The 51,373-nt window shown below is 33.3% G+C and carries 50 protein-coding genes and 2 pseudogenes; 37 read left to right on the top strand and 15 right to left on the bottom strand.

Going from position 1 to position 51,373, the window contains the following annotated elements; translation table 11 throughout:
- Positions 1-1,349: 1,349 nt before the first annotated feature.
- Entirely contained in the window at positions 1,350-1,667 is a 318-nt protein-coding gene (locus LJE08_RS03520) for an FtsX-like permease family protein (protein WP_306666106.1), read from the top strand.
- Positions 1,660-2,389, top strand: a pseudogene (locus LJE08_RS03525) (sensor histidine kinase); the annotation flags it as partial. The gene LJE08_RS03520 and the pseudogene LJE08_RS03525, both read left to right, overlap by 8 nt.
- A 165-nt stretch (positions 2,390-2,554) precedes the next feature.
- On the opposite strand, the gene LJE08_RS03530 reads toward LJE08_RS03525, so the two are convergent.
- The gene (locus LJE08_RS03530; protein WP_227402427.1) at positions 2,555-3,442 is read right to left on the bottom strand and encodes a tetratricopeptide repeat protein; all 888 of its coding nucleotides are present in this window, start codon (positions 3,440-3,442) and stop codon (positions 2,555-2,557) included.
- 5 nt (positions 3,443-3,447) lie between these two features.
- On the bottom strand, positions 3,448-4,611 hold the full coding sequence (locus tag LJE08_RS03535; RefSeq protein ID WP_227402428.1) for a hypothetical protein: 1,164 nt from the start codon (positions 4,609-4,611) through the stop codon (positions 3,448-3,450).
- A gap of 183 nt (positions 4,612-4,794) precedes the next feature.
- Here LJE08_RS03535 and LJE08_RS03540 point away from each other — a divergent pair, with 183 nt between their 5' ends.
- The 3 genes from LJE08_RS03540 to LJE08_RS03550 are packed head-to-tail and all read left to right on the top strand — an operon-like array spanning position 4,795 to position 7,245.
- Complete coding sequence (locus tag LJE08_RS03540; RefSeq protein ID WP_117926845.1) at positions 4,795-6,312, top strand: hypothetical protein; 1,518 nt, start codon at positions 4,795-4,797, stop codon at positions 6,310-6,312.
- Positions 6,313-6,322: 10 nt separating this feature from the next.
- Entirely contained in the window at positions 6,323-6,502 is a 180-nt protein-coding gene (locus LJE08_RS03545) for a hypothetical protein (RefSeq protein ID WP_117926844.1), read from the top strand.
- Positions 6,487-7,245, top strand: a complete 759-nt coding sequence (locus LJE08_RS03550; protein ID WP_227402429.1) for a hypothetical protein — start codon at positions 6,487-6,489, stop codon at positions 7,243-7,245. Before LJE08_RS03545 ends, LJE08_RS03550 begins: the two co-directional genes overlap by 16 nt.
- Before the next feature lie 46 nt (positions 7,246-7,291).
- Here LJE08_RS03550 and LJE08_RS03555 read toward each other — a convergent pair whose 3' ends face one another.
- From LJE08_RS03555 to LJE08_RS03565, 3 genes are all read right to left on the bottom strand, one after another.
- Entirely contained in the window at positions 7,292-8,461 is a 1,170-nt protein-coding gene (locus LJE08_RS03555) for an amidohydrolase family protein (protein WP_227402430.1), read from the bottom strand.
- Positions 8,458-9,618, bottom strand: a complete 1,161-nt coding sequence (locus tag LJE08_RS03560; RefSeq protein WP_227402431.1) for an amidohydrolase family protein — start codon at positions 9,616-9,618, stop codon at positions 8,458-8,460. Before LJE08_RS03560 ends, LJE08_RS03555 begins: the two co-directional genes overlap by 4 nt.
- Before the next feature lie 97 nt (positions 9,619-9,715).
- The gene (locus LJE08_RS03565) at positions 9,716-11,803 is read right to left on the bottom strand and encodes a glutamine synthetase III (RefSeq protein WP_117924805.1); all 2,088 of its coding nucleotides are present in this window, start codon (positions 11,801-11,803) and stop codon (positions 9,716-9,718) included.
- 111 nt (positions 11,804-11,914) lie between these two features.
- Here LJE08_RS03565 and LJE08_RS03570 point away from each other — a divergent pair, with 111 nt between their 5' ends.
- Positions 11,915-12,127 carry an Rpn family recombination-promoting nuclease/putative transposase gene (locus LJE08_RS03570; protein WP_227402432.1) on the top strand — a complete coding sequence of 71 codons (213 nt, stop codon included), beginning with the start codon at positions 11,915-11,917 and terminating at the stop codon, positions 12,125-12,127.
- 375 nt (positions 12,128-12,502) lie between these two features.
- Here LJE08_RS03570 and LJE08_RS03575 read toward each other — a convergent pair whose 3' ends face one another.
- The gene (locus LJE08_RS03575; protein WP_117924807.1) at positions 12,503-14,116 is read right to left on the bottom strand and encodes a CTP synthase; all 1,614 of its coding nucleotides are present in this window, start codon (positions 14,114-14,116) and stop codon (positions 12,503-12,505) included.
- Between the two features lie 131 nt (positions 14,117-14,247).
- Here LJE08_RS03575 and LJE08_RS03580 point away from each other — a divergent pair, with 131 nt between their 5' ends.
- The 14 genes from LJE08_RS03580 to LJE08_RS03645 all read left to right on the top strand — a co-directional run bounded on the left by LJE08_RS03580 (position 14,248) and on the right by LJE08_RS03645 (position 26,575).
- A complete protein-coding gene (locus LJE08_RS03580; protein ID WP_186999260.1) occupies positions 14,248-15,405 on the top strand; it encodes an AI-2E family transporter in 1,158 nt (385 codons plus the stop codon).
- 60 nt (positions 15,406-15,465) lie between these two features.
- Positions 15,466-15,804, top strand: coding sequence for an ankyrin repeat domain-containing protein (locus LJE08_RS03585; protein WP_227402433.1), 339 nt, complete (start codon positions 15,466-15,468; stop codon positions 15,802-15,804).
- A 14-nt stretch (positions 15,805-15,818) separates the two neighbouring features.
- The gene (locus LJE08_RS03590; RefSeq protein WP_227402434.1) at positions 15,819-16,778 is read left to right on the top strand and encodes a YafY family protein; all 960 of its coding nucleotides are present in this window, start codon (positions 15,819-15,821) and stop codon (positions 16,776-16,778) included.
- A 33-nt stretch (positions 16,779-16,811) separates the two neighbouring features.
- On the top strand, positions 16,812-18,281 hold the full coding sequence (locus tag LJE08_RS03595; protein WP_227402435.1) for a DUF2779 domain-containing protein: 1,470 nt from the start codon (positions 16,812-16,814) through the stop codon (positions 18,279-18,281).
- Positions 18,274-19,248, top strand: a complete 975-nt coding sequence (locus LJE08_RS03600; RefSeq protein WP_117924817.1) for a zinc dependent phospholipase C family protein — start codon at positions 18,274-18,276, stop codon at positions 19,246-19,248. Before LJE08_RS03595 ends, LJE08_RS03600 begins: the two co-directional genes overlap by 8 nt.
- A 251-nt stretch (positions 19,249-19,499) precedes the next feature.
- The gene (gene efp, locus LJE08_RS03605; protein ID WP_117924819.1) at positions 19,500-20,060 is read left to right on the top strand and encodes an elongation factor P; all 561 of its coding nucleotides are present in this window, start codon (positions 19,500-19,502) and stop codon (positions 20,058-20,060) included.
- A 66-nt stretch (positions 20,061-20,126) separates the two neighbouring features.
- Positions 20,127-20,891, top strand: a complete 765-nt coding sequence (locus LJE08_RS03610; RefSeq protein WP_117924821.1) for a hypothetical protein — start codon at positions 20,127-20,129, stop codon at positions 20,889-20,891.
- Positions 20,892-20,902: 11 nt separating this feature from the next.
- Positions 20,903-21,553, top strand: coding sequence for a (d)CMP kinase (gene cmk / locus LJE08_RS03615; RefSeq protein WP_117924823.1), 651 nt, complete (start codon positions 20,903-20,905; stop codon positions 21,551-21,553).
- Positions 21,554-21,573: 20 nt separating this feature from the next.
- Positions 21,574-22,881, top strand: a complete 1,308-nt coding sequence (gene der, locus LJE08_RS03620; RefSeq protein WP_117924825.1) for a ribosome biogenesis GTPase Der — start codon at positions 21,574-21,576, stop codon at positions 22,879-22,881.
- Positions 22,882-22,894: 13 nt separating this feature from the next.
- Positions 22,895-23,890, top strand: coding sequence for an NAD(P)H-dependent glycerol-3-phosphate dehydrogenase (locus tag LJE08_RS03625; protein WP_186999266.1), 996 nt, complete (start codon positions 22,895-22,897; stop codon positions 23,888-23,890).
- A gap of 1 nt (position 23,891) precedes the next feature.
- Positions 23,892-24,179 (top strand): HU family DNA-binding protein, encoded by a 288-nt coding sequence (locus LJE08_RS03630; RefSeq protein ID WP_117924828.1) that lies wholly within the window; start codon positions 23,892-23,894, stop codon positions 24,177-24,179.
- A gap of 38 nt (positions 24,180-24,217) precedes the next feature.
- On the top strand, positions 24,218-25,588 hold the full coding sequence (locus LJE08_RS03635) for an LTA synthase family protein (protein ID WP_227402436.1): 1,371 nt from the start codon (positions 24,218-24,220) through the stop codon (positions 25,586-25,588).
- Positions 25,589-25,749: 161 nt separating this feature from the next.
- On the top strand, positions 25,750-26,178 hold the full coding sequence (locus LJE08_RS03640; RefSeq protein ID WP_227402437.1) for a hypothetical protein: 429 nt from the start codon (positions 25,750-25,752) through the stop codon (positions 26,176-26,178).
- 70 nt (positions 26,179-26,248) lie between these two features.
- Positions 26,249-26,575, top strand: coding sequence for a YolD-like family protein (locus LJE08_RS03645; RefSeq protein ID WP_227402438.1), 327 nt, complete (start codon positions 26,249-26,251; stop codon positions 26,573-26,575).
- Positions 26,576-26,583: 8 nt separating this feature from the next.
- Here the strand turns inward: LJE08_RS03645 and LJE08_RS03650 are convergent.
- Positions 26,584-27,844, bottom strand: a pseudogene (locus LJE08_RS03650) (DNA repair protein).
- Between the two features lie 152 nt (positions 27,845-27,996).
- Here LJE08_RS03650 and LJE08_RS03655 point away from each other — a divergent pair.
- The 7 genes from LJE08_RS03655 (at position 27,997) to LJE08_RS03685 (ending at position 32,511) form a co-directional block, all read left to right on the top strand.
- Complete coding sequence (locus LJE08_RS03655) at positions 27,997-28,587, top strand: helix-turn-helix domain-containing protein (protein WP_227402439.1); 591 nt, start codon at positions 27,997-27,999, stop codon at positions 28,585-28,587.
- A gap of 12 nt (positions 28,588-28,599) precedes the next feature.
- A complete protein-coding gene (locus LJE08_RS03660; RefSeq protein ID WP_227402440.1) occupies positions 28,600-29,175 on the top strand; it encodes a histidine phosphatase family protein in 576 nt (191 codons plus the stop codon).
- Between the two features lie 44 nt (positions 29,176-29,219).
- Positions 29,220-30,254 carry an alcohol dehydrogenase gene (locus tag LJE08_RS03665; RefSeq protein ID WP_227402441.1) on the top strand — a complete coding sequence of 345 codons (1,035 nt, stop codon included), beginning with the start codon at positions 29,220-29,222 and terminating at the stop codon, positions 30,252-30,254.
- Between the two features lie 199 nt (positions 30,255-30,453).
- Complete coding sequence (locus tag LJE08_RS03670) at positions 30,454-30,759, top strand: type II toxin-antitoxin system RelB/DinJ family antitoxin (RefSeq protein WP_117924856.1); 306 nt, start codon at positions 30,454-30,456, stop codon at positions 30,757-30,759.
- 106 nt (positions 30,760-30,865) lie between these two features.
- Positions 30,866-31,084: a type II toxin-antitoxin system RelE/ParE family toxin gene (locus tag LJE08_RS03675; protein WP_238635959.1), complete on the top strand. Its 219-nt coding sequence runs from the start codon at positions 30,866-30,868 to the stop codon at positions 31,082-31,084.
- 102 nt (positions 31,085-31,186) lie between these two features.
- Complete coding sequence (locus tag LJE08_RS03680) at positions 31,187-32,041, top strand: YitT family protein (protein WP_117924858.1); 855 nt, start codon at positions 31,187-31,189, stop codon at positions 32,039-32,041.
- 254 nt (positions 32,042-32,295) lie between these two features.
- On the top strand, positions 32,296-32,511 hold the full coding sequence (locus tag LJE08_RS03685; RefSeq protein ID WP_227402442.1) for a hypothetical protein: 216 nt from the start codon (positions 32,296-32,298) through the stop codon (positions 32,509-32,511).
- Positions 32,512-32,664: 153 nt separating this feature from the next.
- Here LJE08_RS03685 and LJE08_RS03690 read toward each other — a convergent pair whose 3' ends face one another.
- A complete protein-coding gene (locus tag LJE08_RS03690) occupies positions 32,665-33,534 on the bottom strand; it encodes a DMT family transporter (RefSeq protein WP_227402443.1) in 870 nt (289 codons plus the stop codon).
- Positions 33,535-33,590: 56 nt separating this feature from the next.
- Here LJE08_RS03690 and LJE08_RS03695 point away from each other — a divergent pair, with 56 nt between their 5' ends.
- The 7 genes from LJE08_RS03695 to LJE08_RS03725 all read left to right on the top strand — a co-directional run bounded on the left by LJE08_RS03695 (position 33,591) and on the right by LJE08_RS03725 (position 38,950).
- On the top strand, positions 33,591-33,791 hold the full coding sequence (locus LJE08_RS03695) for a hypothetical protein (protein WP_227402444.1): 201 nt from the start codon (positions 33,591-33,593) through the stop codon (positions 33,789-33,791).
- A 125-nt stretch (positions 33,792-33,916) separates the two neighbouring features.
- Entirely contained in the window at positions 33,917-34,126 is a 210-nt protein-coding gene (locus tag LJE08_RS03700; protein ID WP_227402445.1) for a hypothetical protein, read from the top strand.
- An 11-nt stretch (positions 34,127-34,137) separates the two neighbouring features.
- Entirely contained in the window at positions 34,138-35,877 is a 1,740-nt protein-coding gene (locus LJE08_RS03705; protein WP_227402446.1) for a molecular chaperone HscC, read from the top strand.
- Positions 35,874-36,503, top strand: a complete 630-nt coding sequence (locus LJE08_RS03710) for a J domain-containing protein (protein WP_227402447.1) — start codon at positions 35,874-35,876, stop codon at positions 36,501-36,503. The genes LJE08_RS03705 and LJE08_RS03710 overlap by 4 nt, the downstream gene beginning before the upstream one ends.
- A 103-nt stretch (positions 36,504-36,606) precedes the next feature.
- Positions 36,607-37,314 (top strand): hypothetical protein, encoded by a 708-nt coding sequence (locus LJE08_RS03715; protein ID WP_227402448.1) that lies wholly within the window; start codon positions 36,607-36,609, stop codon positions 37,312-37,314.
- Entirely contained in the window at positions 37,296-37,979 is a 684-nt protein-coding gene (locus LJE08_RS03720) for a hypothetical protein (RefSeq protein WP_227402449.1), read from the top strand. The genes LJE08_RS03715 and LJE08_RS03720 overlap by 19 nt, the downstream gene beginning before the upstream one ends.
- 38 nt (positions 37,980-38,017) lie before the next feature.
- Entirely contained in the window at positions 38,018-38,950 is a 933-nt protein-coding gene (locus tag LJE08_RS03725) for an ROK family glucokinase (protein WP_227402450.1), read from the top strand.
- A 38-nt stretch (positions 38,951-38,988) separates the two neighbouring features.
- Here the strand turns inward: LJE08_RS03725 and cls are convergent, their stop codons facing one another.
- Complete coding sequence (cls, locus tag LJE08_RS03730; protein WP_117924873.1) at positions 38,989-40,509, bottom strand: cardiolipin synthase; 1,521 nt, start codon at positions 40,507-40,509, stop codon at positions 38,989-38,991.
- 287 nt (positions 40,510-40,796) lie between these two features.
- Between cls and LJE08_RS03735 the strand changes: the two genes are divergently transcribed.
- Together LJE08_RS03735 and LJE08_RS03740 are read left to right on the top strand one after the other, a co-directional pair.
- Positions 40,797-41,783: a hypothetical protein gene (locus tag LJE08_RS03735; protein ID WP_227402451.1), complete on the top strand. Its 987-nt coding sequence runs from the start codon at positions 40,797-40,799 to the stop codon at positions 41,781-41,783.
- A gap of 1,601 nt (positions 41,784-43,384) precedes the next feature.
- Entirely contained in the window at positions 43,385-43,819 is a 435-nt protein-coding gene (locus tag LJE08_RS03740; protein WP_227402452.1) for an NUDIX domain-containing protein, read from the top strand.
- A gap of 779 nt (positions 43,820-44,598) precedes the next feature.
- On the opposite strand, the gene LJE08_RS03745 is transcribed toward LJE08_RS03740, so the two are convergent.
- From LJE08_RS03745 to LJE08_RS03770, 6 genes are all read right to left on the bottom strand, one after another.
- On the bottom strand, positions 44,599-44,847 hold the full coding sequence (locus LJE08_RS03745) for a hypothetical protein (protein ID WP_117925631.1): 249 nt from the start codon (positions 44,845-44,847) through the stop codon (positions 44,599-44,601).
- Positions 44,848-44,902: 55 nt separating this feature from the next.
- Positions 44,903-45,748, bottom strand: a complete 846-nt coding sequence (locus LJE08_RS03750) for a patatin family protein (RefSeq protein ID WP_227402453.1) — start codon at positions 45,746-45,748, stop codon at positions 44,903-44,905.
- 49 nt (positions 45,749-45,797) lie between these two features.
- Entirely contained in the window at positions 45,798-46,709 is a 912-nt protein-coding gene (locus LJE08_RS03755) for a hypothetical protein (protein ID WP_227402454.1), read from the bottom strand.
- A gap of 9 nt (positions 46,710-46,718) precedes the next feature.
- Positions 46,719-47,564, bottom strand: a complete 846-nt coding sequence (locus LJE08_RS03760) for a DNA/RNA non-specific endonuclease (protein WP_227402455.1) — start codon at positions 47,562-47,564, stop codon at positions 46,719-46,721.
- Positions 47,565-47,727: 163 nt separating this feature from the next.
- Entirely contained in the window at positions 47,728-48,459 is a 732-nt protein-coding gene (locus tag LJE08_RS03765) for a type 1 glutamine amidotransferase (protein ID WP_227402456.1), read from the bottom strand.
- Positions 48,456-49,772: a Mur ligase family protein gene (locus tag LJE08_RS03770; protein WP_227402457.1), complete on the bottom strand. Its 1,317-nt coding sequence runs from the start codon at positions 49,770-49,772 to the stop codon at positions 48,456-48,458. The genes LJE08_RS03765 and LJE08_RS03770 overlap by 4 nt, the downstream gene beginning before the upstream one ends.
- Positions 49,773-49,884: 112 nt before the next feature.
- Between LJE08_RS03770 and purB the strand changes: the two genes are divergently transcribed.
- A complete protein-coding gene (gene purB / locus LJE08_RS03775; RefSeq protein WP_117925637.1) occupies positions 49,885-51,315 on the top strand; it encodes an adenylosuccinate lyase in 1,431 nt (476 codons plus the stop codon).
- Positions 51,316-51,373 lie beyond the last annotated feature (58 nt).

The following is a 51,373-nucleotide window of genomic DNA, read 5'->3' on the forward strand; positions in this document are numbered from 1 at the left end:
ATTACTAAAAATTACATTATTGATTATAGAAAAATGTAAAAGACACTAGTTCACCTTCCCCAAAGGATTAAACTAGTGCCTTTCGACATAAAATAATTCAGAGGATCCACTGTATCCAGTAGTCTTTCTGTATGATTATTAAACAATTGATATATATAAAAGTCAAGACTAATCTTGTCTAATTCACTGAAATAGAAACAATTGAAATTGATTCATAATAGGGGTTGGCGACTGGATGTAGTAATGGCTACCCTTGGAATGAAAAGGATGATATCTTGAGTTCTCGATGATTCCGATTATGTAGGAGGACGTGTTCTATGTATATTTATCTGTACATTGAAGTTGCCATGAGTATATTGGCTTTAGTTGAATTACTAAAAATTACATTATTGATTATAGAAAAATGTAAAAGACACTAGTTCACCAAACGCAAAGGATTAAACTAGTGTCTTTACATTAGAAAAATACAGAAAAACCACTGTATCCAGTGGTTTTTCTATTTGGCTTTATGCAAGAATATATTTTTTTAAATTCGTGACTTGATTTCATAAACATTTCATAAATGATGAAAGAATGTTTTTGGATAAGGAGTTGTTTTTTTTGATACATAATGCTTATGCATATATCACGAGAAAGAAAGTAAAGACGAGTATCTTGTTTTTGATACTTATGATTATTCTTCTAAGTCTTTATGGATGCTTGAGTATACTTTCATCCAATTTACGAATGGAAAACCTTTAAATGATGAGTTCGATTGTAGTACAAAAAAAAGGATGGTTCTGAATTTGAAAACCAGTATTTTAATAGTTCTGTATATGAATATGATTTTGTTTCTAAGCTAGAAGATACTAAGGCAGTTTCTATTAAGCAGGGGGGTAACACTGGATTCTTTACCTGAAGAATATAAGAATGTAGTTTCAGTAGTTGGAACAAATAACACTTCAAAAAATGTTTTATTTCGTAGTGGAGTATTTACTTTAATTTCAGGAAAAAATATTAATTCTAAGGATAGAAACTCTATTCTTATTCATTTGGATCTAGCTAAAAAGAATCATTTAAAAGTAGGGGGCACAATATGTTTGAATTCTCATACTTTTACAATCAAAGGAATTTTTGAAGGTAAGAAGCATGAAACATATAAAGGTTTATCTTCGGATTTAAGTGAGAATACCGTATTTTTGGATTATCATTTTTTAGATACGAAAATGGTCCATGAAATGACAGTTTTCTCGAAGAAAGAAAGTAGGCTTAAACAAGTTTAATCCTTAAATCCATCAAGTGAATATGTTGTGTCTAAAGATACGAATGCCTATAAATCGTCTTTAGAATCTATACAAAGTATGAAGCACATGATTCAGATTCTATCTTGTTCTATCATTGTGTGTGGACTTGTTGTCTTATCTTTGGTATTGGTTCTAGGGTTAAGAGATCGCATACATGAAATGGGTGTCTTGTTGTCTATAGGAAAAAGTAAGATGGAAATCATTGTTCAATTTATATTAGAACTTGTATTTATATCCTTTCCATCAGGAATCATTCTATGTGCTTTTAGTGTAATTAAACATAATACGTTATGCTTCATATTAAGTCATGGCTTGTCGATGAGTATTATTATCGTTTCTGTACTAATGGCGAGTCTTATGATCATGATCAAAATGCGAAGCTAAAAATCTAAGTCTACAACTTCTTCCTTACTCCTTAATTATATCCCTATGCTTTTCAGCTATTGTCTCTTTAGTGTATGCCAAATCCATTAAAAATCATGTAGTTGAAATCAAAAGTGTAACCGATCAAATGATGGCATTAGATAAGAAGGCTCGTCTAGAAACTGATTCGAGTTATGAAATTGGGCAGTTGAAGGCACAAATTAATGATTTGTATGAAACACACTTCTTGATTCGATTTCCAATCTTGAATTTAAAAATAAAGAGATTCTAAGATTAGAGAAAATAAAATACAATTTCTTTAAAGGGCCAGTCACGAATTAAAAACGCCTATGCAAGTCTTAAAATCATCTTAGAAAAAATGAAATACAATGTGGGAAAATATAAAAATAGAGATGTTTATATTGATGAATGTATTGATTCACCAAAAGGAATTAAGAATTCAAAATGATTAAAAAAATGAAAAAATGTATATTGGCAAGGCAGCTCTAAATATCATTTTGTCTAATCTTATTAGTAATGCGATCAATTATACGCATGAAAAGGATACTGTTCATATTGGAATCGAACAAGGCTATTTCTTTATTCAAAATAAACAAGGTCCAACCCAATCTAAAGGAAATGGTCTAGGTTTATATATTGTTCGTAATCTATTAGATAATTATAAAATGAAATATGAAACGATTGAAGGAGAAAAATTTATCTTCAAGATTAAATTGAAGTAACAGCTCTTTTAAAGTTGTTGCATTACGTCGCGTACTAACACAAAATGCAAGTTAGAGGTGAAAACCTGCTAATTATTTATGAGATATTAAAACAATTACTGCTTCAATTACTCAAGAAAATAAAGTGGTAAAACTCATTTTGTTTGAGTAATTACCACTTTTGTTTTAGTCTAACATTTCTAGATAATTCACATTTACATATTGATTATATAATGGCTCATCATGAATTATTGCATTTTGAAAGAATTGATCGACATCTTCATAGTTTTTATCATCCATCGAAATATAGAATAAATCATCCTCGTATTTGGCTTCGATAATATAATCTTCTCCATTGATTTCTAAGGCGAGTTTACATGGCTTTTGTAGAACATAGTATAGATCAAATAGATCTATGCAGTCTGAATCAAATTGAATAAGCGAATATAAATCGAGTACGATATGTTTAATGATGGCAAGATCACCAAAGAAGTCCGAATAAATCAATCTTTGCGACTGGAATTCCTTCGCAATCAATAATAATTGAATGGCTTGATCTTCATTACCTTCTTCTACATAGATCTTTGCTAGCCTAGAATAGACTTCGGGAACAGGATCAAACGTATTCGTTGCTCCTTGTAGTAAAGGATATAAACTCTTAATGATTTGTACATATTTTGGATAATCTTTTTGTACATAATAGCCATTCTTATACATATCCGCCAATTTATAGGCTGCCACAATATTTCCTTGATCACTCGCAAGTTTATAGTAGTGAAAGGCCTTCTCATAATCGGGTTGTCCCACGCGTCCATAATAGTAAATGAAGCCTAAACATTCATAGGCATCTACATAGTTTAATTTAGCAGCCATTAAATAATAGTCTTCCGCAAGATCAAACTGTTTTTGTCCATAATACCAGACACCCAGTTCCACCATATATTCTGGATTGTTTGCTTCTTGAATTAAAAATTCTAGGGCATTTATAAACTGGATATCATCCTCGTATTTGGAATGCACCAAATCATAATAATCATCTAGAACTTGTTTTGCACTTTCGATTGTGAATGCCATACTATCTAAACCTTCTTTATTTTCTTATATTCGATTTCAAAAATTGGAATAAAAGGTTTGTTGATCTCTTTATTCCGTGATTTCTTGCTTAAGAAACCCTCCAACATCTCTTTTATGCCATTTTCAGTTAATTCATCCTCCACACAATAATATTTTGGAGAATATTGCCAAATTGAATAATTATCATTATACATTTCTTCTAGCCTTGCACAATAGGAGCGCTTGCGGTAATTAAATAAATATACAATTTCTTCATTTGTGTTGATATCCCTTAATATGGTTCCTAGTGGATAATAATTGTAGTATTGTACATTTCTAGAAACGTAAATATCTTCTTTTAGTTTCAACACTTCTTTGTTTTCTTTCTTTAACTGTTTATTCACATAACGATTCACATTCGTGTTAAAAATATATTTTAAACTATGTGGATTCGGCTCGATTTTTCTTTCTATATCTGTATTAATGAATAGATTTAAACCTTTTAACTCGATATCACCATTTGTATTTGAACACACATATCCATATATTTTATCGCCTTGAATTTTTGATAAAAAGTAAAGGGAAGTATTATATTCCACTATATCTCCTATTTCAAATGTAAATTCAATGTTTTCAAATAAAACAATATGATGTACATCACTATTTTTCAATAATTGAATCTTTCTTTGGATTTGAATCAAATCTTTGCTTGAGACTTGTTTTAAAATTCCTTTGATATTCTGGATGGGAATTCGATACACATTATTTAAATATAGATAGGAATCGCTAAAGGCACCTGTTTCCTTATCTTTATGTCCATCTTTTAAAGTATATTGAATCTTTGGATTCTTTTTCTTTGTGCTTCCCGCATACCCATACAAATAGTCTTTGTCCTTTTTGATAATCAAAAAGGGACGAATACGATGGGGGTGATTTATATCCACCAAATTATCTTCGCAAACGGGCATACGACAAAAGACAAGATATCCAGGCTGAATGGTTTGAAATAATTCGTATTGTTCATCCAAATAATTGGTAGATTTTGCGACATACGTTTGTTTCATCTTTTTTGGTGGATTTAAATCCTTCTTTTGTTTCATCTTCGTTGGAGCATTTACATTTTTCTTTGGTTTGATCTCAATTGGTTTTTTACAATGAAATAATCGTTTAAAAATTTCTATGATTCGCATACTTCTTCCTCTTAGGTATAATTCTAACACATAGGTTCAATTTTTTTCGATATCATACTATAATAATTATAACAATCTCAAGGAGAAATAAAAATATTGCCAAAGCATTTGTTTTGGCTTCTCATTGGATTGAAAAAAGGGTACGATGAATCCCTTTGAAGATATATAAAGGAGGAGTTTTTTTTGGTGCGCTTATTGGAACATGCAAATCGTTATAGTAAAGAAAAGGTTTTTGATTGTTATAAAAGAACATGTCAAAACGATTATTGGGACTATGATTCCATGACAAGAAAAGAAATGTTTGAACGCATGATTGAAACCTATACCCCTGAGTATTTAGTTTCTATTTGCACAACATGGGAATTAAAGGTATTAAGAAGATTATTACGCAACCAAGACTTAGAAGACGATCGATATCGTTTTGAAAAACATGCATTAAGCTCTAAGTTTTTATATTTTGATAAAGAATTACCTGAAGAATTCAAAAAGAATGTCAAATTAGCTGTTAAAGATATTGATTTAGATCAGAAGGCAGAAAAAGATGAACCAAGCTTAGTCATTCTTGGAATTATACGTGCCTTTGGCATCATTGAACCATCTTTGATTCAAGCCGTATGTAGTGCTTGTGCATACGATTATAAAGCCATTATTGAGGGAAAACTCTTCAATTTCTGGGCGTATTTAAAAGAAGACTATGAATTAATTGATCATAGTTTAGCTAATGAATATGTATATTGGGATTATAAAGATCTATTGTTTAACATTCGCAATTGTCGTATCGAACGCGAAAGATTCGAACCAAAATTCTTAGATCGAGACAGCTACATTTCTATCTTTTATCATGGTTTTGATGCGACAAATCCAGATATTAAAAAATTTTTTACAGCTGTTAAAAAAGAAGTGCAGGACATCACAAAGTTTAAGGATGAATTGTTCAACAATTTGCTTCGTGGTACTGTGAATGAAGAAAAGATCGATTTAATTCCATTCTTTAATGGATTCTCAGATTCTTTGACAAAGCGCTATCGCAAAGCTGTTGTACAAATTTCATTACCAAATTATTATGGACTTAGTATGAAAGGCTATAAAGAAGCACATGAGCACGTATCTTTTAATGATAAGCTTCGTGCTCTAAATGAGAAACAAACGTATGCTTATTTAGATCAAAAAGATACACGCCTATTCTATAAGTTATATTTTAGCGTCTTAGATTATGTGAATGCTTTGGAACAAATTATCCCAAATAAGAAAATTGATCCCAATAATTATATTGAACCCGATGAATTGGTCAATCTAATCGAGGTGTTCTGGAAAGAAAAAGATCGTTTTATTGATGGCTATGTTCAAAAGAATCCTTTAAATCTAACATATCGTAATTTGAATATTATAAAAGATTTTAAATATGGCATGCGCAAAAACTTTTTGTTGGCTGTCTATGAAAAGAACTATACAGTATTAAATGATGAAGGCATCAACTATATGGTCAAGGGTTTAAATGAAAACTTAGATAAATTTATTCCGGCCGAAAAAACACCTATGTTGATTCAAACTGCTATTATGCCATTTAATGGGATGATCATCTATGATGGTTTTATTTCAACGGCCGATATGCAGCTTAGCCAAAAACTTGTTTCAAAGGCATTTGAAGATTATAGTTACGGACAAAAGATTTACTCGTTGTTGCCAAAAAATATGAATTAAAAGGAGAGTTATGAGCTCATTAATACAAGAAATCAATCATTATCGAAAAGAAGTTGTGTACAGTCAATTTTTTCGGATATGTTTTCCGGATGATGTGAGTTGTGAAAAAATTACTCGTAAACAAATGGTTGAGCTAATTATTCAACAATATACACCAGAAAATATTGTAGATGTTTGTACAGTAAAATAACTAAAACTTTTAAAACGAATCGTGAAAACAATTATAAAGAAGTGGATGTTCGTAGTATACCATTTGAAAAGGTGGCGCTTTATCGAAAATATTTATTATTTAAAAATGAAATTCCAGACGAGCTGAAGGAAAGTGTTATTGAGGCTTTAAAAATTGTGGATTTTGATCAAAAAGAAAAACAAGAAGAACCTTTACTTTGTTTAATTGGATTTATTCGCAGTTGTGGAGCTATTGATCTCATGGTTGTTCAAAGGCAAGCACAAAAGTATGGCTTGGATCTTAGAAGTTTGGAAACCAATCCATTATTTAATTTCTGGACATACTATACATTTGATTATTTGATTCCAGATGATACTTATGGAGAAGCTATATTGTATTATGATTCAATTCCATATATGGATGTGATCGCAAATACGCGTCTAGACTATGAATTGATGGCTCCTGTGTTTTTAAAACCAGAAAGCTATCTGTCTATTTTCTATAATGGGTATGATGATACGGATCCAGATGTTCATGAATTATTTGATCATTTTAAAAAGAGTGAAGATGTATTTGATTTTCTAAAAATGGAACGCATTCTTGAATGTATTGAATCATGTCGTATGACTGAACATTTGATTACAATTTTTTCAAAATTAGAACAATTTGATCCGAAAACAAAAGAATTATTCAAAAAAGCTATATATAAAATGCCGATGCCATATTTAACAGGCATGGCACTGCAGCGTTATCCATCAAAATGAAAAGGTAGAAATCAAGTTTTAAGATTTCTACCTTTTTCCTATAGTTTTAATTGTTGTCTACCACAATCTTACCGGATTGAATGACTCTATTAATTTTTCTTACGTTTGAAATGTTCTCTAATGGATTTTCATTTAAACAAACTAAATCAGCCTGTTTACCAACTTCAATCGAACCATAGTCCTTTTCAACTCCAACACATCTTGCGGAATTGATCGTGGCCATCTTTAAGATATCCATGTTTGAAATATCAAGTCGAGCCAAAAGCTCCATTTCATAAGCTGTATTTGAATGGTAATTAAATGGCGTTCCTGCATCTGTGCCTAAGGCAATCTGAATACCTTTTTCATAAGCTTTCTTAACACTTTCAACATGGGCATCCTTGACTTTTAACGTCTTATCCACCATATATTGGGCTACACCATTTTCTACACCTTTATCGATAATGCATTGGGGAGCACAAAGGGTAGGGACTAAGAATGTATTATGTTCTTTCATCAGTTCTAAACATTCATCATCTAAAAAACAACCATGTTCAATGGAATCAATGCCTGCATATAAAGCGTTTTTAATACCTTGTAATCCTTGGGCATGGGTAGCTGTTTTTCTTCCGGCCTTATGTGCCTCTTCAATCATGACCTTCATTTCATCCACAGTAAACTGAGCATTGCCAGGTTCAACACCCTTAGTCATAACGCCTCCTGTAGCCATCATCTTAATCAGATCCACACCGCTTCTAAGCTGTGTACGAACGGCTTTTAAACATGCATCTTTACCATCGGCTTCAATGCCTTCTTGCCATCCATGACCGCCTGTCATACAAATAACTTTACCAGCACAATACATATGAGGTCCTTCAATCACATGGTTGTCAATGGCCTCTTTAATTTGTAGGTCATAGTTTTCTTCTGTACCTACTGCACGAATAAAAGTAACACCAGATTCTAAATATTCTTTACAGTGTTTTTGGGCATAGAAAGCTTTTTCCATTAAAGAAAATTCTTTTTTTGAGTCAAATCCAACCGGATACAAAATGTGTACGTGACAATTGAAGAAACCGGGTGTAATAACACTTTCATGAATGATATCTCCGTTTATTTCGTGATAATCTTCAATTTGAACGATTTTATCATCTTCAATAGTAATTAATTGATCGAGCTTAGGTGTATCACTAATACCATCAATTAAAGTTTGGGCATGAATATATAGCTTTGTCACTTTACAATCACTCCATCTTTAATGACCTTATCAATTTTACGAACATTTGAAATAGCATCCAATGGATTTTCTTCAAGACAAACGAGATCGGCATGTTTACCCACTTCTAAAGTTCCATAATCATCTAAAACACCTAAACAATCAGCTGAATTGTGTGTCGCAATTTTTAAAATATCCATACGATCTACACCGTATTTCTCCATTAATTCCATTTCATAAGCGGTGTTGTTATGGTAGTTGAATGGTGTACCACCATCTGTACCTAGGGCAATCTTTAATCCTTGGGCATAGGCTTTTTTAAAACTTTCTACGTGTGCATCCTTAACATAGATTGCCTTTTTAACCATATAGTCAGCAATACCTGCTTCAATACCATTTTCTACAATGCATTGAGGAGCAACTAAAGTAGGAACTAAATAAGTACCGTGTTCTTTCATAAAATCCAAGCATTCTTGATCTAAGAAGATTCCGTGTTCTATTGAATCAATACCAGCATATAGAGCATTTTTTATGCCTTGTGTTCCTTGGGCATGGGTAGCTGTTTTTCTTCCAGCTTTATGTGCTTCTTCAATAATGACAGCCATTTCTTCTTGTGTTAATTGAGCACTTCCTGGCTCAACCCCTTTGGTCATAACTCCACCTGTAGCCATGATTTTAATTATATCGACACCTTCTTTAAGAAGGGTACGAGCTGCTTTTCGACATTCATCCTTGCCATCGGCTTCAATTCCATCTTGCCAACCATGACCGCCTGTCATACAAATGCATCTTCCAGCACACAACATATGTGGTCCTTGAATGAGTCCAGAATCAATACAGTCACGAATCTGCATATCATAATCGTTGGCAGTACCTAAAACACGGATAAAAGTAACTCCTGAATGAAGGTAGTCTTCACAGTGTTTATGCGTATAGAATGCTTTCTCCATCAAACTAAACTTTTTATCGGTCCCAAAGCCAACCGGTTCCATAATGTGAACGTGGCAGTTAAAAAAACCAGGGGTAACGACATTGGCATGAATGACTTCTTCATTTGTTTCATGATATTCTTCAATGGAAACAATTTTTCCATCTTCAATTGAAATCAATTGATCTTTCTTTGGTGTATCATTCACTCCATCAATCATTATTTTTGCGTGTACGACTAATTTGCTCATAATTAAAACTCCTTTTTAAGTGATTATGAACCTTGAAAGAGAAATATGCAAGTAGTTTCAGAAAATTAATGTAAAAAAGAGGGAATCCTTGGATTCCCTACAACATAGATTTAAATAAAATGTCGTTATAGTCTGGTAAAGGCCAGTCTTCTTTAGAAACATTGGTTTCAATCACATCCGTCAATTGACGAATCGTTTCCATTAACGGAAGTAATTCATCGGCCGCAAAACGAGCAGCTTGTTTTTCTGTTGTGGTTTCTTTGTTGATCAATGCTTCTAATGTATCTAAGTGATTGGATACTAATTCTAGAGGTGTATTGATGTTTTTTAAGATTTTAACTTCTAATGGTGCCTCAATGCCACTTGATTTTTTTGTTTGAATGATTTGAGCCAATTTAGCTTCATAACTAAAGATAGCAGGTAAGATTTGTTTTCGTAACATATAAGCCATTGTTTTAGCTTCAATTTGAACTACTTGGTAGTAGTTTGTGAGTAGGATACTTTCACGAGCATGCAATTCACTTGCAGAATATACATTGTGTTTTTCAAATAATTGTAGATTCTTTGGATCTGTATAGTGAGGAAGTGCATCCGCTGTTGTTTTAAGTTCTAATAAGCCACGTTTTTGTGCTTCCTTTTTCCATACATCGGAATATCCATTTCCAGAGAAAATGATACGCTTATGATTCTTTAATGTCTTTTGAATCAACGCAATTAAGGATTTTGTCATATCTTTTTGTTTAACACATTCCAATTCATCCGCAAACTGTGTTAATTCTTCGGCTACGATTGTATTTAAAATAGTGTTTGGACAAGAAATGTTTAAGTTGGATCCAAGCATTCTGAATTCGAATTTATTACCTGTAAATGCGAATGGAGAAGTACGGTTACGGTCTGTAGAATCTTTTGCGATTGGAGGAAGGGTAGAAACACCAAGTTCCAATTTACGATCGATTGTATCTACATATTCATTTCCAGCTTCAATGGCTTCAAGAATGGCAGTTAGTTCTTCACCTAAATAGATAGAGATAATAGCGGGTGGAGCTTCATCTGCACCTAAACGGTGGTCGTTTCCGGCACTGGCAACAGAGATTCTTAATAAATCCTGGTATTCGTCTACACCTTTGATGATGGCAGCTAGAACGGTTAAGAAACGAATATTGTCTTTTGGCGAATCACCTGGTTCTAAAATGTTTTCTCCTTCTTCTGTACAGAAAGACCAGTTGTTGTGTTTACCACTACCATTGACACCATCAAATGGTTTTTCATGTAGTAAACATACCAATCCATGATGAGAAGCTACTTTTTGTAGAACTTCCATAGTCAATTGGTTTTGGTCATTCGCAATATTTGTTGATGTAAATACAGGCGCCAATTCAAACTGACATGGAGCTACTTCTTTGTGTTCGGTCTTGGCATAAACACCTAATTTCCAAAGTTCTTCATCGACTTCTTCCATATAAGCTTTTACTCGTTCAGATAAACTACCAAAGTAGTGATCATCTAATTCTTGACCTTTTACGGGAGCCGCACCAAATAATGTTCTTCCTGTTACTAATAAGTCTAGACGTTCTTTGAACATGTCTTCATCAATCAAGAAATATTCTTGTTCTGGACCTACTGTTGTTTTGATTTTATGAATGTTGTAACCCATAATGTTTAATAAACGAACAGCTGCTTTGTTTAAGGCATCATTACTTCTCAATAATGGTGTTTTCTTATCCAAAGCACTACCATCATAAGAGCAGAATAAGGTTGGAATATATAAAGTTTTTTCTTTGACAAAAGCTAGAGAAGTTGGATCCCATGCGGTATATCCTCTGGCTTCAAAAGTGGCACGCAATCCTCCGCTTGGAAAACTTGAGGCATCGGGTTCACCTTTGATTAATTCTTTTCCTCTAAAATCTGAAATAACAGATGTTGGCCCTGTTGGATTGATAAACGCATCATGCTTTTCAGCCGTAATACCTGTCATGGGTTGGAACCAGTGCGTATAGTGAGTTGCACCCTTATCCATAGCCCAGTCTTTCATGGCGTTTGCGACTACATCTGCGATCTCTTTAGGAAGTTCCTTTCCTTTTTCCATCACATCCATCATTTGTTTGTAGACGGCATGAGGCAAGTATCTTTGCATAGCAGATGTACTGAATACGTCACATCCAAAATATTCATCGACAATTTTCATTTTTCTAGTATCCTCCTGTCGCGTATATAATATCATTATTTTCACAAATGTTTTGAGAAATTTTTCTTTTTTTCAAAAAAATTCCTTTTTTTGTATATGAGTATGTAGGAAATGCCTGCTAGAATTGAGACGTTCATGCGTAACGCAAATTTATTAATTGATTTCGCCTTCAAGTATGTTTTTGGCGAATATTGTAAAGAGGCTAATGATGCCTTAAAATCATTACTTACGGTATTTTCAGAAAGGAAAGTCCATCATGTGGATGTTAAAAATTCAGATATGGTAAAAGACTATAGTAAAATGAAGAATTCAAGGTTGAATTAGATAATCAAACGATGGTGGATTTAGAAATGCAGTTAAGACAAACTCAAGATCATCTGCCAATTCGCTTTAGTTATTATTTGACTAGACTTCATGGCTTGACAAGAATTGGAAGGAAAATATTATGGAGAGTTAAAGGAGAAAATTGTCTAATTGTTCTTTAATGTGAATTTAATTGATAATCATAGAATGTGTAACTCATGCACATTGAAAAACGAGGATGGCTTATCTTTTGTGAAATAAAAAACGGATGCTGAAGAAAACAGATCAAGAATATGATACTTCGCCTTTCTAATACAATGGATAAAAAGTCTGTAGCTTTCGTTATGAATGTATCTGTGGTTGAAATTAAAAAGTATATATAAAAAAGAAAAGTCACTATTTGTGACTTTCTTTGTTTTCTAGACTGGCCTTAACTAAACCCACAAATAATGGGTGTGGACGGTTGGGTCTAGATTTAAATTCAGGATGATATTGTACACCAATGTAGAAAGGGTGATTCTTATACTCAATTGCTTCAACCAATTGTTTATCCGGACTTGTTCCGACAATCATCATATCGTTACGTTCAAATTCAGAACGATATTCGTTGTTGAATTCATAACGATGACGATGTCTTTCATCAATCATATCTTTTTTGTAGCAAGACCAAATATTTGTATCGGCTCTTAATGAACATGGATAAGATCCTAAACGCATGGTTCCACCTTTACGAATATCATTACTTTGATCTTCCATGAAATCAATGATTGTATGTTTACTTTGTGGATCAAATTCAAAAGAGTTGGCATCCTTTAAACCTAGTGCACCGCGAGCAAAGGCAATGGCTGCAATCTGCATACCTAAACAGATACCTAAATAAGGAATTTGTTTTTGTCTTGCGTAAGAAGCTACACTGATCATACCTTCAATACCACGATCTCCAAAACCACCAGGTAAAATGATTCCATCAGTATCTTTAAAGACTTCATCTAAGTTGGCATTTTCTAAGCCTTCTGAATCGATCCATTGAATGTTGACTTTGGCATGATTTTCAAAACCACCATGATACAAGGCTTCACTGACTGATAAATAGGCATCGTGTAAGGCCACATATTTGCCAACTAGGGCAATATTTACAGGTTTTGTGCTTGCCTTAATGTTGTCGACAACTTGTTGCCACTCACTTAAATCCGGTTTACGAACTTCAAGACCTGTCTTTTCACAGACGATATCCGCAAGATTTTGTTCTTCTAACATAAATGGTACTTCATATAGAGAAGGAAGTGTCTTATTTTGAATGACACAACGTTTTTCAACATTACAGAATAATGAAATTTTGTCTAATACAGACTGCGGAATGGTTTCATCACAACGCGCCACAATGATATCTGGATTGATGCCATAAGACTGTAATTCTTTTACGGAATGTTGAGTTGGTTTTGATTTATATTCCTGTGAACCCGAAATATAAGGGATGTAAGTGACATGGATGAAGAGACAGTTTTTACGACCAACCTCTAAGGCAACCTGACGAATGGATTCTAGAAATGGTAAGCTTTCAATATCGCCAGTCGTACCACCAATCTCGGTAATTACGACATCGGCAGCTGCATGTTCTCCTGCACGAATTACGAAACTCTTGATTTCATTGGTAATATGAGGAATAACTTGAACGGTTTCACCAAGATATTTTCCATCACGCTCTTTATTGATGACATTCCAATAGACACGTCCAGTGGTAAGATTGGAATACGTGTGTAGGTTTTCATCAATGAAACGTTCATAATGGCCTAAATCCAGGTCGGCTTCTAATCCATCATCTGTGACATATACTTCACCATGTTGGAAAGGGGACATTGTTCCTGGATCCACATTGATATAGGGATCAAGCTTTTGACTTGTTACCTTGTAGCCGCGGGACTTTAAAAGACGGCCAAGACTGGCTGCACTGATACCTTTACCTAGACCAGAAACAACACCTCCTGTTACGAAAATGTACTTTGTACTCATTTGTTTCACCTCTACTTTTTTCTTTTAACTCGTGAATTTTACACCTATGAAAAAAAGATGTAAATAAAAAATTTAAAAAAATGATTTTCAATGTAAAAGATAGTATAATAAATTCGATTGAGGTGGTTTTGATGAACCTACATGAAAAAGAAAAAATGTACCAAAGACTCATTATTTTAACCTTATTAATCTGTATGGTTATCTATTATTTTGAAAAAATCGTTGATTTTTTGGCATGGATTGGTGCAATGTGTCTGCCATTTTTATTTGGTGCAGGACTTGCCTTTGTGTTTAATATTATATCGAACAATCTCATGTGCTCTTTAATCAAATGGTTTGATATTAAAGATACAAAAATTAAAAGAGTCTTATCTAACATTTTATCCATCTTCATTGTGTTTGCTGTATTTGCCGCCTTTGTCGGTATTGTCATACCTAAGATTCTATTTTCGATTCAATTGTTGATGTCAAACTTCCCACAAATGATCTATGAATTCTATATATGGCTTTTAGATATCACAAAACATGTAGATGTAGTGCACAACTTTTTACAACACTTAGATATCAATGCCTTTAGTACATTTGCGATTGATAATGTGAGTAAAAAAATCAGTTCCTGGCTTGTATCTGGAGGAGCCAATGATATATTTGGTTCCATTTTTATGATTTTATCCACTACATTTTCTTGGTTTGCGCAAGCCTTTATCGCAATCGTATTCTCGTTTCTATTGTTGTTTAATAAAAAACAAGTGGTTCGTGAAACAAAATCTTTATTAAAGGCCTATCTTCCAGAAAAGGATTATGAAAAAACACGCCACGTATTAAAGCTGATCATTCGTATTTTTACAAGTTATGTAGGCGGAACCTGTTTGGAATGCTTGATTTTAGCCAGTTTAGTTACTGCAGGATCTTTGATTATGAAGATTCCATATGCATTTTTAATAGGTCTAGTCGTTGGTATTGGAGCTCTTGTGCCAATGTTTGGCGCCTTGGTTGCAGCTCTATTATGTACTTTCTTTCTTGCGATAACATCTCCAGTACAAGGCTTTACATTCATTATTATGTTTATTTGTATTCAACAAGTTGAAGGAAACTTTATCTATCCGCACGTCGTTGGTAAGTCTGTAGGCTTTCCGCCTGTGTATATCATTGTGGCCATCACCATTGGAGCCAATGTAGCAGGTATTATTGGAATCATCATTTTTATTCCAATTTGTTCATGCATCTATCAGCTGGTAAGTGAAGATGTGTTAACTAGGCTTCAAAAAGTGAAAGAAGTATCCGATTAATTTGACATAAATGATGTCTATTTAAGCTGTATCCTTTGAGTATAGAAAGAAGGGTACAATATGAACGCAGAAAAAAGATTAGCTATGGATTTATTAGATGCTGTATGGAAAGAAGATGTACAAGGAGTTGAAAACTGCCTAGAACTTGGAGCAAGTCCAAGCTGGGTATTTAATGGATATCCTATCTTGATGCATGCCATCAGCATTGGAAATGAAGAAATTGTAAATATTTTAATTGATGCCGGAGCCATTCAGAAACAAGAAGCTTTAGGCTTTGCGCTTGAAAGAGGGATTGGTCAAATGATACGTCCACTTGTATTTCGTGGTATTGTTCCTAAATATTTTGAACCAAAAAAAGGCTTTGGCTACTATCCCCAAAGATTTTGCAGCACGCACTAAAAGGAGATAAAAAAATGAATCGAACAAACTTATGCATTCGCATGTTACAACTATTAAAGGCAAGAGGGAAAATGAACACAACACAGCTTGCGACAGAACTTGAAGTCAATCCACGTAACATTCGTGAATTTAAAAAAGAGCTTGTATTAGCTGGATATAATGTAGAAGAAGTAAAGGGACGTTATGGAGGATACATCTTAAATGATAAATACGATCTTCCTGTCACTATTTTTAGTGACGAACAAAAGGATGCTTTGGTGCAATCCTATAAGTTTATGCGTACACAAAAAGACTTTAAACCCCTTCCACTATATTGTGATGCGATGGATAAGATTATTTCGACAAGCAAGATTTCATCTAACGATTCCTTACACTATATGTCCAATTCTATGGAATTAGACGAAAAGATCTCCCACATGATTGATAAGACGCAACAAGCCATGAACCATGGTCTTTGCGTTCTTTTGTCGTACCAGTCTTTACAGGATGAAGCCCCTAAACAATTTGAGGTTGAACCCTATGAAATCATTCACTACCATAAGTCGTATTATTTAATTGGTTTTTCTTTATTAAGAAAAGACTATCGCATGTACCGTTTTAGTTCGCAACGTATGTTTTCATGTGAAATTTCATCGAGACACTTTATTCGAGATAATCACTTTCATTTAAGCAACTACATCGGGGAACATTCTTTGATTCCTTTAGATTTAAAACTTGTGTCAGTGAGAGTTTACCATGAAAATAATGGGCTTCGTTTATTTAAAGAAAAATATTGGGGCAATAAACTACAAGCCATCAATAAACAAGAAGCGTACACAGACTTTGAGTTCTATACAGACGACATGTCAAACTTGTATCAGTCTTTGTTTTCTATGAGTGATCAAATGGAGATTTTAAATCCTGAAGATGTAAAAATTGCTTATTTGTCGCGTGTTCAAAAAATATTAAATGCGTATAGGGATGAAAAGAATTAAAAATTGAAGTACAATAGATATGGTGAATTTTTTATGTTACATGTATCAGATTTAATGCGTGAAATGAAATGTGACTGTTTTTGTTGGAACAGCGCCCACAATTCACTTCACCAGGAAAGTTTTTATAAAATGGATTGTCCATTCTCCGATCTATGGCGAAATTATTTAAATGCGAATGAGTGTGGCTTAGGTCATTCCATGGATTCAAACGAACAATCTTTAAAATTATTAGAAGAAAACGAAGTTGTATGTTTTGCACGCTTTGAATATAAGGAGTGTCGTACAAAGATTCCATATCTAAAAAAATTAGAGAATGGATATATGGCCGTGTATCCACATTTGAGTGCGTATCCTAAAGAAAATGAAGCATTGATCATGAAGGTCAATCAAATGATTCTTTCGCATTGTGGCGTTAACATTGTCGAAAATCGCATTGTCTATTTAAATAAAGAATATGTTCGTCAGGATGCGTTGGATTTAAATGAACTGTTATGTATCAGCGACAAACTATTCAATAAGCGTAACCACTTATCGAAAACAATTGCCGAATGTATGGATGAAGTGGAAGTGGATTTGGATAGTTGGATTGAAAGAACAAAAGAAATTTTAAATCGACCAAGTGTTACGCCAGTACGCACAAAACAATGTACAGCTTTAAGAAGGTGCAACTATTATTCTGTCTGTTTTGATGAATCTAATGAACCAGATGACTCGATTTTATTCTTTACAACCAATCAACATAAGCTGGATGCGTATGATCGTGGTATTCGTCATATTCATGAGTTGCCATTGAATCAAATTGAAGGATTCCGCCTTCAATATGCGCAATATATGGCTAGTAAAACGCAAAAACCATTTATGGATCGTGCCGCTTTACAGGTATGGATGAAACAAATCAAATATCCAATTTCGTATTTGGATTTTGAATGGGATACCTTTGCGGTGCCACCCTATAAGAATATGAAGCCTTTTGACGTATTATGTTTTCAATATAGTCTTCATGTAGAAACTTCGGATGGAAATTTAACCCATTATAACTTCTTTGAATCCAAAGATTGCCGTCGGCATTTTATTGAACAATTGATCAAAGACCTTCCTAAAACGGGAACGATTCTTGTTTATAATATGGAGGGAGCTGAAAAGCTGAGATTGAAACAATTAGCGAGTCAATTTGAAGAATATAGGGAAGAATTAGAGTCGATTTGTTTAAGAATGGTGGATTTATCAAAACCATTTGAGGCAGGACTCTACTACAATTCAAAAATGCGTGGTCATTATTCTTTGAAGAGTATATTGCCTGTATTCTCAAAAGATGTTTCTTATCATGATTTGGATATCCAAAATGGTTTAAATGCCGTGTTTGCGTATCGTACATATGATGAGAAGGACGAAGAAGAGAAAAAAGAAGTAAAAGAAGCTATTTCAACATATTGTCAGATGGATACATATGCAGAATATGTTGTATATCATGGCTTGATCAAGGAGGTAGAAAAAGATGCCTAATATTATTACTCATACTTTATTTGCACAGGAAATCTTTGATAAGGTGGATGAAAACACGCATGATTTATTTGAACCTAGACTTCACTTATTGGAAATTGGTTCGAATGGCCCGGACTTTTTATTCTTTCATGGTATGAATCCAAAAGATTTTTTTAAAAAGAGTGATTTACGTGTTTCAGGAAGTATGTTTCATGCGGGTCATGTGAATGAATTTTATCAAAAAGCTTTGATTTCCATTCGTAATGAAACAGATGAAGAAATAAAGAAAGATATGATGACTTATGTTTGTGGACATTTATGTCACTGGGCATTAGATGCGACAAGCCATCCATATGTGTTCTATCGCACGGGAACTTGCAAAGGCAAGAGTGCATGGTACCATCATCGTTTTGAATCGTTGATTGATGCGATCATGTTGAAGGTGAAAAAAAAATGTACGATTGAAGATTTTAAATTCTATGAAATCAGTGATGCATCTAAAGAAGAAGCTCGTGCCATTGCACGTATTTATGTGCCTGCGATCCGTCAGATTCTAGGTTTTGAAATCAAGCCTCATCAAATCATGGAAAGCTTGAAGGATTGGCACTTTATTGAATCCTTATTCTATGATGCTTATGGAGATAAGCTAAAGGCACTTCAAACATTAGAGACTTTCACCAAAGCCTACAATTCATTGTCTGGATATATCGTACCTAATGAGCCGGATGATCCATATGATGTAATGAATTTATTACATACACGTTGGGTACATCCAAGTGATGATACATTGGTTTCAACAGAAAGTTTCTTCGACTTATACGATAAAGCCCAACTTCTTGCGATGGAGGCAATTCGCTTATTCTTAGCAGCATGTGAAAATCCAGATTTAGATGGTGATTTATTAAATCTAATTCAAGATCGTAACTATAATTTGGGTACAAATGATCGCAAGGAAATGATAAATTTTGATTTAATTTACGAAAAATAGGTGGAAGGGTTTACAAGTTTACAAATTAGGCGTATTATAAAGACGGTAAGAGAAAGAAAGTATGGCTCACCTTTCGACTCAATATCCATCTTGTGTGTATATATCCTTCCTTAAAACACATAAGAAATTACTTTATCGATCCTTTCGATGAGAGAAAGCACTTCGGTGCTTTTTTTCTTTTTCTTGACAATTTTTTTGCGTGATATAAAATAATTTAGGTTATACATACAATTTAAAAGGAGTTAATAAACATGATTAGTTCAAATGATTTAAAACCAGGTCTTACAATTTTAGTCGATGGAGAAATCTATACGGTTTTAGAAGCATCACAAAATAAAACAGCTCGTAGTGCCATGGTTGTTAAGGCGAAAGTTCGTAATGTTCGTACTGGAAGTAATGTTGAATTGTCTTGGGGTGGTGGCGAAAAGGTTGAACCAGCTCAGATTGAAAAAAGAGAAATGCAGTATTTATATGATACAGATGAAGCTATGGTATTTATGGACAATGAAACATATGACCAGGTTGAAATTCCTATGGATCGTTTAAAATGGGAAAGAAACTTTATTGTTCCAAATTCAAACGTAAATATTTCTAGCTATGAAGGTGAAATCTTAGGTGTTATTTTACCGGATAAAGCAACATTGAAAGTTGTTGAATGCGAACAGGCGGTAAAGGGAGACACAGCTACAAGTGCTAGTAAAAATGCTGTATTAGAAACTGGATTAGAAGTTAAAGTTCCTTTATTCATCAACCAAGATGAAATGATCGTTGTCAACACAAACGACGGAAAATATTCAGGACGTGCAAAATAGGCAATCGCCTATTTTTCTTTTTTTGCCAGATAGTGTATAATAGTAAGGAATGTTTAGGAGGTACTTATGACTCAACTTTCAAGAAAACAAAAGTATCAAGAACTTAGAGATCGTTTAGATGAAGAAACAACTGCTGCTCAAGCGCAGCCAGTGAAACTACAAAGATTATCGCGTGTAGATAGTGGCTCACATGCCAACAAACCATTGTATCCACATGATACAGTGCGTGTTTCACCTACTGTAAAAGAAATGCCTACATCTCCAGTGATGGAAGATCTGCTTGGAGAAGTGAAGCAATATAATATTGATAATGGTAACCGTATCACAGATGATACACAGATCAATATTTTAAAACAGTTAGACACAACAAGTAGTGATACAATGAAGAGAAATCAACATGTGATTCCTATGGATACAGATGATGAAGATTTAGGTTCAACAATGAAGATTTCAAAACCAAGACAAACAATCACTCGTCAAGAACCTAAAGAAGAAAAAATCGTTCTTACAAGTCAGGATGTAGAGGATGTTAAAAAGCCATTGGATGATGAATTGGATTTGATGTATCTTTCTCATGATGATTTTGATAAAACGGAAGAACAACCTAAAAAGGATAAGAAGAAAAAGTCAAAGCGCAAAAAAGAAAAGCGTGATGAACTTGAATCTATGCCTAGCGCAAAAATGCGTATGAAAACTTCTGATTTTGAAAAGGCTAGTAGTCATAAAGAAAAGAAGAGCTCAGAAATCGTATTGAATGTCGTTTTAGCTATATTGATCTTAGCTTTAGTTGCGATCATCGGCTATTTAGTATGGACATTTAAGAATATTTAATGAGGATGGACATGAAAAAAATTAATATTGCGATTGATGGCCCTAGCGGGGTCGGTAAAAGTACGATTGCGGATATTGTTGCAGAAAAGTTAAATATGCGCCATTTAGATACGGGTGCTATGTATCGTTGTGTGGCGTATAAAACTTTAAAAGATGGAGTCAATATTCAAGATGAAAAGGCAATGTCAGATTTGATGGACACAATTGACATTCATTTTGATGAAGATAACCATGTATATTTAGATGGGGAAGATGTATCTAAAGAAATTCGTATGAATAATGTATCTATGCAGGCTAGTAAAACAAGTCAGCTTGGTATTGTACGTAAAAAATTAGTGAATCTTCAACAAAAAGTATGTGCCAATAAAGGCTTTATTGTAGATGGTAGAGACATTTGTTCTGTTGTTTTGCCAGATGCAGAAGTAAAAATCTTTATGAGTGCATCGAGTAAGGCTAGAGCCCAAAGAAGATATGATGAATATATTTCAAAGGGAATCGATGCTGATTATGAAACGATCTATCAGGATATTGTCGCAAGAGACTATCAGGATATGCATCGTGAAATTTCGCCTTTAGTAAAAACAGAAGATGCGATTGAAATTGATACTTCTGATTTAACAATTGATGAAGTCGTTTCAAAAGTATTAGATATAGTTGGATAATGTAGAAAGGGGACCACAATATGATTCGAGGTACTGTGGCCATCGTAGGTCGGCCAAACGTCGGAAAATCAACGATATTCAATCGATTGATTGGACAAAGAAAGAGCATTGTAGATGATACACCCGGAGTAACAAGAGATAGAATTTATGGTGAAGTGGAATGGCTGACACAAACTTTTCGCTTGATCGATACGGGTGGTATTCAAATTGAGGACCAGGCATTTGCCCAGGAAATCAATATGCAGGTAGATATTGCGATTGAAGAAGCGGATGTCATTATTTTCTTAACTTCTGCCAAAGAAGGAGTAATGACAGATGATACAATTATCGCAAGAAAGCTGCAAAAGTGTAAAAAGCCAGTTATTTTAGCTTGCAACAAAGTGGACAATCCAGAAATGCAGATGAATGTATATGAATTCTATGCGTTAGGTCTTGGAGATCCAATTGCGATTAGTGGGGCACATGGCATTGGACTTGGCGACTTATTGGATGTCGTGATGGAAAAACTTCCAGAAAAAGATATCGCTCCATATGAAGGAATTACTTCATTCTGTTGCATTGGACGTCCTAATGTTGGAAAATCAAGTTTGGTTAATTCCATCTTAAAAGAAGATCGTGTTATAGTATCCAATGTAGAAGGTACTACGCGTGATGCGATCGATACGCCATTTTTTGTGGATGATAAAGAATATATGATCATTGATACGGCAGGTATTCGTAAAAAAGGTAAAATCTATGAGAATATTGAAAAATATTCGATCTTACGTGCTTTAAGTGCAATTGATCGTAGTAATGTCGTGTTATTCTTGATTGATGGTGAAAAGGGTATTCGTGATCAAGATAAGCATGTGGCTGGTCTTGCGCATGATGCTGGTAAAGGTGTTATCATTGTCTACAATAAGTGGGATACAGTTGAAAAAGATGAGAAGACCATGTCAAAGATTGAAAAGGAAATTCGTGCTCAATTCTTGTATTTGAATTATGCACCTATTGCGTTTACTTCTGCACTTACTGGAAGTAAAGTGAATCAATTGATTCCTTTGATTGATCAAGTGCATGATGCATGTACATTGCGTATTCCAACTAATGTATTAAATGATGTCATTTTGGATGCACAGATGATGAATCCGGCAAAACCTCACTTGGGAAAACAATTAAAGATTTATTATGCGAGCCAAGTTGCGGTTGAGCCACCGACAATTGTCTTATTTGTCAATGATCCAGAATTATTGCATTTTAGTTATGCTCGTTATATTGAAAATAAGTTAAGAGAAGCGTTTGGCTTTACGGGAACTCCAATTAAGATTTTGGCTCGTAAACGCTCATAGTAAGGAGTTAAATATGCGTACAGTTGTGATTGGTAGTGGAAGCTGGGGAACAGCTTTAGCTCAAGTATTACAAGATAATCATCAAGAAGTTTTAGTGTATGGTGTTGCAGAAGCTGAAGTTAATGATATTAATGAAAATCATAAAAACTCAAAGTATTTTGGAGATGTTGAATTAAATCCAGAATTAAAGGCAACAACAGATATTCAATGTATCAAAGGAGCCGATATTGTATTGTTGGCAGTACCAACAATCGCAATTGATCCAATTTGTCACCAAATCAATGATATATTAGATAAAAAGACAATTATCATCAACGTTTCTAAGGGATTCCACCCAGAAACAAATGAAAGAATGTCTGAAGTTATTCGTCGCTGTATTGATGAAGATAAATTAAGTTCCGTCGTAAGTTTAATTGGTCCAAGTCATGCAGAAGAAGTTGTCATTCGTTTATTAACTACAATTGATGCGATCAGTTTAAACAACGAGGATGCCGTAACCGTTCAAAACTTATTCTCAAATCAATACCTACGTATTTATACAGGAAATGATGAGATTGGTTCTGAACTTGGTGTAGCCATTAAAAACGTTATGGCTATCGCATCCGGTATCTTATCTGGTTTAGGCTATCAAGATAATACGCGTGCAGCCTTGATTACGCGTGGTTTACAGGAAATGATTCGTTATGGTGTTCATTTTGGTGGGCAACAAAAAACGTTCATGGGTCTAACTGGAATTGGAGACTTGATTGTAACTTGTACGAGTGTACATTCTCGTAACTTTGAAGCGGGTTACCAAATTGGAAAAGAGAATTCGGTTGAAAACTTCTTTAAGAACAACACAAAAACGGTAGAAGGTGTTCGTACCGCAAAAATTGTTCATCGTGTTGCGAAAGAAAATGGTATTGATATGCCAATTTGTGAAGAAGTTTACCAAATTTTATTCAATGGAAAACTTCCAAGTGAATGTGCACAAGATTTAATGATTAGAGATTTAAAGAAGGAATTTTAATATGGGAAAGTATGTAAATAAAGAGTCTTTAACACAGGCTTTATCAATCAATTTAAATTTGTCTAAAAAAGACGCAGCATTTGCGGTAGACTTAATTTTTAATGAAATGAGTGATGCCTTGGCAAGTGATGGTCATGTAGATATCACAGCTTTTGGTAAGTTTGAAATTTTTGATCGTAAATCAAGAATGGGAATCAATCCTGTCACAAAAGAAAGAATGATGATTCCGGCTACAAAACTTCCAAAGTTTCGTCCAAGTCAGACTTTAAAGAATAAGTGCAACAAATAGGTCATATGACCTATTTTTGTCTTTAGAAAGGATGGATCATGAGCTTATTTATTGTGACATTAGGCTTTACATTAGCTATTTCAAGTAAGTGGGCCTATTCTTATTTTGGTTTATCGAGTTTTGAACAAATTGTATACCACATTAAAGTTCCTTTGGAAGGTACCAATACGCAATTTATTTTTGGATGGATGAAAAAATGTTTACTTCCTGGTTTTATTTTTGGCCTCATTTTTAGTTGGATTTCTATAAACATAGCCAAACTTATTCTTTTACTTTGTTGTATATATGGTCTTTGTCAAATTCATTTTTTTTCATATGTTTTTAACCAATTTAAGAAGACGGATTTCTTTGATAAATACTACGTTGAATCTGAAGTTATTTCACCTGAAAAGAAGATGAATTTTATTCATATCTATCTAGAATCGATGGAAACAACATATGCCACAAAAGAAGATGGAGGTAATGCAGATGAAGATTTATTGCCTTATCTGACTCAGCTTACAAAAGACTCCGTTTCTTTTTCACAAAATGAGAAAATTGGTGGAGCTAGAGTCTTAACAGGAACGGGTTGGACAACGGGAGGTATTGTTGCGAGTACGTCGGGTATTCCTTTAATTTTTAGTTTAAAACATAAATTTTGTAAGAACAAAGTTCCATTTATGCCTAATGTAAATACCCTTGGAGATATTCTAGAAAAAGATGGATATCATCGTGTCTTTATGATTGGTTCGGATGCGACATTTGGTGGAAGAAGAAGCTATTTTGATCAACATGGTCATTATGATATTCAAGATACCGTTTCTTTAAAGAAAGAAGGAATTCTTGACAAGGATTATCATGAATTCTGGGGGTTTGAGGATGATAAATTATTTGAATTTGCGAAAGAGAAAATCTTAAGTTTATCAAAATCATCCAAACCATTCGATTTCGAAATGTTGACAGTCGATACGCACCATCCTTATGGCTATCAATCCAAAAATTGTAAGAATATCTTTAAAGAATCCTTATCGAATTCGATTTATCATACAGATGAAAATCTAAAAGATTTTATGGAATGGTTAAAGAAACAAGATTTCTATAAAGATACTGTTATAGTCATTCAGGGTGATCATACAAGTATGGCGGCTGAATATATTCATGATACATATTCATCTAACTATGATCGTCGAGTGTGGAATGCGTTTATTCATTCTAGAGCGAAACCTAAAAAAGAAAAAAACCGTGACTTTACGACCATGGATTTTTATCCTACAATATTAACAGCTTTAGGATACAAGATTAAAGGCGATAAGCTTGGTTTAGGGACCAATCTATTTGGTGATAAACCAACACTTACAGAAGAGATCGATGCAAATCGAGTTGATAAAGAGATAAAAAGAAATTCAACTTTCTATAGGAGGCTCATGTGAAAAAAAGATTACGCAGTTTCATTATTATATTAGTTGTGGCGTTCATCGTTTTTTCGATGATGGTCACGACCTTTATGCAGATGCTTCGATTCTAACATTCCTTAGTGGAATGTTTTTTCATTTTAAAGTACAATGTAAATAGATGAATCGAGGTTTTAATTATGACAAAAAAACAAAAAATCAAATTTATAGCGTTATTAACAACAACGGCTTCTTTAGCTGTTGGATCTTACTTCTTTAAAAAGAAAGTAGAGAAGATGAAAGAGGATGGTACATTTAATACAATGGTCTTTAAAAAGCGTTTAAACCAATATTTAAAGGCAGCTAAAAAAGATGAATTAACTTTAGAAATCATTGCTGGCTTACTAGCTGAATTGGATAAGATGAATGATTTCAAGGCAACGCACGAAGGTTTTGAATTGAATCTAGATACAGATAAGTATATGGAACTACAAGATTATCTTGATGCCTACTATTCTCGATTGGCAAGTTCAAATCATTTTAAACAAGCGGATACCAATGAAGATAATACGCAAGTACGTTTAAGGAAGTGTTTGAACACACAAAAATATATTTTAGAAAATTTCTAAAGAAAGTCTCAAATCTATCTTGAATTTATATAATAAACACGTATGATATCCTTATAAGGATGTGATACACATGGATTTAATACATAAGAAAAAAGAAAATCGGGGTCAGATCTTTCAGAGCTTTGATTCTTTAAAGGGCTTTAAAGAAATGATTCAAAAATGTGAAGTAGAAATTGTCAGCCCAAGAATTTTATCGCAGGATGATTATGAAATCTTAGACGAAAGAGTGCATGAAATTCAAAAAGGAAAACTTGTCACGATTGAGTATTATGATTGTATCAATTATAAAAGAATCACAGGCGTAGTTTCTAAAATCAATCTGGATACGCAAATACTTCAAATCGTAAAGACAAAGATCAACCTGAAACAAATTAGCTACATACAATTAGAGGAGTGAAAACTCCTCTAATATGCGTTATGGCCACCAATTAATGTATTTCGTTTTTTAGCGGTCGCAAAGTCTAAGGCGTTCATCCCTTTTAAGATGGCATTCTTGCCATAGCGATGCTTGATTTGAACTAAGGTTTCCTGTAGCTTTTTTTCTCGTTCTACTTTTCCTACGTCTGTAAATAAATCATAATTCTCATAATAATATTCATCTTTCACATCTTGAAAACCAATCGCAATCTGTCGAATGGGATAGTTTGGATTCACAATGCGAATATAGAGTCGTTTGAATTCTTCTAATAAGATGGAATAGGAGTTTGTACAGTTGGTAATCTTACATGAGCCACAGCTTGGTTTGATACAATCTTTAGAGTAGCTAATCATAAGAGAAATTTGTTTAGTCACTAAATGTTTCTCGGTTAATGTCAATACATTTTGATCCACCATTTCTTTCATAACCACAAAGGCATTTTGGTAGGAATAATCCTCAAAAAGAATTTGGGAATTGGATATAGAATGTTGTTTCGATTTATAATTTTTAATGTCTTGAATGGTCGTAGGCTCTTTGCCCCAAGCATGGTCAATGATATATTCGGCATTCACACCAAATTCTTTATATAATATTTCAATAGGAAATTGACACAAGTCATACATGTCATAAATGCCTAATTTGTGTAATCTTCTTTCCGTTCCATTTCCAAGCATCCAAAAATCTGTTAATGGAACATGATGCCATAATGTTTGGCGATATAAGTCTTCATTTAAATAGGCCATGCGATCGGCATTGTGCTTGGCGGATATATCCATCGCAATCTTAGCTAAATACAGATTGGTTCCAATCCCAACAGTCGCTGTAAGACCTGTTTTTTCATAAGTTCGATCTAATATTTTTTTTTGCGAGATTTTTAGCACTTACTTGATAGAGTTTTAAATAGCTTGTGACATCCAAAAAGGATTCGTCAATGGAATAGACATGAATATCTCCTTTGGCAATAAATTCCAAGAAGACTTTATAGACTTTGCAGCTATATTCCATATACAAGTGCATTCTAGGTGGAGTAATCATATATTCAATTTTTGGATCAATTTCAAAAATACGACCACGACTCGATACGCCTAGTTTTTTGATGGCAGGTGTTGCAGCAAGAGTAATGGCACCACCACCTCGTGTAGGATCTGCCACCACAAGGTTGACTTCAAATGGATCAAGGCCAAGTTCCACGCATTCTACGGATGCATAAAAGGATTTTAAATCAATACATAAATATGTTTTTTGCATAAATACCTCCACCCCCCATATCGTTCGTATAAAATCATAGTTAAAAATAAATAAAAATTCAAGATAGATTTGAGACTTTATTAAAAAGTTAATAAATTTTCACTGGTATTTTATTTATTTTTTGATACTATATAGATAAAGGTGGTGTAACTATGCAGTTAAGGCAATTATTACTACAATATGAGATTGAAAATAACATTAAACATGATGAGGCGGCTAAAAGAATAGGAATTGGGCGTGCTACATATTTTCGTTGGTTAAAGGGTGAAAGCACACATTTAAAGGCCAATACATTAAAGAAACTATCCGATATGCTGGATTGTGATGTCAAAAGTATTTTGGATGAGGAAGAAAGAATCAAACCAATCGTTGGTAGTGTAAAAGCCGGATATGATGTCTTTCCAATGGAAGATATTGAGGGATATATTGAATTAAATCGTCATGATGGAAAAAAAGGCGATTACTTTTTACGTGTACGTGGAGACTCTATGATCAACGCTCATATATATGAGGGGGATCTTGTCTTTGTGAAACAGACAAATGAAGTGGAATCTGGAAGTATTGCGATTGTACTTGTGGGTGAGGAAGCAACATTAAAGCGTGTTTTATATAAAAAGGGTTTAATGATTTTAGAAGCCGCAAATCCTAAGATTGACACAAAGGTTTTTACGCCTGAAGAAGTTGAAAAATTGCCGGTAAAGATTATTGGGAAAGTCTTATATGCTCGTAGAGACTTTGATTGAGGGAATGATTGAATGAAGATTTGGATTACTAGACATGGCCAAACAGCTTTAAATAAGCAAAAATTAATGCAGGGACTTACAGATGAACCTTTAAATGAGACGGGAATTCAACAAGCGAAAGAGGCCAGAAAAAAGATTGGTGATATTCATTTTGATGCGGTATATGCAAGTCCTCTACAAAGAGCGATTCAGACAGCATCGATTATTGGCAATGTAGATCAAAAGGATGTAAAGATTGATTCTCGTATTATTGAAGTGGATTTTGGGAATTACGAGCTTCGTAGCTACTTTAAATTAGGATTAAAAATGACTTCCTATTGGGCTTTTCCTGAATTATTGCCAAATCCTAAGTCGGTTGAATCTGTCAAAAGTATGGTCAAACGAAGTCAATCCTTTTTAAAGGAACTTGAAAAGAAGAATTATGAGAATGTATTGATTGTATGCCATGGTGGTATCATCCGTTCTTTATGTGGCTATCTAGAAGATCGTAAAAATGGTATTAAGTGGAGACCAAAGCCAAACAATTGTGAGATTCGTGTTTATGAATCCAATCATGGTAAGCATACATTCATTAAGACATATAAGTAAGGAATGTATAGACCATGTTTAATGGCAAAAAGGAGTAAATACACATGTTGACATATACTTATTTAGAAAAAGGGAAATTTGCGTTGATAGAGAAACCAAAACCGATACTTCTTCATGAAAGGGATGCGATTGTAAAAGTAACACTTGCGAGCATTTGTTCAAGTGATCTGCATATTAAATATGGTAGTGTTCCTCGTGCAGTACCTGGTATTACTGTTGGACATGAAATGGTTGGGATTGTAGAAGAAGTAGGAAGTAAAGTGACTCATGTAAAGCCTGGAGATCGTGTAACGGTGAATGTGGAAACATTTTGTGGAGAATGTTTTTTCTGCAAGAATGGATTTGTGAATAATTGTACGGATGATAATGGAGGATGGGCTCTTGGCTGTCGTATTGATGGTGGACAAGCTGAATATGTGCGTGTTCCTTTTGCAGATCAAGGATTGAATAAAATCCCTGAACAAGTTAGTGATCGGCAGGCTTTATTTGTAGGGGATGTGTTAGCTACAGGATATTGGGCAACTCGTATTTCTGAAATCAAAGAAGAGGATACTGTATTGATTATTGGTGCAGGTCCTACAGGTATTTGTACTTTATTGTGTGTGATGCTTCAAAAGCCAAAAAGAATAATCATGTGTGAAAAAGATGAACATCGTATTGAATTTATCCATGAACATTATCCGGAAGTTTTAACAGTAACTCCAGAAGAATGCAAAAACTTTGTACTAGAAAATAGTGATCATGGTGGAGCAGATGTTGTTCTTGAAGTTGCGGGCGTACCCTCTACTTTTCAGCTTGCATGGCAATGTGCAAGGCCAAATGCGATTGTGACAATAGTCGCTTTATATGATGAACCACAAGTTTTACCACTTCCAGACATGTATGGAAAAAACTTGATCTTCAAAACAGGTGGTGTTGATGGTTGTGATTGTGAAAAGACTTTACAATTAATTGCACAAGGTAAGATCAATACAGAACCTTTGATTACACATACGTATCCTCTTAGTAAAATTGCCCAAGGGTATGATTTATTTGAAAATAAAAGAGATGGTGTAATTAAAGTGGCAATAGAGTGCTGATTTCAACTACAGAAAAAGGAATCCGATAATCATATATTTCAACATGGTTTCAGGATTTCTTTTTTTGACATTTTTTAGCTGAATTAACTAATATAATAAGACATGTTTGTGAAAATTTATACCATATATTACAATAACAACATTAATTGCTTGCGTTCGCAAGCAATTAATGTGTATAATAAAGAAAAGGAGTGATACTATGGCAAATACAACTGCTGTTTATGCTAGAATAGATACCAAACTTAAAGATAATGCCGAGAGCATTCTTTCTCAGCTTGGCATTTCTCCATCCAGTGCAATTCAGATGCTTTATAGCCAAATCGTACTGAAAAAAGGTATCCCATTTGATTTGAAGCTTCCTTCTTCTGAACCATTAGCTGTTGGTGCAATGACAAAAAAACAGTTAGACAAAGAGCTTCAAAAGGGAGTTGATTCCATCAATACTGGAAATGTGTATTCTGCAGATGAAGTAGATACAATACTCGCAAAAGAATTTGGAATATGATGAATAACTATAAAGCAAGCTATTCTGGAGAGGCACTTTCCGATTTCGTGAAATTTATTCTTATATTGCGTATGAACTTCTTGTTCCTAAAACTGCTGCCGCTCAAATAAAGCGTATTCGAGAAAAAATCCGTTCATTAGATTTTATGCCAGCTTGTCATGAGCTAGTTGGATGGGAGCCTTGGCAATCGATGAATATGCATCAGCTGCCTATAGATAATTATATTGCATATTATCTTGTTGATGACAAGACAAAGATGGTTATAATAACTCGAATATTCTATGGCGGCCGTGACATTAAAGGAATTATTAATTCAAATATATAAACTGAAATGGAACTTTTAACTAGGAGTTCCATTTTTAGTGTGCATTAAGATAGGTTTATTTGATAAAATAAAGACACAATGAATGACTAGGAGACAATTACGATGAATAAACAATACAATTATACAAATATCATAAAGGAAACTCTAATATTGACTGTTGCGGTTGGAATTATTGGTGCAGCCGTCTATTTTTTTCTTGTGCCCAGTCATACTTCAGTAAGTAGTATTTCTGGATTGGGTATTATACTATCTAATTTTATACCTCTACCATTATCAGTCATCACCATGATTTTAAATGTCGTTTTATTGATTATTGGATTTTTGACTTGTGGTAAAGAATTTGGCGTAAAAACAGTATATACAAGTATTATGCTTCCTGTTTTTCTTGCATTTTTTGAAATTATTTTTCCAAATTTTGTATCTTTCACAAACAGTCAAGAACTCGATGTATTGTGCTACATTCTTGTAGTGAGCGTGGGACTGAGTATTTTATTTAATCGAAATGCTTCATCAGGTGGTCTTGATATTGTCGCAAAGATCATGAATAAATATCTGCATATGGAACTAGGAAAAGCAATGTCCTTATCGGGTATGTGTGTGGCCTTATCCGCAGCTCTTGTTTATGATAAGAAAACAGTTGTATTAAGTATTTTGGGCACTTATTTTAATGGCATTGTTCTAGATCACTTTATCTTTGATCATAATATTAAACGAAGAGTATGTATCATCACTCCAAAAGAAAAAGAGCTTCGTGAATTTATCATTCACGAACTACATAGTGGAGCAACCGTGTATGAAGCGTATGGTGCATACAACATGGAAAAGCGCAATGAAATCATCACAATCGTGGATAAAGCGGAATATCAAAAGTTGATGAAATTCATCAATACACTCGATCCAAAAGCATTTATCACTGTATATAATGTATCGGATATGCGATATCAACCAAAGATTTGAGTAAGGCAAGGCCTTACTTTTTTTTCCTTTATTATGACCTATTTGGACAATACATTTGATTCTAAATGGCTAAATGATTAATATGAAGATAAGGAGATAGGGTATGGATAAAAGGGTAATTATTAATTGTGTAATCATAATTTTAATTTGGATTTGTAATCGTATGGCTTATTATTACTTATCGGGAAATACAAGTTTAATTGTGAGTGGCATAATCCTAATTATTGGCTGCTTAATAATGTGGGGGTTCAACCATGAATATCGATGAATATATAAGATTTGATGATATAAATAAACAATTTACCATTCCATCCGGTACATATTCTTATAGTGATGTAGTTCGTGTTTCTGTCTTAAATGAAAAGGCTAAAGGAAAGGGTATTCCATTTACGGCTATACTTCCTTCAGGACCATTACCATTTGGGATTCTACAAGATCCATATCTATTTGTTGGAGTAAAGGTTGTATAAAAGATGAAACTATTTTGGCCATATATGTTTCTAAAGAAAAGACGATGGTCAATATGAATCAATATATTAAAGATCGCAAGGTTGCAGAAAAGATAAAAGAGGTGATGAAAAAGAAGCTGAATCGATTTTAAGGGAAATTAAAAAAAGAATCGGTTAAGATTCTTTCTTCTTGTATTCAGATATAATTAATCCGGATAAAGTAAGTATGGTTCCAAGAACAATACATGGCGTAATCTTTTCATGTAGGATAATTACTGAAAAGATAATTGTGGCAATGGGGTTTAAATATACATATTGATTGGTTCTAACACTTCCTAATATGGAACAAGAATAGTTCCAAATCACAAAACATCCTGCACAAGCTACTACACCTAAGAAAAGTAGATTTAATAGATTGAGTGGGATTAGAATCTCATCCATGGATACATCAAATCCTAATATTGGAAGGCTGATTGTCATAAAGAAAAGTCCCCACGCAAAGATTCGTTTCGTATTTTGAATGGAAGTATGTCCTAATTCATTGACTTTCTTTAATACAACACTATAAATAGCCCACATGATGGCTGCCACAATGGTAAGAATATCTCCTTTTGGAGATAGGTGCATTTGTTGGCCATTGAAGCTAATGAAGAAGATTCCAATAAAGGCTACAATAAATCCTACCACAAAGTTCATTTTAAAAGGCTCATCCTTAAAACATAAATAGGCAAGTATCGAAGTAAAGAATGGAGCTATCGATATTATGACACCTACATTTGTGGCATATGTATAGACTAGAGCTGTACTTTCTATAAAGTAATATAAGAAAACACCGGTTAATCCACTTAGAATATACCAAATCTCATCTTTTCTATTTTCTAGTTTTAATATTTTAGGACTTAAAATGCATAGCGTTAAAAAACCAATTAAAAAGCGTATAAATAACAGTTCAATGGGTGTGAAATTATCTAAAAGAATCTTACTCGATACAAAGGTAGAACCCCAAATCATAATGCACACAAAAGCTAAAATATGTCCGATCATTGTTTTATTTTTCATGCCAAATAATTATAACAAGAAAGTGAAGGGAAGTGTAAAAAATGAAGAAATTAGATCCTGTTGTCATTATTGTCGATGTGTTATTACTTATTGGATGTGGATGCATGTTCTTATATGGAAAGATGTCTGCTCATTCATTTTTTATTGTTGGTCTTGTTTTGATTGCACTTTTAGTCATTTATCTTTATGTCACAAACTATAAAGATAATCATTATGGAGGTAAATTCCACAAAGATTTCTAGGCGGTAGAAATACCGCTTTTAATATGCTATATTTAGATTAAGAAGGTGATTTTATGGGCGGATTGTGTGTATTACTATTGATGATGTTTTGTGTAGGATGAATCTTATGCGTCTTCTTTCTTTCAATGTTGATTCCACTTTTGATCATCTATAATGGAATTGTTGGCATTGTATGTTTTATTCTATATTTTGTATTACGCAAGAAATCTGTCTTTACCAAATATACAGAAGGCTATAAACATGTATTATCATCCATACTAAAATATGGATTGATTGTTTATGGAAGTATTTCACTTGTATTTAGTATCATTTTGGCTATTTTAAACTTTTGTTAGGAGAAGGTTTTATGACGATATTAGGTGTGGATTTAGGAACAACCAACAGTTTAGCGGTTGTCTATAAAGAAGGAAAACCCGTATTGATTCCTAATGCGTATGGTGAATATGTAACTCCAAGTGCTGTCAGTATTTTGGATGGTAAGATTGTTGTTGGGAAATTAGCTAAGGAAAGACTCATTACGCATCCAGAGTGTAGTGCATCTTTGTTTAAGCGAAATATAGGCACAGATGTTACTTATGCATTAGATAAGAAAGAGTATGATTCAGCAACACTTTCTTCTTTTATCTTGAAACAATTGATTGAAGATGCGCAAAATTATTTGCATGAATCTATCGATGAAGTTGTGATCAGTGTTCCGGCTTATTTTAATGCGCGTCAAAGACAAGATACAAAGCGAATAGGCGAACTTTTAGGAATTAAAGTGGAGCGTTTGATCAATGAACCAAGTGCTGCAGCCATCGCATGCCATATGGATGATGAATATGAAACATTCGTCGTGTTTGACTTTGGTGGAGGAACTTTAGATGTTTCGGTTGTCGACTGTTTTGAAAATGTGATTAGCATCAATGCGATTAGTGGAAACAATCATTTGGGTGGCACGGATTTTGATCGAGCTATGACCGAATACTTTTGTTTCAAAAATGGGTTAAACTATAATGTCTTAGACTCTTCTTTTCAACAAAGTATTTTACGTGCTTGTGAACAAGCTAAAATTAGGTTGAGTACACAAAGTGTGGTTGAAGTATCTTTAGTTCATTTAAATAAGAATTATAATTGTATATTTGATGAAAATGTATTATTTAATACTACACATTCCTTACTAGAATCTTGTAAAAATGTGATTGGTAAGGCCGTAAAAGACAGTGGTTTTTCAGCTAGTGAGCTTGATAGTTTGATTCTTGTAGGAGGCTCAAGCAAAATGCCGGTACTTCAACATTATTTATCAGACGCTTTAAATATTCCTGTATTAAAAGAAGAAAACATGGATTCTTTAGTTGCGCTTGGACTTGGAAAATACATTGGTATTAAACAAAGGGATGAAAATATTAAAGATGTAGTTGTGACGGATATTTGTCCTTTCTCCTTAAGTACTTCTACTTACAATGAACAAAATCCAGGCTTAGAATTATCAACCGTGCTTATTCCTAAGAATTCAGTTTTACCAACAAGCAAAAAGATGACTTTGCGTACCGTGCATAAAGGGCAAACCAAGGTCAATATTAGTGTGTTTCAAGGGCAGGCTATGTATGCGAAAGAAAATTTATTTTTAGGCCAAGCTTTTATTCATGTTCCTAGAAATATGCATGATTATGAATCGTTCGATTTAATCTATTCGTATGACATTAATTCTATGTTGTATGTAGAAGCCATTGTACATTCTACCCAGGAACATTATATTTTTAGAGTATCAAAAGGCGATGTGTTAGAAAAAGTAGATGCTTCTGTTCGTTTGGATTCCATCAAAGAAGTATCTTTAGCTTTATATCAAAATAATGAAGTGGATGCTCTGCTTGCTCGTATTGAAAGAATCTATCAAGAAGTGGATGAGGAAACACAAGATTATTTAATGCGTCTTCATTCAGAATTCACAAAAGATATGGAAACTTTGATCAACAATATTCAAAAAAGGAAACGTCTTATAAATCAAGTTTCACAAATCTTGAATCAAATCGAAGAAAGTCAAAATGTAGATTCTTTAGATATCTTTAGTCAAGAAGAGGATGAAGAAGGAGAATATTTAGCATGAATGCGTGGGAAATATTAGGAATTGAGCCTACAAAGGATAAAAAAGAAATAAAAAAAGCTTATGCGAGACTTTTAAAACAGTATCATCCTGAAGAGAATCCGGAAGAATTCAAACAAATTCAGGCTGCTTATCAACAGTGTCTACACCCAGATCAAGAAATAGAGTCTGTTTCATTTGAACAAAATAAACAAGATATTCAAACACAATCCATTTTGACTAAAGAGGATACAATCATTCCTCCACCTATTCCTAAAGTAGAAACATTGTTTGTGAAGAATGAAAAGGATATTGTTGTTTATCAGGATATATTGAATTCGATTGAAAAAAGTTTGCCTAAAAAGATTGGGTCTAAAGAGATTGTACAAGTTTTTACAGAACCTAAAATCATGCCGTATTTAGAGGATGAATTGTTCTGTAGAAGATTAGAAGACATCTTTTTATCTCGTAAATTAAAATATATTAAGAATTTTAGAGATCCTATTTATATGTATTTAGGAAAGTATGGTATGTCAAAATTATCAAATGCGATGGATTATTCAAATGTCCCATTATATAAAAGGCCAGCCTTTACAGCTTTTATTGTGATTAGTGTCATTCTTTTAGAGGTGATATTGGGCATTCTTTAACAATCACAAGAAAAAAAACAAGAATCTTCATTTGTATATAATGTATGATATGATCAACTCTAAAAGGCTAGAAATAGCCTTTTTATTATGTTAATGTTTACTTATGAAAACATATTTAACTTTAGAAAAATCAATTCCTCATAAATCAAATTATGATGGATCCTTATACAAGTCTTATGTAACTTCATTTTTTTCGTATACCAAATCACATCATACAATCAATGATTTTTATGACGAAGAAGGGAATGTATATATTCCTGAAGTTTATTCATTCTGTGAAAAAAAGGTAGATCCAGACACACATGAAATGTTTGTACGAGCAGATGTTGAGTTTGAAGATGGATTGGATATGGATTTTCTTCTTCATAAACCACTTTATTTTAAAGAGCCAGAATGGTTTCATGATTTGACAAATGAAAAAATTAATAAAATCGTATGTAGCTATTCTGATTGGGATATATTGGATCTACTTGATAATAAAACGAGTAATACAACTATAAATATATCTATCTTTGATGATGGAATGATTCAAATTGAAGAGACAAAGGAAAATCAAAATCCTTTAATTTTAACATATCAAGTTAACAAGACTTACATTCAACAATTCTTTGAAGCCATGAAACAAAATCTAGGCAGTGAAACGACATATGATCCTAGCTGTGTGGGTGGATGGTCTAGAAGTTTTACATTATATTGTGAAAGCGGGAATGTGTTTGAATATCACGGCAATTATTGTACAGATTCGAATGAGAATAGTCTTACGACAAATATAGTAGAGGAGTTACTTACAAAATGTCAGATTGTTATTTAACTTTAGAAGAGGTAAAACTCAACACATCTTATTTAGATGGGTCCATATATAAAACGTATATTACCCATTTCTTTTCATATACGAAAGCCCGTCATGAAATTCGATATCTTTATGATAAAAATGACAATATACATTCTGTTGAATTGTATGAAATTATAGATCGTAAAGTAGATTCAAAAACGAATGGTTGTTTCATTCGTGCTGAACTTGAATTTGAAGATGATGAAGATATGGATGCTTTTCTTCATAAACACCTCTACTTTAAAGAGCCAGAATGGTTTCATGATTTAACACATGAAGAAATTGTACAATTGAATTGTGTTTTTGAACAATATGAACCTGTTTTAGGATCACTTATCGAAAGAAAAAATGTTTATATAAATGTAAATGGAACCGTGCAAATAGACGATAAAATTTATCATTTGTCTGAACCAAAGATCTGTGAGTTTTTTTATGAAATCAAAATAAATTTAGGTAGTGAAAAGACATATCAACCACTCCTATGTGGTGGTGGCAGTAGTCGATATATCTTGCATCTAAAAAGCGGCAAATCAATAGAGCATTCTGGTGATTATGCACTATGTGATGGCACTCCATATGGATGTAAAAGATATACAAAACTAATTGTGGATAATTTACTTAAACAAGTGATTGATTCTTTTTGAGAATTCTAATAAGCTATTATTAAAGGAGAAATTTAAATATGCAATATGGATTTGGAGTAGATATTGGTGGTACTACAATAAAGATTGGATTGTTTTCAGTGGATGGAGACTTGATGGAAAAATGGGAAATTCCAACAAATAAAACAGATAATGGAAAATATATTCTTACTGAAATTGCTGATTTTATTAATCGTACTATTGAAATGAAAGGTATCGAAAAAAGTGATGTGATGGGTGTAGGTTTAGGTGTACCAGGACCAGTAAATAAGAATGCTTTTGTGAGTGTATGTGTGAATTTAGGATGGAATTCATTGAATGTTGAAAAAGAATTTCATCAAATTTCAGGACTTAAAGTTAAAGTAGGTAACGATGCCAATGTGGCAGCTCTTGGTGAAATGTGGCAAGGTGCTGGGAAAGGATATCAAGATGTATTAATGGTTACACTTGGCACGGGTGTTGGTGGCGGCTGTGTTTTAAATGGACAGATCGTTTCCGGAATTCATGGTGCTGGCGGAGAAATCGGACACATGCCTGTAAGGGATGATGAGAAAACTCCATGTAACTGTGGAAATCATGGATGTTTAGAACAATATGTTTCAGCTACTGGAATTGTTACTCAGGCTAAGAAGATGTTAGAGAATGATAAACGTCCTTCTAGTTTACGTGATTATGATTGTTTAGAAGCTAAACACATTTATGACGAGGCTAAAAAAGGGGATGTCATCGCTAACGAATTAGTGGATTCCACTTGTAAAATTCTCGCAAAGGCATTGGCACAAGTCTGTAGTGTGATTGATCCAGAAATCATTGTGATTGGTGGTGGCGTTTCTAAAGCTGGAGATATCTTAACTTCAAGAATCAGTACATTCTTTAAAGAGTATGCATTTCATGCATGTAAAAATACACCAATCGTTTTGGCTAAACTTGAAAATGATGCCGGAATGTATGGTTGTGTAAAATCATTATTTTAATTCTACTAAAAATGCAAGGATTCAGCCTTGCATTTTTTCTATAATAATGGTGAGAATATACGAATAATGCTTAAAAATAAACCTTTCACAATATTCACATGGGTATCTTCTACTTGAATTTTTTTACAATGTTCTAATGTATCAAAAAAGTTTTGTTTCACATCCATGATCTTCTTAGATTTATACAATAAAGTGCCATTTTCAAAGTGTAGGTATAAGGAGCGATAATCTAAGTTGATTGTTCCTACTGTGGCATATGTATCGTCACAAATAAAGACTTTTGAATGTACAAAACCAGGCTCATATTCATAAATTTTAACGCCGCCTTGAATTAATTGTTTATAATATGTAGTTCCCATATCATGTACGATCTGTTTATCGGCAATACCGGGCATGATGATTCTAACATCAACACCTTTTTTAGCGGTATGAATTAATGTATTGATCATTTCTGAATCAATGATGAGGTAGGGGGTCATTATATATACATATTTATTGGCACTATTTAATAAATCCTCATAAACGGATTGTCCCGTCAATTCTTCATCTAACGGAGTCTCTGCATAAGGTGCAATATATCCATCAAACGAAGTTTCATCTACAACATCTTCATTTTTGAAAACAGAATAATCAAAGTCTTCATGACGTAAAGCGTTCCAGTTTGTTAGAAACATTACTAAATAAGACCAAACGGCTTTACCTTTAATACAAATGATATTGTCCATCCAATGACCATGTTTTACTTTCTTATTGATATATTCATCAGCTAAATTCGCGCCACCACTAAAGGCAACTTTACCATCAATAATCAAAATTTTACGATGATCACGATGATTCATAATCGTATTAATGATTGGGGAAATACGATTAAAAGAAACAGCTTTGATTCCTTTTTTCTCTAATTGTTTCGCATAAGAAGCGGGAAGTGTACCTAAAGATCCCATATCATCATACATGATACGTACTTCTACACCTTGTTTTACTTTTTCTTCTAAAATAGAAAGAATCGAATTAAACATAAACCCTTCTTCAATGATGAAATATTCCATAAAAATATAGTTTTCTGCCTTTTTTAGTTCTTCTAACATGACATTAAATCCATTTTCGCAGGGTGCATAATATTCAAAATCCGTATTTCGATAAATAGGGAAGCCCTCTTCATGTAAGAAAGCAAGCTGTGAGACATAGTCTGGATTATCGTTACGAATTTCATCAATAATCGATTCATCTTGTATATAGTTGCTAGATGCCTTTTTTTGTTCTTTAATAATATTGCGGAATGTTTTTCCAAACAACAAACTTAATAACATCAATACATACACAAATGTACCAAAGACAGGAAACAACATAATCAGAATAATCCACATAAGATCTGAAGATAGATGTCTACTTGTACGTACGATATTTAATACGATTAAAATGGATAGAATGTGTAAAACAATTTCAATAAAGACAAAAGACGTTGTTAGCCATTTAAATAGATTACAATATAATACAATTTCACCTAATGCGATGATGACTAAAGGAATAATTCTTCCAAGCCATATTTTTAATTTCATAAATATCCACTCATTTCTAGCATAAAGTAATATACCATTTTCACGAACAATAAAAAAGAGCCAACTATGATTGGGTAGGTCATGCTGGCTCGAAAAAATACATACCGAACAGGCCTAATCAGAAAGGAAAAGAAAAAACCTATTGGCAAAACATAGTATACCACTCGTGTTTTTGATTTAAAAGAAAAGCTCCTCTTTTGCAAATGGGTGGTAAGTGACAAATTATTACAGGCAGTGCTATAATTAGAACGCTTGCAGAAAGGCAAGCTCTTGAAGAGCTTCATGAGGTGAATAATCATCAAGAGGAACTTGGCGGTTCTGGTTATTCATCTCGTGAAACTCCGAACCGCCAAACACAAATGAATAAAAAAGAACGTAGAAAATATCCATCTTTACGTTCATTTACTTGGTCTGAAGATCCTGAAAAATCTGAAGGACAATTGCTTGTAGAAAATACTGTTCAAGAATGGTACGACGCTAAACATGCAACATCATCTATTTTTGAAATTGAATTTATAAATTCTTTAGACATAAAACAATGTCCATTCTGTGAATCTAATGATTTTACAAAATATGGCCATAAAAAAGATGGAACACAAAGATATATTTGTAAAGAATGTGGTAAACGCTTTACAGCTTTGACAAATACAATCTTTGATTCAAAAAAAATTCCTATTTCAGAATGGATTGAGTATTTACTGCATTTGTTTGAATTTCATTCTATAAATTCAACAGCCTACGATAATAGAAATTCACCAACGACAGGGAAATATTGGCTGATCAAAACATTCGAAGTTTTAAAAGGAATATCTCGAAATAAAATAGGTGTTGGTGTTGCTTGTAACGAGACAAAATCAATTTTTATAGTTACAGGAACATCTAAACCTTCAAGAAAATCAACGAAAGAAACATACAGTCAGCATATTGCAAGAGGTTCTGTATTAGTTCATGATGACGAACACTCTCATAGCATATTAATTGAAGAATTGGAACTGGAAAGCATAGTATACCCAACAGCAGAAACAAAAGAATTATCAGATAAAGACAATCCTTTATATCCGGTCAATAATCTTCATTTATTATTAAAACAATTTATAAGAAATCATGGAGCTTATGATAGAGAGCACCTCCAAGACTGGTTGAATCTATTTTGGTTCATTATGAATGAGCCAAAGGACAAGTATGATAAGGTGTTAAAATTTATTGAAATGGCAGTTTTATCGCCAAAAAAAGTGCGATATCGGGATGCAATGAGCTCTAAACATAGTAAATAAGCGAATGATTACCACCCATTTGCAAAAGAGGAGCTAAAAGAAAAAACAATAAAAAATGAAACCCACACTAGGTTTCATAAAACAATTTATAAAAAGAGGAGAGAACTAGTGTATTAGTGTTTTTTTGAGGAGACTAGTTCTCAATCGACTGTTAGATGGAATCACACATGAGATAGTTGGCGTTGATTATGTGTGACGTATTATTATTGTTTGTTGGCTTATAAACATTCATCTAACTGTCGAAATTATACCATGTTTATCTGAAAAATAAATTGACATATGTCATATTTTTGAAAATATTTTCTGAAATATAGATGTTATTCCTTTATATAAGGCAACATCAACTTATTAATTTCTGAAACAGTTTTATTGCGAATTAAAATATCCGTATTCGAAGCTATTGTATATCCATACAATAAAGCAATCATACATTAATCAAGATCTTCACCTGATATCACTTCAAACACTGTTGATGTAACGCTTTGACTAGATAGTTGAAGAAAGAACTTTCAAATACATCTTTATGATCGGCTGTTAGATATCGTATTATACACTTATAGTTCGTGTGGAATTGGTTATGGAAGCGTTTAATGTAAATTTTAGAATCAATTCCTGTGTACTTATTTGTTCAATAGAAACGAATTTACCATCACGCTTAAATGTAAGTCCTGCAGTGTTGCTGATGTAAAAAATTAAATGAATTATATAATTTGTACATTAAACTTGTACTTATTAACAAAGTAAAAGACCAATGCGAAAGAAAGGGTTTAAAAATTGCATTGGTCTATATATGCTAGATAAAATTGAGATGAGTTAAATAAAAAGGTTTCTTTATCTAGCATTACCTAGTATATCACTATGTATTTGTGTTTGCAAACGATATGATTCTGATGAACTACTACACCTGATACGCTATTAGGATGTGGTATTTCTGTGTGTTTTAGCCAAACCAGGCTTATGATTCTATATTTTAAACAAAATGTAACAAATCAATTTGTAGGAAAACGTTTGGGAGTTTGTTACTATGGAAAACATGAATAAACCTAAAAAAGTATGATTTCAAGCAGAATCCATACTTCTTTAATGCCTATAACAGTTTGGCTTATCCAAGCATTAAAAAGAATAGAAAGATATGCCAAATAATATATATTTATTAGAGCATTTATTATGAGAATTAATATGCTAACATCTTGAAAAAAAAGCTGCTTTATTTAAAGAAAATATCTCTCCAAAACTAACAACTTCCATTATTGGTCTTTTTTTATGCCTTTTAGCTCGTTTTCCTTAAACTAAGCGTTACTTTTATAAAAATGATTCAGTGAAATAAACACATTTTCCTTAAACTAAAAACTTCTTTTAGAAAACTCATACAGTGAGTTGGCACCAAAACGGTTAAACTAAGAATTACGTTTACAAATTGATAATATGATGGTGTTACAATTTTTTTGTATGAAAATTAAACACGATATATTTCATCTCTACAAACCACTTATATTTTATGTTAAAATAAATCAATAAATCGTTGTTTGGCGATTTGGTAAATCCCAATAAATTAATTTTATAGGGAACAGAAAATTTGAATTTGACGAGGTATTGATAGAATGGTAGAAGTAAAATTTTATGACAATGTCGCAGATGAATTTTTGAAGTTTGCAGTGATAATATCCAAAACAGATAACAAGTGGGTATTCTGTAAACACAAAGAAAGAGAGACTTATGAAATACCAGGAGGTCACAGAGAACCTGGAGAAAGTATTTTAGAAACAGCTAAAAGAGAATTACAAGAAGAAACAGGAGCAGTTGATTTTAGAATTGAACCAATATGTGTGTATTCTGTTAAAGGAAAGACACGAGCAAATGAAAATATTGATGATGAAACTTTCGGAATGTTATTTATCGCAGACATTAACTCATTTGAGGAATTACATAGTGAGATTGAGAAGATATTGATTTCAGATAAGTTAGTTGAAAATTGGACATATCCTTTAATTCAACCTATATTGATTGAAGAAGCAAAAAAAAGAGGCTTTATATAAATAGACAAGCAACGGAAACTTCCAGTTTGTCGAACTGATAAAATCCATTTGAATGCCTAAGAACAAAGAGACTTTATGTTTCTTTGTTTTTTTGTGCTTTCACAAACAAATGAAGCAAACTTTGGAAGTTCTTAGTTTCATGAAGTGAAAACAAATCTTTTTCGTAAACGTAACGCTTAGTTTCATGAAAACACTATAAGAACTAATACTATATAAACTTATATAAAATAAACTATGTCAAGTTGAATAAATTAACCTATGTCTAATTATATAAGATATACTTATTAAGAAGATAAATATACTTATAAAAGACTATACATATACAAGATATTACTTAATAAGAACTTTATACTTTTCTTAAAATATACAAGTAATATTCGTATAAGAACTTATTACTTTGGTTAAGATTAACTCCGAAAGTTTCTTATAAGAACTTATTAGTTTGTCTGTTTCAGAAAAAATTTAAAAATTCGAGATATATTATGGACTAACTTCGCATAATATCTCTTATGTTATATTTATAGAATTGAAATAAAGCAAATTTTTAAATTGGTCTACTTATTTTAATTTGTTTGAGATGACTTGAAATTCAAAAATATGTTTATATTTAAATTTTAACCCTCATTATTATTTGAACAAATACATATAGTTATACGTTTTTTGATGTTTCACGAAAAATCATAGAGTCTTATTAATTTCCATAATATCGCATTCTCTGATTTGAATCGAAACGTACAAATGTCCATCTTTTTGATTTTCACGGCAAATCAAAAAGTCCACTAATCACGTGTTCTAACGTAATATAAAGATCCTAATGCGACTTCTATAATAATATATGGGACAGCCATTAAATAAGCGGAATACGGATGTAGATCATCAGCAGCATACTGCATATCATTGATTTTTAGTTTGCCAGATTTGATTTCTTCAATCTTCGTTTTATACATATGAACACGATACGGACAGACTACAGCTAATACAATCATGATTAATAATATGATGCGTCCTGGTTTTTTAAGGAAACTCATTTGTATCACTCCTAAATTTTTTATTAGTATATCACAAACTAACATGTGAAACACTTCACAAATATTTTTTTAATTCTTCCAAACTATTCAACGCATCACGTCTACCTATGTCATAAATTTCTTGTAGATGACTTGGATCTTTTTCAATCATCGCACACGCAATTGGTTTAGAAGGTCGAATCACAAATATCTGTCCTTCCCTTTCAAGCTTATCGATTTTATCTAATGTTTCATTATATACGATATGTCTATTTTCTAAATCGTGTTGTAGATTTGGATATTCCTTAAATGCCTTCTTTATAAGATTTATATATTTCATTGGCTTTTTTCGATAGGTATGATTTCTTGTCAAAACTACAACTGTCTTCTTTGTTCTTTCCAACATCCAATCCACTGGAATCGAATCTGAGACACCACCATCTAATAATTCATATCCATCTAATTTAACAGGCTTTGAAACAATAGGAATCGATGACGATGCACGAATCCACTCAATATCTAGAGCATCTCCATTTTTAATTTCATGATATACAGGTTTTCCCGTACAAATATCTGTACATACAACGGTAAAACGCAATGGATTCTCTTTAAATACCTTTGTATCAAACGGATCCAATATCGTAGGCACGACCCCATACGCAAACTCTTTATTATAAAGATCTCCCGTTTTAATAAAACTCCTTAATCCTGAATATCTTGGATCTCTACAAAAACGCTTGTTGTAGCGCAAGGCTCTTCCAATCTGTTTAGATTTAATGTTGCAGCCAAAGGCAGCACCTGCAGAAACTCCAACAACCTGGTTAAAATCAATGTGATTTTCCATAAATACATCGATTACACCACTAGTATACATACCTCGAAAGCCTCCGCCTTCAAGAACTAATCCTTTTTCTTCTAACATATACATCACCACAAAGATTATAAACAATGTGAACCAAAAAGAAAAGGACTTATTCAAGTCCAATCTTAAATGTGTTTGATTTTCCAAATGCCTTCGAATTCATATGAACCACAAAAGGCTTGGTACTCTTATCCGTAAAATCAGGAGCTGCCTTTTCAAAATGGAATTCAATTTCTGTATTTACAGTTTGTTTTTTATCCAAGAAATATAATACATACCCAGTTACATCTGCTTTAAAACTTTGTGTTTTAGGCGCCATACCATTCGTTGTAAAATCATGACTTTTGATTTCATCCATATTTGCGAAATCATACTTGTTACTAAGATCGACACCTTCTAAAGTAGCACTCGGCGTTAAATATGGAACAATGATACGAGAATCCGTTTTATTCTTATAAGTAATCTTAATATTTTTTAATACTGTTTCCCCATTCTCATATACATAACTTGCTTTAGATGCATCTACACCAATCTGAAGTGTATCATCCTCAAAGAAAGTATATTTTGTATTCTTTGAATCGTTAACATTTTTATCACTAGCCTTACGAATATCAAAGGCTTTAAAAGGCAAGAACTGTTTCTTGTTGTTAAAAGAAAGACCCAAGTTTTTTTGATCATTGTTTGGAAATCCTATATATCCATAAATATACGTGTTTTGTCCCTTATTGATGATATAAGAAGGCGTAGACTGATATTTATCAATGACACTAATATCTTTTTCGTTGTCATCTGTTACGGTATAAATTAAATTCTTTGTGTCATACGGCTTTTTACCCTTATTTTCAACACTTGCCAAATAATAGTAGTACGTCGAATTATCTGTATCATTTGTGATGGTTAAAACATCCAACAATTGACAAGAAACATTCTTCTTTAATTCCACATTATTTTCTGGTTTAGAACAACCAAATAAAGATAAAGATAAAACACATACACACAGCATAGATACTATTTTTTTCATGTTATTCTCCTATGGATTGCAGTTTTTACAAGGCGAATACCCCTGAGCGATTAATACATCTCTAGACTCACTTGACTCCAACTTATTTACATCATTCATCAAACGAACACTTGCACAAGTTGGCTTATGAAACTTATGTGTTTTTACATTTAAAACATAAGTAGAAGTATCCTCTGTAACTTTATATTCCTTTATAATATTGTCATTTGAGCGACTTGAATCGCCCGTTTTATAATCAATTGTGATACCTGGCTGTACGTTATAACAAAATACATTAAACGATACACCTTGTCCTTTATCTTCTACAGAATACGCCTCAATCTGTACACCATCCGCAATCAAATTATCACCATCATAAATAGGTGTAACCCGATATAAAACATGATGATTTGTCTTTTCTATGTAGTCAGATACTTCATTTTCAAACGGAAGCATACCCTCTACATTTAAATAGCGCGTACCCGTCATTAAGTTTTTACGATTCGCATTCTCACCCGTTAATTGATATCCAATCAAATGACAACGATTATATAAATACTTCCCATCAATTCCCTTATAATGCACTGTATACCACCCTGCAGGCTTTACAGAACCAATACTTTCTCGCTTTTTTGTTGGCATTAGATCCTTCGACACATTCGCATACGCAACCTGTGGCCGATCTAAAGAATCTAGATTCGAATACGATTCAAAACTCTTTGTATTCATATCCTTCGAACTAAATACAGGCTCATTATCATGTATCTCTACATAAGGATTGCCACTATATTCAGGTATCTCATCAATCTTATAAGCCGATATAGGCGTTATCAATGTCGATAGAACAATGAACATGGATATAATAAATTTTCTCATACGATTCCTCATATATTTGACATATATAATGTCAATATAACTTATATACTAAAACCATGAAAGGAGTGAGTGATAAAAAACATAGTACTTCATTATCGTTCGAGTCAAAAAATATAATAAACCCCTTATGTACTATGTTTTTAGATGTCTTATGACATCTTTTTTATATCTCTAATTTCTTAAATACAGCCTCACGAGCCATCTTTTCAAACTTATCTTCCAATGGCTTTAAATCACTATATTTAAAATCCGGATTTCTTTTTTGTAGTGCTTTTGAAATCACAAAATCAGCCACCTCAGGATTTTTTGGAAGTAAAGGACCATGCAAATAGGTACCTAGAATCTTTCCATCATAGAATCCTTCATAACCTGCATTAAAGCTGTTACCACAACCCTTCACAACTTTTCCTAAAGGATGCGTTACATTTAATGTTTGACCCCCATGATTTTCAAAACCAACGATACGCGTTTTTAAACCATCTAAATTTGCATCAATCACAACATTTCCAATACAACGACTACCAGCTTTTCCCGTATCCGTATAATAATCATAGAACTGTAAACCAGAAATCTTCTCATTGTTGGCCGCAATATAATATTGACCAAACAATTGATAACCACCACAAATCAAAAGCACAAAGGTCTTTTCATCTATGGCCTTCTTTATATTTTCTTTACGCGATAATAAATCTGGAATTAAACTAATTTGTTCCTTATCTGCACCACCACCTAAGAAAATCAAATCATATTCACTTAAATCTTTTTCTTCACCAATACCACAAGTATCCAGTTCAAAAGGAATACCACGATCTAAACAACGCTTCATTAGAACCATCATATTTCCCTTATCCCCATAAAGATCCATGATATCATGATACATCCAAACTACTTTCATAGACCCATCTCCTTCTTGATCGCATTACGCGTAGGAAGTAATGCTGTATATGTCGCAATCGCATATGTCGTACGCTTTGTAGCTAATGCGGCTTTTACGGCAATATCCAAAGTATCGACAACACTTAAAGGACCTTTATAACCACCATAATAGATTCTTAAAGCCATATCATTTGCACGAAGACCCGTACAAATAATTTCCTTTGTACTATCCTTCATAATCTTTTCAAAGAAAGTATCATAGATCCAACTAACGTCCGTACCATCCTGCTCACGATCATTCAATACGATCACAATTGTCTTATCCGAATCATCTTTTTCAATGACCTTCATAACTTCATTGGCTCCTGTAGGATTTTTAACCAAGTTTAAAATACAAGTTTGTTCCTTTGATGTGAATGTTTCATTTCTTCCCGCAGGCTGAGGCGCATGACTAAATACAGACTTAACACAATCTTGTGAAATACCATAATTTTTTGCGACATTCAATACAACGGCACAATTGTACATAGAATACATTCCTTCATATGGAGATTTATAATGTATTCCATCACTCGAAAATGTTTCTTTATCCAAATCAATATCTTTTAAACAAATGTCCATTTCCGGCGTTTGAAAATCACACTTTGAACAATGGAATTTACCAATATGTGAATATTGATAATAACTGTATTCAAGTCTTGCCCCACACTTAGGACAAAATTTTCCTTCACTTGCCTCTTTTGTCGTTGTAACCGAATACTTGTTCTCATCCATTCCAAAACAGGAGAATGAAGCGTTTTTCGCTACTAAATTGAGTCGTACGACATTGGGATCATTCGCATTTAAAATCATTCGACCCATATATGCAGGCAATACCTTTTCAATCGAATCAATCAACTGTTCCATTTCACGAGCACGATCTAATTGATCACGAAAGAAATTATTGACTACAAAATCTGTAACCGGAATAAATGGAAGAATATGTCTTACATTCAATTCATCGCATTCTAGCACAACCGCATTGGCTTTGATTTCACCATTTAGTTTTGCGTGAGTCAACAACGTAGTGACAATCCCTGCCTTCAAGTTATCTCCCTTACGATTGGAAATCACGTTATATCCAGCCTTTTCAAACAAGTCTGTAATCATATTGGCTGTACTCGTCTTTCCATTTGTACCCGTAACCAAAATGACAGGACCATTAAATTTTAATTTCGATAATATATTCGCATCGACTTTACAGCCGATCGACCCAGGCATCGATCCACCCCTACCAATTAGGTGTAGCACCCAGGCACTAAGCTTTGTAGATAATATAGATAAAGTTTTCATAACTACTCCTTTTCCATACTCCCTTATTATACAACAATTGAAGTTGAATTTAAAAATTGAAACACATATAATATTGATGTTAGGAAAAAACTAACTAGAATAGGTGGAACAAATGAACGAATATTACCAATCTCCTCTTTCACAGAGATATGCATCTAAGGAAATGCAGGCATTATTTTCAAACGACAAAAAATTTACGACATGGAGAAGACTTTGGATTGCTCTTGCGGAGTCAGAAAAAGAACTTGGATTAGACATTACCGAAGAACAAATCGAAGAATTGAAAGCACACGCTTTAGATATCAACTACGATGTCGCAAAAGCCAGAGAAAAAGAAGTACGTCATGATGTTATGTCACACGTATATGCGTATGGAGTACAATGTCCAAATGCTAAGGGAATCATTCACTTAGGAGCTACTAGCTGCTACGTTGGTGATAATACAGATTTAATTATCATGCACGAAGCTTTAGAGCTTGTACAAAAGAAAATCGTCAATGTATTAGAAAAATTAGAAGAATTCGCATTAAAATACAAAAATATGCCATGTCTTGCGTTTACTCACTTCCAGCCAGCTCAGCCAACCACTGTAGGTAAAAGAGCTAGCTTGTGGGCACAAGACTTATATATGGACTACATTGAAATCCAACATTTATTAGACAATAAAAAATTATTAGGATGCAAAGGTACAACAGGTACACAGGCAAGCTTTATGGAATTGTTTGAAGGAGATACAGACAAAGTTAAAGCTTTAGACAAAAAGATTTGTGAAAAATTAGGTTACGACCAATATTTCGCAGTCAGCGGACAAACATATACTCGTAAATATGATACACAAGTATTACAAGTTTTAGTTCAAATTGCACAAAGCGCACACAAATTCAGTAATGATATTCGTTTATTACAACATATGAAAGAAATCGAAGAACCATTTGAAAAATCACAAATCGGTTCAAGCGCAATGGCCTACAAACGTAACCCAATGCGTTCTGAAAGAATGGCAGCACTAGCTAACTACATCATTGCCGATTCCATCAATCCTGCAATTACGGCAAGTACACAATGGTTTGAAAGAACATTGGATGATTCCGCAAACAAACGTATTTCGGTTGCCGAAGCCTTCTTAGCTACGGATGGATTATTAGATCTTTACTTAAATGTAAGTGATGGTTTAGTTGTATATCCAAAAGTTGTAGAAGCTAACTTATTAAAAGAACTACCATTCATGGCTACAGAAAATATTATGATGGACGCTGTTAAAGCCGGTGGAGACCGCCAAGAATTACATGAATTGATTCGTCAACACTCAATGGCAGCCGGTCGTGTAGTTAAAGAAGAAGGTAAACCTAACGATTTGATCGACCGTATTGCACAAGATCCAAAATTTGGAATGACAAAAGAACAAATTCTTTCCATCATGAAACCAGAAAACTTCGTTGGACGTTCTGTTCAACAAACAGAAGAATTCTTCAAAGACTTCATTGATCCAATTCTAGCTAAAGAAAGAGATGCATTAGGAATGCATGCCGCAATTAACGTATAAAAAATGGCGCTCTAAAATAGTGTAGGGTTATGTGAAAATACCGGCTTTAAATTATTGT

The sequence above is a fragment of the Holdemanella sp. DFI.5.55 genome, assembly GCF_020593575.1.
In the GTDB taxonomy this organism is placed as follows: Bacteria; Bacillota_I; Bacilli_A; order Erysipelotrichales; family Erysipelotrichaceae; genus Holdemanella; species Holdemanella hominis.

Coding starts and splice junctions, on each gene's coding strand:
- LJE08_RS03565 (WP_117924805.1), bottom strand. CDS start 11,803: ATGAAAATTGTCGATGAATATTTTGGATGTGACGTATTCAGTACATCT.
- LJE08_RS03670 (WP_117924856.1), top strand. CDS start 30,454: ATGGCAAATACAACTGCTGTTTATGCTAGAATAGATACCAAACTTAAA.
- LJE08_RS03760 (WP_227402455.1), bottom strand. CDS start 47,564: ATGAGAAAATTTATTATATCCATGTTCATTGTTCTATCGACATTGATA.
- LJE08_RS03570 (WP_227402432.1), top strand. CDS start 11,915: ATGCCTGCTAGAATTGAGACGTTCATGCGTAACGCAAATTTATTAATT.
- LJE08_RS03535 (WP_227402428.1), bottom strand. CDS start 4,611: ATGCGAATCATAGAAATTTTTAAACGATTATTTCATTGTAAAAAACCA.
- purB (WP_117925637.1), top strand. CDS start 49,885: ATGAACGAATATTACCAATCTCCTCTTTCACAGAGATATGCATCTAAG.
- LJE08_RS03725 (WP_227402450.1), top strand. CDS start 38,018: ATGCAATATGGATTTGGAGTAGATATTGGTGGTACTACAATAAAGATT.
- LJE08_RS03545 (WP_117926844.1), top strand. CDS start 6,323: ATGAGCTCATTAATACAAGAAATCAATCATTATCGAAAAGAAGTTGTG.
- LJE08_RS03750 (WP_227402453.1), bottom strand. CDS start 45,748: ATGTTAGAAGAAAAAGGATTAGTTCTTGAAGGCGGAGGCTTTCGAGGT.
- LJE08_RS03680 (WP_117924858.1), top strand. CDS start 31,187: ATGAATAAACAATACAATTATACAAATATCATAAAGGAAACTCTAATA.
- LJE08_RS03595 (WP_227402435.1), top strand. CDS start 16,812: ATGTTACATGTATCAGATTTAATGCGTGAAATGAAATGTGACTGTTTT.
- der (WP_117924825.1), top strand. CDS start 21,574: ATGATTCGAGGTACTGTGGCCATCGTAGGTCGGCCAAACGTCGGAAAA.
- LJE08_RS03655 (WP_227402439.1), top strand. CDS start 27,997: ATGCAGTTAAGGCAATTATTACTACAATATGAGATTGAAAATAACATT.
- LJE08_RS03685 (WP_227402442.1), top strand. CDS start 32,296: ATGAATATCGATGAATATATAAGATTTGATGATATAAATAAACAATTT.
- LJE08_RS03640 (WP_227402437.1), top strand. CDS start 25,750: ATGACAAAAAAACAAAAAATCAAATTTATAGCGTTATTAACAACAACG.
- LJE08_RS03705 (WP_227402446.1), top strand. CDS start 34,138: ATGACGATATTAGGTGTGGATTTAGGAACAACCAACAGTTTAGCGGTT.
- LJE08_RS03560 (WP_227402431.1), bottom strand. CDS start 9,618: ATGAGCAAATTAGTCGTACACGCAAAAATAATGATTGATGGAGTGAAT.
- LJE08_RS03600 (WP_117924817.1), top strand. CDS start 18,274: ATGCCTAATATTATTACTCATACTTTATTTGCACAGGAAATCTTTGAT.
- cls (WP_117924873.1), bottom strand. CDS start 40,509: ATGAAATTAAAAATATGGCTTGGAAGAATTATTCCTTTAGTCATCATC.
- LJE08_RS03695 (WP_227402444.1), top strand. CDS start 33,591: ATGAAGAAATTAGATCCTGTTGTCATTATTGTCGATGTGTTATTACTT.
- LJE08_RS03755 (WP_227402454.1), bottom strand. CDS start 46,709: ATGAAAAAAATAGTATCTATGCTGTGTGTATGTGTTTTATCTTTATCT.
- LJE08_RS03660 (WP_227402440.1), top strand. CDS start 28,600: ATGAAGATTTGGATTACTAGACATGGCCAAACAGCTTTAAATAAGCAA.
- LJE08_RS03630 (WP_117924828.1), top strand. CDS start 23,892: ATGGGAAAGTATGTAAATAAAGAGTCTTTAACACAGGCTTTATCAATC.
- LJE08_RS03690 (WP_227402443.1), bottom strand. CDS start 33,534: ATGATCGGACATATTTTAGCTTTTGTGTGCATTATGATTTGGGGTTCT.
- LJE08_RS03635 (WP_227402436.1), top strand. CDS start 24,218: ATGAGCTTATTTATTGTGACATTAGGCTTTACATTAGCTATTTCAAGT.
- LJE08_RS03770 (WP_227402457.1), bottom strand. CDS start 49,772: ATGAAAACTTTATCTATATTATCTACAAAGCTTAGTGCCTGGGTGCTA.
- LJE08_RS03530 (WP_227402427.1), bottom strand. CDS start 3,442: ATGGCATTCACAATCGAAAGTGCAAAACAAGTTCTAGATGATTATTAT.
- cmk (WP_117924823.1), top strand. CDS start 20,903: ATGAAAAAAATTAATATTGCGATTGATGGCCCTAGCGGGGTCGGTAAA.
- LJE08_RS03610 (WP_117924821.1), top strand. CDS start 20,127: ATGACTCAACTTTCAAGAAAACAAAAGTATCAAGAACTTAGAGATCGT.
- LJE08_RS03715 (WP_227402448.1), top strand. CDS start 36,607: ATGAAAACATATTTAACTTTAGAAAAATCAATTCCTCATAAATCAAAT.
- efp (WP_117924819.1), top strand. CDS start 19,500: ATGATTAGTTCAAATGATTTAAAACCAGGTCTTACAATTTTAGTCGAT.
- LJE08_RS03625 (WP_186999266.1), top strand. CDS start 22,895: ATGCGTACAGTTGTGATTGGTAGTGGAAGCTGGGGAACAGCTTTAGCT.
- LJE08_RS03740 (WP_227402452.1), top strand. CDS start 43,385: ATGGTAGAAGTAAAATTTTATGACAATGTCGCAGATGAATTTTTGAAG.
- LJE08_RS03720 (WP_227402449.1), top strand. CDS start 37,296: ATGTCAGATTGTTATTTAACTTTAGAAGAGGTAAAACTCAACACATCT.
- LJE08_RS03575 (WP_117924807.1), bottom strand. CDS start 14,116: ATGAGTACAAAGTACATTTTCGTAACAGGAGGTGTTGTTTCTGGTCTA.
- LJE08_RS03745 (WP_117925631.1), bottom strand. CDS start 44,847: ATGAGTTTCCTTAAAAAACCAGGACGCATCATATTATTAATCATGATT.
- LJE08_RS03665 (WP_227402441.1), top strand. CDS start 29,220: ATGTTGACATATACTTATTTAGAAAAAGGGAAATTTGCGTTGATAGAG.
- LJE08_RS03520 (WP_306666106.1), top strand. CDS start 1,350: ATGATTCAGATTCTATCTTGTTCTATCATTGTGTGTGGACTTGTTGTC.
- LJE08_RS03710 (WP_227402447.1), top strand. CDS start 35,874: ATGAATGCGTGGGAAATATTAGGAATTGAGCCTACAAAGGATAAAAAA.
- LJE08_RS03700 (WP_227402445.1), top strand. CDS start 33,917: ATGTTGATTCCACTTTTGATCATCTATAATGGAATTGTTGGCATTGTA.
- LJE08_RS03645 (WP_227402438.1), top strand. CDS start 26,249: ATGGATTTAATACATAAGAAAAAAGAAAATCGGGGTCAGATCTTTCAG.
- LJE08_RS03765 (WP_227402456.1), bottom strand. CDS start 48,459: ATGAAAGTAGTTTGGATGTATCATGATATCATGGATCTTTATGGGGAT.
- LJE08_RS03590 (WP_227402434.1), top strand. CDS start 15,819: ATGAATCGAACAAACTTATGCATTCGCATGTTACAACTATTAAAGGCA.
- LJE08_RS03580 (WP_186999260.1), top strand. CDS start 14,248: ATGAACCTACATGAAAAAGAAAAAATGTACCAAAGACTCATTATTTTA.
- LJE08_RS03585 (WP_227402433.1), top strand. CDS start 15,466: ATGAACGCAGAAAAAAGATTAGCTATGGATTTATTAGATGCTGTATGG.